54 protein-coding genes, 2 tRNA genes and 1 rRNA gene are annotated in these 57,671 nt (G+C 35.2%); 37 read left to right on the forward strand and 20 right to left on the reverse strand.

Annotated elements, in window-relative coordinates:
* Positions 1 to 44 precede the first annotated feature (44 nt).
* Together F555_RS0105350 and F555_RS0105355 are read left to right on the forward strand one after the other, a co-directional pair.
* Positions 45 to 3,021 (forward strand): 23S ribosomal RNA (locus tag F555_RS0105350).
* Between the two features lie 165 nt (positions 3,022 to 3,186).
* Positions 3,187 to 3,672 carry a FlaD/FlaE family flagellar protein gene (locus tag F555_RS0105355; RefSeq protein WP_018154191.1) on the forward strand — a complete coding sequence of 162 codons (486 nt, stop codon included), beginning with the start codon at positions 3,187 to 3,189 and terminating at the stop codon, positions 3,670 to 3,672.
* A gap of 24 nt (positions 3,673 to 3,696) precedes the next feature.
* On the opposite strand, the gene acsB is transcribed toward F555_RS0105355, so the two are convergent.
* From acsB to F555_RS0105390, 7 genes are all read right to left on the reverse strand, one after another.
* Positions 3,697 to 5,970 (reverse strand): acetyl-CoA decarbonylase/synthase complex subunit alpha/beta, encoded by a 2,274-nt coding sequence (gene acsB / locus F555_RS09305; RefSeq protein WP_018154192.1) that lies wholly within the window; start codon positions 5,968 to 5,970, stop codon positions 3,697 to 3,699.
* Between the two features lie 162 nt (positions 5,971 to 6,132).
* Positions 6,133 to 6,588 (reverse strand): 4Fe-4S dicluster domain-containing protein, encoded by a 456-nt coding sequence (locus tag F555_RS0105365; RefSeq protein WP_018154193.1) that lies wholly within the window; start codon positions 6,586 to 6,588, stop codon positions 6,133 to 6,135.
* 12 nt (positions 6,589 to 6,600) lie between these two features.
* Complete coding sequence (locus F555_RS0105370) at positions 6,601 to 7,035, reverse strand: carbon monoxide dehydrogenase beta subunit family protein (protein WP_018154194.1); 435 nt, start codon at positions 7,033 to 7,035, stop codon at positions 6,601 to 6,603.
* A gap of 33 nt (positions 7,036 to 7,068) precedes the next feature.
* Positions 7,069 to 9,387, reverse strand: coding sequence for a CO dehydrogenase/acetyl-CoA synthase complex subunit alpha (cdhA, locus tag F555_RS0105375; protein WP_018154195.1), 2,319 nt, complete (start codon positions 9,385 to 9,387; stop codon positions 7,069 to 7,071).
* A 151-nt stretch (positions 9,388 to 9,538) separates the two neighbouring features.
* Complete coding sequence (gene hisF, locus F555_RS0105380) at positions 9,539 to 10,366, reverse strand: imidazole glycerol phosphate synthase subunit HisF (protein ID WP_018154196.1); 828 nt, start codon at positions 10,364 to 10,366, stop codon at positions 9,539 to 9,541.
* A gap of 31 nt (positions 10,367 to 10,397) precedes the next feature.
* Complete coding sequence (locus tag F555_RS0105385) at positions 10,398 to 11,177, reverse strand: MinD/ParA family ATP-binding protein (protein WP_018154197.1); 780 nt, start codon at positions 11,175 to 11,177, stop codon at positions 10,398 to 10,400.
* A gap of 27 nt (positions 11,178 to 11,204) precedes the next feature.
* The gene (locus tag F555_RS0105390; protein ID WP_018154198.1) at positions 11,205 to 13,025 is read right to left on the reverse strand and encodes a hypothetical protein; all 1,821 of its coding nucleotides are present in this window, start codon (positions 13,023 to 13,025) and stop codon (positions 11,205 to 11,207) included.
* Between the two features lie 147 nt (positions 13,026 to 13,172).
* Between F555_RS0105390 and F555_RS0105395 the strand changes: the two genes are divergently transcribed.
* From F555_RS0105395 to F555_RS0105420, 6 genes are all read left to right on the forward strand, one after another.
* On the forward strand, positions 13,173 to 15,845 hold the full coding sequence (locus F555_RS0105395; protein ID WP_018154199.1) for a hypothetical protein: 2,673 nt from the start codon (positions 13,173 to 13,175) through the stop codon (positions 15,843 to 15,845).
* Positions 15,846 to 15,875: 30 nt separating this feature from the next.
* Positions 15,876 to 16,208: a helix-turn-helix domain-containing protein gene (locus F555_RS0105400; protein ID WP_018154200.1), complete on the forward strand. Its 333-nt coding sequence runs from the start codon at positions 15,876 to 15,878 to the stop codon at positions 16,206 to 16,208.
* Between the two features lie 4 nt (positions 16,209 to 16,212).
* Positions 16,213 to 17,301 (forward strand): class I SAM-dependent methyltransferase, encoded by a 1,089-nt coding sequence (locus F555_RS0105405; RefSeq protein ID WP_018154201.1) that lies wholly within the window; start codon positions 16,213 to 16,215, stop codon positions 17,299 to 17,301.
* 75 nt (positions 17,302 to 17,376) lie between these two features.
* Entirely contained in the window at positions 17,377 to 18,405 is a 1,029-nt protein-coding gene (locus tag F555_RS0105410; protein WP_018154202.1) for a H(2)-dependent methylenetetrahydromethanopterin dehydrogenase-related protein, read from the forward strand.
* Between the two features lie 11 nt (positions 18,406 to 18,416).
* Positions 18,417 to 18,932: a GTPase domain-containing protein gene (locus F555_RS0105415; protein ID WP_018154203.1), complete on the forward strand. Its 516-nt coding sequence runs from the start codon at positions 18,417 to 18,419 to the stop codon at positions 18,930 to 18,932.
* A 31-nt stretch (positions 18,933 to 18,963) separates the two neighbouring features.
* Complete coding sequence (locus tag F555_RS0105420) at positions 18,964 to 19,308, forward strand: roadblock/LC7 domain-containing protein (protein WP_018154204.1); 345 nt, start codon at positions 18,964 to 18,966, stop codon at positions 19,306 to 19,308.
* A 122-nt stretch (positions 19,309 to 19,430) separates the two neighbouring features.
* Here F555_RS0105420 and F555_RS0105425 read toward each other — a convergent pair whose 3' ends face one another.
* Positions 19,431 to 20,396, reverse strand: coding sequence for a PLP-dependent aminotransferase family protein (locus F555_RS0105425; RefSeq protein ID WP_018154205.1), 966 nt, complete (start codon positions 20,394 to 20,396; stop codon positions 19,431 to 19,433).
* A gap of 223 nt (positions 20,397 to 20,619) precedes the next feature.
* Here F555_RS0105425 and F555_RS0105430 point away from each other — a divergent pair, with 223 nt between their 5' ends.
* The 9 genes from F555_RS0105430 (at position 20,620) to F555_RS0105470 (ending at position 25,909) form a co-directional block, all read left to right on the forward strand.
* Positions 20,620 to 21,507: a selenium metabolism-associated LysR family transcriptional regulator gene (locus tag F555_RS0105430; protein WP_018154206.1), complete on the forward strand. Its 888-nt coding sequence runs from the start codon at positions 20,620 to 20,622 to the stop codon at positions 21,505 to 21,507.
* A gap of 114 nt (positions 21,508 to 21,621) precedes the next feature.
* Complete coding sequence (locus F555_RS0105435) at positions 21,622 to 22,362, forward strand: DNA polymerase sliding clamp (protein ID WP_018154207.1); 741 nt, start codon at positions 21,622 to 21,624, stop codon at positions 22,360 to 22,362.
* Positions 22,363 to 22,447: 85 nt separating this feature from the next.
* A complete protein-coding gene (locus F555_RS0105440) occupies positions 22,448 to 23,035 on the forward strand; it encodes a DNA replication complex GINS family protein (RefSeq protein WP_018154208.1) in 588 nt (195 codons plus the stop codon).
* Positions 22,992 to 23,273 (forward strand): 50S ribosomal protein L44e, encoded by a 282-nt coding sequence (locus F555_RS0105445; RefSeq protein WP_018154209.1) that lies wholly within the window; start codon positions 22,992 to 22,994, stop codon positions 23,271 to 23,273. Before F555_RS0105440 ends, F555_RS0105445 begins: the two co-directional genes overlap by 44 nt.
* A gap of 32 nt (positions 23,274 to 23,305) precedes the next feature.
* A complete protein-coding gene (locus F555_RS0105450; protein WP_018154210.1) occupies positions 23,306 to 23,491 on the forward strand; it encodes a 30S ribosomal protein S27e in 186 nt (61 codons plus the stop codon).
* A gap of 256 nt (positions 23,492 to 23,747) precedes the next feature.
* Positions 23,748 to 24,542, forward strand: coding sequence for a translation initiation factor IF-2 subunit alpha (locus tag F555_RS0105455; protein WP_018154211.1), 795 nt, complete (start codon positions 23,748 to 23,750; stop codon positions 24,540 to 24,542).
* Between the two features lie 11 nt (positions 24,543 to 24,553).
* On the forward strand, positions 24,554 to 24,706 hold the full coding sequence (locus F555_RS0105460) for an RNA-protein complex protein Nop10 (RefSeq protein WP_018154212.1): 153 nt from the start codon (positions 24,554 to 24,556) through the stop codon (positions 24,704 to 24,706).
* Positions 24,707 to 24,748: 42 nt separating this feature from the next.
* Complete coding sequence (gene arfB, locus F555_RS0105465) at positions 24,749 to 25,432, forward strand: 2-amino-5-formylamino-6-ribosylaminopyrimidin-4(3H)-one 5'-monophosphate deformylase (protein ID WP_026182975.1); 684 nt, start codon at positions 24,749 to 24,751, stop codon at positions 25,430 to 25,432.
* A 21-nt stretch (positions 25,433 to 25,453) separates the two neighbouring features.
* Positions 25,454 to 25,909, forward strand: coding sequence for a methanogenesis marker 9 domain-containing protein (locus F555_RS0105470; RefSeq protein WP_018154214.1), 456 nt, complete (start codon positions 25,454 to 25,456; stop codon positions 25,907 to 25,909).
* Between the two features lie 20 nt (positions 25,910 to 25,929).
* On the opposite strand, the gene F555_RS0105475 is transcribed toward F555_RS0105470, so the two are convergent.
* Complete coding sequence (locus F555_RS0105475) at positions 25,930 to 26,886, reverse strand: hypothetical protein (RefSeq protein WP_026182976.1); 957 nt, start codon at positions 26,884 to 26,886, stop codon at positions 25,930 to 25,932.
* A 32-nt stretch (positions 26,887 to 26,918) separates the two neighbouring features.
* A tRNA-Sec gene (locus F555_RS0105480) sits at positions 26,919 to 27,008 on the reverse strand.
* A 344-nt stretch (positions 27,009 to 27,352) separates the two neighbouring features.
* On the opposite strand from F555_RS0105480, the gene cdhD reads away from it, so the two are divergent.
* Both cdhD and acsC read left to right on the forward strand, forming a co-directional pair.
* The gene (gene cdhD / locus F555_RS0105485) at positions 27,353 to 28,573 is read left to right on the forward strand and encodes a CO dehydrogenase/acetyl-CoA synthase subunit delta (RefSeq protein ID WP_157205745.1); all 1,221 of its coding nucleotides are present in this window, start codon (positions 27,353 to 27,355) and stop codon (positions 28,571 to 28,573) included.
* 79 nt (positions 28,574 to 28,652) lie between these two features.
* Complete coding sequence (acsC, locus tag F555_RS0105490; protein WP_018154216.1) at positions 28,653 to 30,122, forward strand: acetyl-CoA decarbonylase/synthase complex subunit gamma; 1,470 nt, start codon at positions 28,653 to 28,655, stop codon at positions 30,120 to 30,122.
* Between the two features lie 266 nt (positions 30,123 to 30,388).
* On the opposite strand, the gene F555_RS0105495 is transcribed toward acsC, so the two are convergent.
* From F555_RS0105495 to F555_RS0105505, 3 genes are all read right to left on the reverse strand, one after another.
* Positions 30,389 to 31,402: a homoserine dehydrogenase gene (locus F555_RS0105495; protein ID WP_018154217.1), complete on the reverse strand. Its 1,014-nt coding sequence runs from the start codon at positions 31,400 to 31,402 to the stop codon at positions 30,389 to 30,391.
* A 10-nt stretch (positions 31,403 to 31,412) separates the two neighbouring features.
* Positions 31,413 to 31,892: a hypothetical protein gene (locus tag F555_RS0105500; protein WP_018154218.1), complete on the reverse strand. Its 480-nt coding sequence runs from the start codon at positions 31,890 to 31,892 to the stop codon at positions 31,413 to 31,415.
* A gap of 86 nt (positions 31,893 to 31,978) precedes the next feature.
* Positions 31,979 to 32,524 carry a CDP-2,3-bis-(O-geranylgeranyl)-sn-glycerol synthase gene (locus F555_RS0105505; RefSeq protein ID WP_026182978.1) on the reverse strand — a complete coding sequence of 182 codons (546 nt, stop codon included), beginning with the start codon at positions 32,522 to 32,524 and terminating at the stop codon, positions 31,979 to 31,981.
* Positions 32,525 to 33,139: 615 nt separating this feature from the next.
* Between F555_RS0105505 and F555_RS09080 the strand changes: the two genes are divergently transcribed.
* The 9 genes from F555_RS09080 to comE all read left to right on the forward strand — a co-directional run bounded on the left by F555_RS09080 (position 33,140) and on the right by comE (position 42,638).
* Entirely contained in the window at positions 33,140 to 35,116 is a 1,977-nt protein-coding gene (locus tag F555_RS09080) for a CoB--CoM heterodisulfide reductase iron-sulfur subunit A family protein (RefSeq protein WP_157205746.1), read from the forward strand.
* 292 nt (positions 35,117 to 35,408) lie between these two features.
* Positions 35,409 to 35,813 carry a F420-non-reducing hydrogenase iron-sulfur subunit VhuD gene (vhuD, locus tag F555_RS09085; RefSeq protein WP_245547903.1) on the forward strand — a complete coding sequence of 135 codons (405 nt, stop codon included), beginning with the start codon at positions 35,409 to 35,411 and terminating at the stop codon, positions 35,811 to 35,813.
* A gap of 109 nt (positions 35,814 to 35,922) precedes the next feature.
* The gene (gene vhuG / locus F555_RS0105520; protein WP_018154224.1) at positions 35,923 to 36,783 is read left to right on the forward strand and encodes a F420-non-reducing hydrogenase subunit VhuG; all 861 of its coding nucleotides are present in this window, start codon (positions 35,923 to 35,925) and stop codon (positions 36,781 to 36,783) included.
* A 141-nt stretch (positions 36,784 to 36,924) separates the two neighbouring features.
* Positions 36,925 to 38,187, forward strand: a complete 1,263-nt coding sequence (gene vhuA / locus F555_RS0105525; protein ID WP_018154225.1) for a F420-non-reducing hydrogenase Vhu subunit A — start codon at positions 36,925 to 36,927, stop codon at positions 38,185 to 38,187.
* A gap of 25 nt (positions 38,188 to 38,212) precedes the next feature.
* Complete coding sequence (gene vhuU / locus F555_RS09595; RefSeq protein ID WP_083876332.1) at positions 38,213 to 38,347, forward strand: F420-non-reducing hydrogenase selenoprotein subunit VhuU; 135 nt, start codon at positions 38,213 to 38,215, stop codon at positions 38,345 to 38,347.
* 98 nt (positions 38,348 to 38,445) lie between these two features.
* Positions 38,446 to 39,636, forward strand: coding sequence for a F420-non-reducing hydrogenase associated-polyferredoxin VhuB (gene vhuB / locus F555_RS0105530; protein WP_018154226.1), 1,191 nt, complete (start codon positions 38,446 to 38,448; stop codon positions 39,634 to 39,636).
* 75 nt (positions 39,637 to 39,711) lie between these two features.
* Complete coding sequence (locus F555_RS09090) at positions 39,712 to 41,022, forward strand: formylmethanofuran dehydrogenase subunit B (protein WP_083876333.1); 1,311 nt, start codon at positions 39,712 to 39,714, stop codon at positions 41,020 to 41,022.
* Positions 41,023 to 41,380: 358 nt separating this feature from the next.
* The gene (locus F555_RS0105540; protein WP_018154229.1) at positions 41,381 to 42,058 is read left to right on the forward strand and encodes a HisA/HisF family protein; all 678 of its coding nucleotides are present in this window, start codon (positions 41,381 to 41,383) and stop codon (positions 42,056 to 42,058) included.
* Positions 42,059 to 42,062: 4 nt separating this feature from the next.
* Entirely contained in the window at positions 42,063 to 42,638 is a 576-nt protein-coding gene (gene comE / locus F555_RS0105545) for a sulfopyruvate decarboxylase subunit beta (protein ID WP_018154230.1), read from the forward strand.
* A gap of 29 nt (positions 42,639 to 42,667) precedes the next feature.
* On the opposite strand, the gene F555_RS0105550 is transcribed toward comE, so the two are convergent.
* The 4 genes from F555_RS0105550 to F555_RS0105565 all read right to left on the reverse strand — a co-directional run bounded on the left by F555_RS0105550 (position 42,668) and on the right by F555_RS0105565 (position 45,118).
* Positions 42,668 to 43,453 carry a DUF7388 family protein gene (locus tag F555_RS0105550; RefSeq protein ID WP_018154231.1) on the reverse strand — a complete coding sequence of 262 codons (786 nt, stop codon included), beginning with the start codon at positions 43,451 to 43,453 and terminating at the stop codon, positions 42,668 to 42,670.
* A gap of 32 nt (positions 43,454 to 43,485) precedes the next feature.
* Complete coding sequence (locus tag F555_RS0105555) at positions 43,486 to 43,686, reverse strand: 4Fe-4S dicluster domain-containing protein (RefSeq protein WP_018154232.1); 201 nt, start codon at positions 43,684 to 43,686, stop codon at positions 43,486 to 43,488.
* A gap of 231 nt (positions 43,687 to 43,917) precedes the next feature.
* Positions 43,918 to 44,892, reverse strand: a complete 975-nt coding sequence (locus F555_RS0105560) for an RNA-guided pseudouridylation complex pseudouridine synthase subunit Cbf5 (protein ID WP_018154233.1) — start codon at positions 44,890 to 44,892, stop codon at positions 43,918 to 43,920.
* A gap of 43 nt (positions 44,893 to 44,935) precedes the next feature.
* On the reverse strand, positions 44,936 to 45,118 hold the full coding sequence (locus F555_RS0105565; RefSeq protein WP_018154234.1) for an AtpZ/AtpI family protein: 183 nt from the start codon (positions 45,116 to 45,118) through the stop codon (positions 44,936 to 44,938).
* A gap of 200 nt (positions 45,119 to 45,318) precedes the next feature.
* Here F555_RS0105565 and F555_RS0105570 point away from each other — a divergent pair, with 200 nt between their 5' ends.
* The 6 genes from F555_RS0105570 to F555_RS0105595 all read left to right on the forward strand — a co-directional run bounded on the left by F555_RS0105570 (position 45,319) and on the right by F555_RS0105595 (position 50,328).
* A complete protein-coding gene (locus F555_RS0105570) occupies positions 45,319 to 45,777 on the forward strand; it encodes a GbsR/MarR family transcriptional regulator (protein ID WP_018154235.1) in 459 nt (152 codons plus the stop codon).
* An 80-nt stretch (positions 45,778 to 45,857) separates the two neighbouring features.
* The gene (locus F555_RS0105575) at positions 45,858 to 47,042 is read left to right on the forward strand and encodes an MMPL family transporter (protein ID WP_018154236.1); all 1,185 of its coding nucleotides are present in this window, start codon (positions 45,858 to 45,860) and stop codon (positions 47,040 to 47,042) included.
* 12 nt (positions 47,043 to 47,054) lie between these two features.
* Positions 47,055 to 48,632, forward strand: coding sequence for a COG1361 S-layer family protein (locus tag F555_RS0105580; RefSeq protein WP_018154237.1), 1,578 nt, complete (start codon positions 47,055 to 47,057; stop codon positions 48,630 to 48,632).
* Between the two features lie 101 nt (positions 48,633 to 48,733).
* Positions 48,734 to 48,848 (forward strand) — tRNA-Trp (locus F555_RS0105585).
* Between the two features lie 166 nt (positions 48,849 to 49,014).
* A complete protein-coding gene (locus tag F555_RS0105590) occupies positions 49,015 to 49,233 on the forward strand; it encodes a class III signal peptide-containing protein (protein WP_018154238.1) in 219 nt (72 codons plus the stop codon).
* Positions 49,234 to 49,650: 417 nt separating this feature from the next.
* Positions 49,651 to 50,328, forward strand: a complete 678-nt coding sequence (locus F555_RS0105595; protein WP_018154239.1) for a metallophosphoesterase — start codon at positions 49,651 to 49,653, stop codon at positions 50,326 to 50,328.
* 136 nt (positions 50,329 to 50,464) lie between these two features.
* Here the strand turns inward: F555_RS0105595 and F555_RS0105600 are convergent, their stop codons facing one another.
* Positions 50,465 to 51,136: a hypothetical protein gene (locus F555_RS0105600; protein WP_018154240.1), complete on the reverse strand. Its 672-nt coding sequence runs from the start codon at positions 51,134 to 51,136 to the stop codon at positions 50,465 to 50,467.
* Positions 51,137 to 51,216: 80 nt separating this feature from the next.
* Here F555_RS0105600 and recJ point away from each other — a divergent pair, with 80 nt between their 5' ends.
* Both recJ and F555_RS0105610 read left to right on the forward strand, forming a co-directional pair.
* The gene (recJ, locus tag F555_RS0105605) at positions 51,217 to 52,632 is read left to right on the forward strand and encodes a single-stranded-DNA-specific exonuclease RecJ (RefSeq protein WP_018154241.1); all 1,416 of its coding nucleotides are present in this window, start codon (positions 51,217 to 51,219) and stop codon (positions 52,630 to 52,632) included.
* A 276-nt stretch (positions 52,633 to 52,908) separates the two neighbouring features.
* The gene (locus F555_RS0105610) at positions 52,909 to 54,168 is read left to right on the forward strand and encodes a phosphoadenosine phosphosulfate reductase domain-containing protein (protein WP_018154242.1); all 1,260 of its coding nucleotides are present in this window, start codon (positions 52,909 to 52,911) and stop codon (positions 54,166 to 54,168) included.
* Positions 54,169 to 54,177: 9 nt separating this feature from the next.
* Here F555_RS0105610 and glmS read toward each other — a convergent pair whose 3' ends face one another.
* The gene (gene glmS, locus F555_RS0105615) at positions 54,178 to 56,034 is read right to left on the reverse strand and encodes a glutamine--fructose-6-phosphate transaminase (isomerizing) (RefSeq protein WP_018154243.1); all 1,857 of its coding nucleotides are present in this window, start codon (positions 56,032 to 56,034) and stop codon (positions 54,178 to 54,180) included.
* A gap of 121 nt (positions 56,035 to 56,155) precedes the next feature.
* Between glmS and F555_RS0105620 the strand changes: the two genes are divergently transcribed.
* Entirely contained in the window at positions 56,156 to 56,587 is a 432-nt protein-coding gene (locus F555_RS0105620; protein WP_018154244.1) for a UPF0179 family protein, read from the forward strand.
* Here F555_RS0105620 and F555_RS0105625 read toward each other — a convergent pair.
* Positions 56,582 to 57,418, reverse strand: coding sequence for a TIM barrel protein (locus F555_RS0105625; protein WP_018154245.1), 837 nt, complete (start codon positions 57,416 to 57,418; stop codon positions 56,582 to 56,584). The genes F555_RS0105620 and F555_RS0105625 overlap by 6 nt on opposite strands.
* Between the last annotated feature and the right edge of the window lie 253 nt (positions 57,419 to 57,671).

Here is a 57,671-nt window from a genome sequence, read left to right on the forward strand (position 1 = left end):
TGAAGGTCGTGCATAAGCCCCTGTGTCTGGTGATATCCAGATATTCTGTTTATCCACTATCCTATCTGGGGGATGGCTTGGCTTGGAACGCCGATGAAGGGCGTGGTAAGCTGCGATAAGCCCATGCGAGGCGCATACAGCCTTTGAACATGGGATTCCCGAATGGGACTTCCTGCCCGTTAGGGCGACCCGTAAGGGTCGGGAACGCGGGGAATTGAAGCATCTTAGTACCCGCAGGAAAAGAAACCAACAGGGATTCCGTTAGTAGGGGCGACTGAACGCGGAACAGAGCAAACTGAATCCCGAAAGGGAGATGTGGTGTTGTAGGGCATTTCCTAAGGTCCAGGTTGGGAAGCCGAAGTTGACTGGAACGTCACACCATAGAGGGTGAAAGTCCCGTAGGTGTAACTAACCTGGGCTGGAGATGTCCCTGAGTACCGTGCGTTGGATATCGCGCGGGAATTTGGGAGGCATCAACTTCCAACTCTAAATACGTTCCAAGACCGATAGCGTACTAGTACCGTGAGGGAAAGCTGAAAAGCACCCTTAATCGGGTGTGAAAAGAGCCTGAAACCAGATAGGGACAGTATGGCACGGCCCCAAAGGCAACTATCCCGAAGGAAACCCTTGCAAAAGGGCGTTACGAGGGATAGAGCCAGGGTTGTGTCGTCCGTTTCGAAAAACGGGCCGGGGAGTGTATGGTTGTGGCGAGCTTAAGACCTTAACGGTCGGAGGCGTAGGGAAACCAACAAGTCCGCAGGCTTTTGCCGAGGGACGGGGTCTTAAGGGCCCGGAGTCACAGCCATACGACCCGAAACCGGGCGATCTAGGCCGGGGCAAGGTGAAGTCCCTCATCAGAGGGATGGAGGCCTGCAGAGGTGTTGCCGTTCGAAGCACTCTTCTGACCTCGGTCTAGGGGTGAAAGGCCAATCGAGCCCGGAGACAGCTGGTTCCCCCCGAAGTGACCCGCAGGTCAGCCGGAGGTTAGGTAGACGGCAGGGTAGAGCACTGATAGGGTGGTTAGGGGGCGAAAGCCCTCGCCATTCTGTCAAACTCCGAACCTGTCGTCGCCGCAGCCTCTGAGTTAGGGCATACGGGTAAGCTGTATGTCCGAGACGGGAATAGCCGAGACTCAGGTTAAGGTCCCTAAGTGCCGGTTAAGTGTGAACACGAAGGGCGTCCTTGGCCTAAGACAGCAGGGAGGTTGGCTTAGAAGCAGCCACCCTTTAAAGAGTGCGTAACAGCTCACCTGTCGAGGTCAAGGGCCCCGAAAATGGACGGGGCTAAACCGGCCACCGAGACCTGAGGGCACCGAAAGGTGATCCTGTAGGGGGGCGTTCTGCGAGGGCAGAAGCTCGGTCGTGAGGTCGAGTGGACCTCGTAGAAATGAAGATCCCGGTAGTAGTAACAGCATAAGTGGGGTGAGAATCCCCACCGCCGAAGGGGCAAGGGTTCCACAGCAATGGTTGTCAGCTGTGGGTAAGCCGGTCCTAACTCTCGAGGTAACTCCTTTGAGAGGAAAGGGAAGCGGGTTAATATTCCCGCGCCGTCTAGATACACGCGGCAACGCTAGGTCAGTTCCTGACGCTTCAGGGTAGGCCAACTGCCTTTGTCTGGGCAGTCAAGCGTATAAGTCCGGGGAGAGTTGTAATAACGAGAACCGGATGAAAGCGTGATGAGCTCTCCGTTAGGAGAGTTTGGTCGAGCTCTGGAGCCCGTGAAAAGGGAACTGGCAGGGATTCTAGACGTCCGTACCCAGATCCGACACTGGTGCCCCTAGGTGAGTATCCTAAGGCGTAGCGGATGAATTCGGTCGAGGGAAGTCGGCAAATTGGCCCCGTAACTTCGGGAGAAGGGGTGCCAGCGGCCTTACTTAAATGTGGGGTCGCTGGTCGCAGTGACCAGGGAGGTCCGACTGTTTAATACAAACATAGGTCTTAGCTAGCCTGAAAAGGTGTGTACTAAGGCCGACGCCTGCCCAGTGCTGGTACGTGAACCCCGGTTCCAACCGGGTGAAGCGCCAGTAAACGGCGGGGGTAACTATAACCCTCTTAAGGTAGCGAAATTCCTTGTCGGGTAAGTTCCGACCTGCATGAATGGCGTAACGAGACCTCCACTGTCCCCGACCGGAATCCGGTGAACCTACCATTCCGGTGCAAAGGCCGGAGACTTCCAGTGGGAAGCGAAGACCCCGTGGAGCTTTACTGCAGCCTGCCGTTGAGGCATGGTTGTGGGTGTACAGTGTAGGTGGGAGCCATCGAAACCTCCTCGCCAGGGGAGGTGGAGGCGACCATGGGACACCACCCTCCCATGACCATGTCCCTAACCCCTGTAGGGGGACACCGGTAGGTGGGCAGTTTGACTGGGGCGGTACCCTCCTAAAAATGCATCAGGAGGGCCCAAAGGTTGGCTCAAGCGGGTCAGGACTCCGCTGTTGAGTGTAAGGGCAAAAGCCAGCCTGACTTGGTTGCTAACAAAAGGCAACCAAGAGGCGAAAGCCGGGCCTAACGAACCCCTGTGCCTCACTGATGGGGGCCAGGGATGACAGAAAAGCTACCCCGGGGATAACAGAGTTGTCGCGGGCAAGAGCCCATATCGACCCCGCGGCTTGCTACCTCGATGTCGGTTTTTCCCATCCTGGGTCTGCAGCAGGACCCAAGGGTGGGGCTGTTCGCCCATTAAAGGGGATCATGAGCTGGGTTTAGACCGTCGTGAGACAGGTTGGTTGCTATCTGCTGGAAGTGTCGGCTGCCTGAGGGAAAGGTGGTTCTAGTACGAGAGGAACGAACTGCCGGCGCCTCTAGTCGATCGGTTGTCCGACAGGGCATTGCCGAGCAGCCACGCGCCAAGGGATAAGGGCTGAAAGCATCTAAGCCCGAAACCCGTCCTGAAAATAGGCAGCCAGTCTCTTCGGAGACGAGAGCTCCTGTAGAAGACAGGTTCGATAGGCCAGGAGTGTACGCACCAAGGGTAACCGAGGTGTTTAGCTCGCTGGTACTAATCGCTCGAGGGATACAAACAGAATATCTGGACACTTAAAGACACAAGGGGCTTATGCACGATCCCTGAGGGAAAAATTCTTTTTTTATAATCGACTAAATTTGTAAATTTAAATATGCTATTTTATAGAAAAATATAAATAAAATAGTACCCCTAATTAATTTAGAACTTATTAGTAGGGGTACTATGCTGTCCATGGATTCACTGGAAAAACTTAAGGAATGTATATCCAAACTAGAAAATTCTGAGATAATTAAAAATAAAAAACAGAATGATGATGGTTATTTATTGTCTAAATTGGATAATTCAGTTGAAACTACGGTTATTCTTTTGAAATGGATACAGCATATTGTTGCGAATTATGGAAAGGAACAGGCAAAAAAACTATTCCCATACTATTGCGATATAAAATGGATATCTGAAGATGTATTACGTGTTATTTTAAAGTTTTTAGATGAAGTTGATATAAAAGAGAATTCAGAATTAAAAAGTATTGAAAAAGTTTCAGAAATGGTTACTATTCATTTGTTATCATTATATTACATATCATTTTTAAGGGGAGAAGGTATAGACCTTGATGTATTGTGTGAATCCGACCTTGAGATTAAACGATTAAGAAAATTTGCCGAAGACATGATTAAAAAAATAGAGAGCTCAGAGAATAAAAAATAAATAAATGGTAAAAAATTAATTAAATTATTTTTTTGATTTTCCATCTTCTTTTGTTATTATTATCTTTTCAGCTTTAATAACTGCATTTTTAAGTATTATCTTGAAGTTAGACGGTAGTCCTCCAAATCCTGCAGGTAATTCCATGGTAGGAACTACAAAGTCAGAACCTGCTGAACTTTCAAAGTCGCCTTCAAATCCTGCTTCTTCAACAGCTTCCTCCATTTCAGGTTCAGCCATTTCAGTCCAACTTTCAACGATTGGGTGGGCTTTGCTTCTTAAGAATTCCTGTAATTCGTTTGTATCTGATACGTTCTCTTCTGTTGCTATTTTATCAAGCAATTCTTCAGGGATTGATTCTTTAACCCTTTCTTTTAATTCACTAGGCATCCATACAACTCTTTTCCATCCTCCATCGGCCTGGAAGAATTTAGATGACCTCATGTATTCAATACACATTCCACAGAAACCTTCAACCTGTTTTCCACCACTACACTGTCCTGCAAGTGCTGAGAATGGAACGCCCATCGGGGTTTCTCCTTTAAAGTCCCTATGGACAATACCAAATCCATCAACTTCTGGGATATAGAAGGTAATGGCTTCAAAGCAACCACATGAGGTTGAAGGTTTTTCCATTATACTATGTAATGCTATTTCTTCGATTGAACCCTGTGATTTCTCTTTAACTACCTCATTTATAGTACTATAGATGCCTTTAGTTTCATCTATTAATTCTCCTTTAGGTATCTCAAATATTGGACCTTCAGGATCTATTTTTGCTGCAGCTCTGGCATCAAAGTAGTTTATACCACCACATAATGCAGGTTTGTTAGGGGTTATAACACAGATGTGGGTAGGAGCAAAACTTTGACACATGATGCATCCGTAAAATACATCAACATCTTCTTCATTTAAATCCCTGGCTCTTGCATCTCTTCTGTCGTAGATTTGTTTTGCGTTTTCCAATTCTTTTTTAACTTCCTCCTCATCTGTGATCAATATGACATCTATATTCTTTATGAATGGAAATTCTGCCTTATATAAACTTTGAACAATTTTTCCTATGTGTTGGAGACTTAAACCTTTTTTAGCAGCGTTTTTGTTTACTCTGATCCAGACGCTATCTCTTTGGTTTAAGTGCATGACACCTTCTATGTAGTTGAAAAACTCGTGGATTCTTCTTTCCAATACTCCTTCTAAATCTTCTTCCAGATTATCTCCACTAACTCTGATGATTACTGCAAAAGGTGATCTACTACCTTCTTCCATGTCTTTAATGTCTTTTCCAATTATTTTAACCTCATCAGAAGCTTCATCTACTACCGTTACAAGTTCAAAACCAAATGACTTAGGTCCTGCAAGTTCAACATGCATGTCTGGACCTCTTACTCTTTCTCCTTCATTCATAGGCCCTACTGATACAGGAATTTCTGTTTCGTCCATTTCTGTCACCGTCCTTACCTCAATATTTTTCATTTTTAAAGCATTTTCTACAATATTATCAATGTCTGAACTTTCCAGAGCTCCTTTTATTTCAGGAACTGGGTTGTTTGTTATAACAGGAACCCCCGCCTTTATACATCCAGCACCTGCTGATAAGGTTATATCATCAATTTCCCCCAATGCTATAACAATTGCGGGAACTTTATTTTTTATGTAGTCGATTATATCTTCTGTTTTTCCAGGTTCAATACCTCCATATATTAAAGGCACCCTTATGGCAAGGTTTGCAGCATGAGCTGCGGAGGTTATACCTTCTCCAACTGGAACTAATAGCTTATCCAGTCCGTACTCTATACCTGCTTCATCCAATTCTTTAACAATGTCCCCAATAAATAAGGTCAAAATATTTCTCTTTTTTATGTCATCAATTAATTTCTTTAATTTTTCACTATCCCCTACTTTCCCAATAACTACAAAAATGGCTGGAATCTTTCCTTCTACAAGTGGGACCCCTAAATCCCTTATAATTTTATCAGGGATAAATCCAACATAAGGTTCCTTATAGGGTTCTTCTTCTGTAGCATACTTTAGAGTTTCTAAAGCCTCTGCACACATTAAGGTTAAAACCCCTGCATCAAGGGCATTTTCTAAGGTAGCTTCTTCTTTAACTTCGAGAGAATTTATAAATTCTTTCAATTCGTCAAGGTTCTTGATCTCTTTTCCAAGTAGCCCGCGTATTGTAGGTAAATTATAGTTTGTATCTTTGTAACCCACTGGTTTGTTTTCTACATCTTTCAGGCTTTCTTTTGTTAAACTTAACACCTTTTTGGCCCCTTCAATTATATTTTCAACGACCATTTTTCTCACCAAGCCAATTGACTATTATAAAGTATATTCATCATTATTAATCATTATAATTGTTAAACATTTTTAAAAAAAGATATTTATGCCTTTTTATTATATACTCTAAAAATAATATTATGATGTAATAAAATAAGAAAATTCATATGATTATTGAGATTATATTTCTTCTCTCCATTCATCACTTATTATTTTCATTAACTTATTTCTTCTTTCTTCTTTTACCATATCTAAACATTCATTGCAGATAAATCTAAGTGCGTTATCCTTACATGCTTCAACACAAGCTGGGGTGATTCTATCAGTATCCATACATAGAGTACATTTATGTGCAATTCCATCTTCAATGAATATCGCCCCAATTGGACAGGCTATCTCACACATCCCACAGCCAATGCATTTATCCTCGTTTACTATGGTAATATTTTCTTTTAAGTATATTGCGTTTACGGGGCATATTTCCATACATGGAGCATTTTCACACTGCATGCAAAACACTGGAACAGTACCTGCTTTTTTAATTCTGCTAGTGCCATGAACTTCTTTACATTTATTAATGCAGTCATCACATTTTGAGCACTTTGATGGGTCAAGTACTATTATCTTTGGATTCATTTTTTCACCAAATTAGGGATTATTGCAAAGTATTACAAGTCTTTTAACGGCTTCTATATATTCTACAGTTTCCATATTTGGAAATGAATATTTTGCATTTGGGTGATAATATCTGTCAATTGTTATAGTTACAATATCTGAGAAATGTTTTAAATGTGTTAGAGCCTGGGCGAGGTAGTAGTATGTAATTCCAGAGAATAGGGCTAAATCATAATCTTCCTTTGAAATCATCTTCATGGCATCGAGTAAATTCATATCTTTTGGAACATGGATTTTTTTTATATTGAGATTTTCTAAATGTTCTATCCCTTCCCCTTTATCTCCAACTATTAATATTGGATTTTTACTTCTTTTTATCATTTGAGCGACTATTTTTGTACTTATCAATTCAGCATGATTTAAATTAGTTCCTGCAGTTGGCTGATAAGGCGTAGTTTTTCCAAGCATTTTTTCACCCAAAAATATGTTTTAGTATTTAGTTTAATAGATTAACGTCGGCTCTTTTGGTATCTTTTCTCTTGGTTTCCATCCTTTTTCTTTTAAATACTTCATAACTTTATCCTTTATCATAAATGGAATATCTGCTTCTGTTCTGACGAATTTTTCCAGGTCTGGTGGCATGCAACCAAAGTACTTTTCATAGACATCTACGTAGTGATATATCTTCATTCCCCTACCTTTAGGACCGTCATTAGGTCTCATACATAGTTTAGGTATTAATACCATAGTTTCTTTCATGCTCTCAGCAGAAGTTATTAAATGTTCTGGAGTAGGATCTGTTTTCATTATTTCTTTTGTTCTCTTATCCATTACTTCGAAGTCTTCTCCGTCACTTAGGTACATTCTTCTGTACTTGGTTGAATGTGGTCCTACTATTACTGGAATACCCCATCTATTAACGCCGGTGGCAATTGCAGCAGCTTTCTGGGACATTGCCCCCCATGCAACACCAACCGCTCCAACTCTGTTTAATATATAATCTGCAACTTCTTCGTAGTTTCCTCTTAAAGGTACTTTGGCGAATACACTGGCTATTTTTATGGCAGCTCCTGTTATGTGGCAGTTACTTAAACAGCTTCCACAATTTACAAGACCTCCTGCTGTGAACTCACCAGGATATTTTTCATAAAGTGTTTTTCCATCTTCATCCTTCCACATTCCAATTGCCATTGCGGCACATCCTGTGGTGACAACTATGTACTTTCTTTCAAGGAACTCCTTGGCTATAAGAGCTACCTCCTCTTCCCCATTTGGATGGTTGCTACAACCTACCAATGCTACAACCCCTGGAATATCTCCGAATACAATAGGAGCTCCTACTCTTCTTATTTCAATATCTTGTACTGGACCTCTTCCAGCTCTAATTTTGAAGTTCAGATCTTTGAAGAAATAGTCTCCAACTTTTGTGGTCATAGTTACGATTGGTAGGTTTCTTTCACACTCTGATTCACATCTTCCGCAACTGTAGCATTTTTCATATAGTTCAATGAATTTGTCAAAATTCCCTTCCTTGGCATCTATCATGGCTTCTTTTATTTCAAATGAGTTCGGACATACTCTGTTACACCATTCGCACTCTGTACATTCATTTGCAAGTTTTCTAACTTCTTCCAATTCAGGAAGATATTTTTTATCTTTTCTTTCTTCTGAAACAATCTTTGCAAGTTCAACTGCTATTTTACCGACTTTGCTCTCATCCAGTATTAAACCAGCTCTATTTCTTAATATGGTGCTTATAATTTCATCGTCACTTAAGTGGGAAAGATCTTCCAATCCCAAACACATTTTTTCATTTGTTGCTATCAAAATGGATCCAGTTTTTTTGGCTTCTTCCAATATATCTGTTCTTATACACTGTTCGTCCACCACAATTACATCTGCGATTCCACTTCTGACGAACATCAACTGCCTTGATAAAGGTCCAATAACTTTGGCCCTGTCATTATATCTACTTACATCTATGGCAGTACAGCATATACCACAGACTTCTATATCATCTTCTAAGTTTTTCTTTTCTATGTAATCCATAATCTCTGCGCCAGGAACGACGTTATGACCTATGCACAGAATTACTGGTTTATTCTTATCGACTGTTTTAAGTCCTAAATCGATTAATGGTGCATTTTCATCCCCACAAGGCATTTTAAGACCTACTATTTGAGCAATGTCCCCAACTTCCCTTGCTAAATCGTCGATCATACCTGCATGCATGGCCTTACTTTCAAAGTCTAAACTGCTACCTTCCTGGCCGGTGTGAGCTGCTGAAAGTAAGTGTGTGATTTGTTCCTCACAGTAGTCTAAAACCTTTTCTAAATCTCCAAGTGTTTTTGGCTTAATGCCCATTATCGTCCTTGTTATTGGTGCTTCTACATCTATATTGTTCCCCATATCTATAGGGTAATCCTTCCCTAATTTTTCAATCAACGTGTGTATTAGATGCCTACTGTGTCCAGCATGACATGCCGTACCTATACAGCACGCTATCAATACTATCCTAGCTTGCTGAGATGAAATATTCAACCCACAGGCTCCTTTTTTACCCCTGCTTAAATCACACTTTCCAAAGGTACATAGACAGCACATATCACAGATTGGCATGTAAAAAGGAGGATACCTCTTTAACAGTTTGAAATCCCACTTCCTAAGGGTCGGTATTTTTGGCTTTGGGGTAGGTCCCATAGGTTCAAAATCCTCCTCTGCCACTGGAGCTTCCGAAAATTTTATATTTCCTTTTATTTTCAAGTTTTTTGATTTAATATTTGATGATAATATATGATTTATATCACATTCTATATTCATTATCCCACCATTCGACAATTGTCAAATTTATCATTATTAATCATGATAGTTCTGAAAAAAATACTGTATAATTAGTATATATATACTTTTTTATGAAATTATTGAAGTGGAGTATTAATAAAAAATACTGATAAAAAGGAGTTTTAATTGTTTAAATTCTGACGGGAATATTCCTTTCTCTTAAATAATTTTTTATATCTTCAACGGTGTATTCCCGGTAGTGTAAAATACTGGCCATCAAAGCTGCATCCGCTTTTCCATATTTAAATGTGTCATAGACATGTTCTGCACAGCCGCAACCGCCACTTGCAATAACTGGGAGTTTGGTATTTTCTGATACGGCTTTTGTTAAATGGTTATCGTAACCATCTTTGGTACCATCTGCATCCATACTTGTTAATAATATTTCTCCAGCCCCTAACTCCTCAGCCTCCTTGGCCCATTCAATCACGTCAATCCCTGTTCCTTCTCTACCTCCGTAGATGTAAACTTCAAACCAACAGTATTTGTTATCATCGACTTTAATAACGTATTTATCTTCCAACTTCTTAGAGCTCAGTTCATCTTCAGTTACATAGTTTCTTTTTGCATCAATGGCCACAACCACACACTGAGCTCCGAATATATCTGCAGCTTCTTTTATGAGATTTGGGTTTTTAACTGCAGCAGTGTTTATTGATATTTTGTCAGCACCGGCTCTTAGTATTCTTCTAAAATCTTCAACTGATTTTATGCCTCCACCAACGGTTAGTGGGATAAAAACCTGTTCCGCAGTTCTCTCAACCAAATCAATTAGTATGTCTCTTTTTTCATAGGATGCAGTGATATCTAGGAATACTAATTCATCGGCCCCTTGTTCGTTGTATATCTTGGACAGTTCTACCGGATCCCCAGCATCTTTCAACTGTAAGAAGTTAGTACCTTTAACTACTCTACCTTCTTTAATGTCGAGACATGGGATAATTCTCTTAGTAAGCATTTATTTCACCAAATGGAATTTTATACATATGTTATTCTTCTTCATCTACCTTTTTTAGACCTATTTCTTTTAATTCTTTTGCTAATTTTAGAGCTCTCAATGCGGCTAAGTCTTTCTGTATATATACTTCTGCCAGATCTTCTGCTAAGTAACTTAATTCCCTACTAAACTTTGATTTCTTCTCAATAATTGGGACAGCTTCTACCCATTGAAGTTCAACTTTTTCATCGTATGGTAATACTGCCATAACATCTTCCAATACTTCTTCAAAATTTGTAATATCTCGGTATTTATTTACAATAACACCAACAACGTCTATATCAAGTGCATAGAGTAACTCTATGGTTTTAAGAGTATTTGCAATTCCAGGAATACTGTCCTCTGCTACAACTATCATCTTACTTACAACTTTTTCTTCCAAGTTTAAAGACGAGAATAATAAGTTACCTTCTGTGATATTGGGTGGTAAATCTAGTATTACTATATCGTAGTTTTCGTTTAGCGTCTCTATTAATTCTAAAAGCCTCTTCTGATCGATATCTGTATTAAATGCATTGGGTGTTGAATCGCTTACTATGACTGCCAAATCCCTATAATGGTTAATACTGTCGTTTAACCCACTATTTCCAGATAAATAAGAATTTAGTGTGTGTTGGGCATTTTCAAGACCAAATAATATCGCTCCAGAACCTGCGTATATATCGCAATCTACATAAATTGTTTTTGCCTTATCACTGAGGTAATATGCGATATTTCCTGCAATAGTGGTTTTTCCAGTACCGCCCTGTAGGTTATAGAATCCCAATCTCATAAGTATCACTACTCAAAATGTGTTTTATTAATTTAAAACTAATTCCCTAGGGGGATTTGCAATAACAATTTTGTTTATTTCTTTATTATAGTTCTCCAAAGAACTATTTGGACATGTTGACACTTTTCCAAGATTAATCATGTCTTTTTTATAGATAGTTACTTTTACACCATCCTTTGATTTTAAATAGACGCTATTATTCAATATTTTAATACTGTTTTTCTTGTATTTTTTTATCCAATTGGCATAATCATTGAATGAGCATATCCATGTGTAGTTGTCCTTCAGACCATAAATTTTATTGATATCGTATTCAATGACATCTGCAACATAAACTCCATACTCTTCATCCTTTGGAGGTAGGTAGTATTCTTTAATGAAATGTACGCCATTTATTTCATTGTTGTTTATTCCGGGAATGTTTATAACCATAACACCGTTTTCTTCGGTTATACTACTGTAATAAGGGACTACGATATAATCTAGATCTTCAATGTTTAATTTCCATTGAATATTTTCGCTGTCCCTTTTAAAGACTGCATCAAGTAAATCTTCATCATTTGTAAATAAAATTATTCCATTAACTCCCTGACTTATGGCATAGCCATAATTTTTAACAAACCAGTAGTTAAAGTATCTATATTTGTCATTTAAATCTGATTCATTCCTTAATGGGACTCTTTTTCCTTGAAAACTCCAGTAGTCCCCTGAGATTTTCTCGTCATCCTTCCAGTAGTCCTCCCCATCGTAATGGTAGTAGTTGTTTTCAGATTTTGGGCCTTTTTCCCAGTACCCTACTTCTTCAGTACCTTTATATGAGATGGTTTCTGGATAGTATCCTCCGATTGGGTCATTTTTGAAAGTTTCAGGGGCTTTATCAACATAAATTAGTGGGTAATAACTCATAGCCAGAATATCAAAATCTTTTGTTAGTTCATTTAGATTTGAGGGTTCATAGTGCAGGTGGGAGTAATATCCTAAATAACGCTTCTTGAACCAGTAATCGTTTAATAAGGTTTTGATTTCATCATTTGTAGGTCTATTTTCTTTTATTATATTGATATTTTCAGAACCTGTTGTTATGTATGTTGTATTGATGTTTAATAATTTCGAGATTATTTTAATTTTATTTATCTTTTTATTGATAATTTCTTCATCACGTACATCTACCGTTATTTTTCTTCCAGCGACTGAAATCGCACTATCTCCTTGAGGATCGGGAATTGCATTTTGTACAGCAACCCCGCTGATAACAACCTGTTTGTAAAATGGTGGAACTTTGTTTATGTATGCAAAAGTGCCTCCATTTTCTGCAACGTACTGGCCTACGAAATCCAGAATTTTTTTATTCTCAAGACTTGCTGGATAGGGTACAAACAGTTTTTTGTTTTTAATTTCGTAAATACTATTCTTTTCATCAAGTAATAAATTTTTTACTTCAAACACATCCTTATTTTCATTAACTTCCTTGGGTGGGTTAAAGATTAATGCTCCCCCATTTTCGCTTCTATACACATATTTTTTTGGATATACTACAAAAAATCCATTTGTACTGATGAAGGTATAGTTTCCATAGTCCGGAATAACCCCTATGGGTTCTTTATCCTGGGTAATATTTAGGTGACGAAGAATTTCCTTGCTTCGATCGTTTAATTTAAAATTATCATCTATGTAGAATATCACAATATTTGGCTTGTTTAGGTAATAATCTACCTCCTTTGAATTATCCATATTTGAAAGTGGAACAAATTCAACAGGTATCGTAGATGCCCACTTATATGGAACACCATTAACTACTCCAACCAATGTAAAAAGTATAATAACTGAGCTTACTATTTTCAACCCCATAAAATCACCTTAGCATGATTACATACACATCTGTGGCTAATTGGTATATCTCATTTTCGATGAATCGCTAATATGAACCTACATAAACATATACACAAAAATTATTTTAAATAAAATTTAGAAAGTTTTAGACATAGAGGGAAGATTATGGAAAAAATGGAGTATTATTTATTAGTAATAATATTTATTATAACTGGTATTGGTTGCCAAGATGTCCTGGCTAAGGATAATGTTGAAATTTATAAAATTTGGGCTTTCAATGAAAATCCTACCAGCGGTGCCCTCTATATTGATCCCAGTTCTCCGTCTATCTATATTGGACTTGTAAATCATGATTCTTACCAGCATAATGTTAAAATTAAGGCAGAGTACGAAGATGAGACTTGGGAGTCTCCAATAATACCGCTTTCTCCCAATTCACATAAGGAAAATATAGTTGAAATAAAATTGAAATTTAAAGAAGTGGGCCCCCATAATGTGGATATTTCACTCATAGAGGATGGGGAGACCATAAATTCTAAAACAATTACTGTAAATGTGGTTAACCCCATAGACGTGAAAAGTATAACTTGTGAGGATTCCTACATAGATAACAATAATCCAAATGTTGAAGTATGTAATTCACAATGGTTTAGGGTCACTTTAGAGAGCAATCCATATTCTCAAACAGACTATGAGGTCAAGACATGGATTGCAGTAGTATCTAAAAATTACAATAAAGATGCCAGTGAAAATGAAAATGACGATGGAGTTCTTTATTACGGTGAAAATGACAGTAAAACCATATACCTGCCATTACATGGAGAAGCTGAAGTTTCATTTAAGATTCCCCCTATAGTTTATGACGATGATAGTGTAAAAATTCAAGTCCACACCCTGGTAATGGGTCTTCATGATTATACCGATGGTGAGGAAAAAACTGAAAGAAAAATAGATAACGATGGGAAGATATACTACGATTACAAGAAAAGTGATAAGGAGTTTCTTTTTCCAGTATCTTTAATGGATTACACGGTTGTCAATGAAATAAATGAAAATAATTCTTACATAGTAAGAGAATTCTACGATAGTTCAGGAATTGAAGATGATGAGATTGAAAAAGTCCTTAAAAGTAGGGCAATATCACAATATAAAAATAAAAAGCTTTTACCAAGAGTTTATTTAACAAATGACTCTTATTTGGTAGTTCTTAAATTAAAACTGAAAAATAGATTTGATCAGGATGTTAATGCAAATATTTTAATTAAGGACCCAACAGGAAGTCAGCGTCTTATAAAAGTAAAATTAGATAGATTTGAGGTTAAAGAGATTTACACTCCAAGTTATATTGGATATTCCGGTCCTAAAGATATTGGATTTGTAGTTTATACTGATGACAAAATATTTACCTATAACAAAACTGAAAGTATAGATGTAACTCCTGAAGAAATCCCTCCAGTCATTATATCCGAAATAAAGTATCCAAATGATGATTCCATAACATTATTGACTAACAATTCCGGTAATGTTCTAGTTGGAAAGAACTATACTATGGAAGTAACTCTAAAAAATAATTATAATAAAACACTTTCTGGATATATCCTAGTTGAAGATGACTTCAAGGAAGAGGTTGCAGAATATCCTACTGAGATATACTTTGAAGTAAGGGCACATGGAAAGGAAACGTACTCAATACCTATGAAGTTTAATAGGGAAGTTAATGGAGACATAAAAATAACTGTGAAAACCGATTATGCATTAGCCGATAGTATAAGAACCGTTCATTTCAATGCGTATAGTATATTAAATATTAAGAAAGTATATTATAATAATACACTAAAGCCTAAAATAGCCACTGTTAATAAAGATTCCCATTTATTTGTTGATTATCCTGTTGCAGGTTTTAACAATACCTGCGTAGTTGTGTTGGAAAATCCTTTAAATAAGAAAGTTAGATATAAAACCTGGATAGAGGTGGTAGATCATAATGGAAGTTTAAGGGCAAAGAGCTCGGAGAAAATAGTGGAAGTACCACCAAGGAGTATTAATGATGGAATAACTACAGTTGATTTTAAAATTGAATTTAAAGAAGGATTTGAAGGATACACTGTGTTTTTTGCTGTTCCAATTGTTGATGAGTTTAAAGATATCGAGATAATATACACTGAAGGTACCGGAACGATTTCAAAGGAAATCAGTGACTACTATAAGATTGGGAGATACTCTGCAATTGATCTACTAAGTAAAGTGCCAACAAGTATCAATAAAGTCACTAAAGTCATAGCACCACTCAATATAGATAATCTATCCTACGATGAGAATCAAATTCATGCACATATATCTTCAGAACTGGCCAGTAACTATCCTGTTAACATATCCTATGAGTACTGGGTAGAGATGGAAAAAAATGGTTCTACGGTTTATAGAAGTAAATACTACAGGGGAACATTACACTCTTTAGAGACTAACTTAGTTAATATCCCAGTGAATGACTTAGATAATGGTAATTATACTGCCAATCTTTATACAAAAATACCAGATTTCGTATATGATAATGGAAAATATCACCCAATGATTTTAAAGAAAAGCATAAATTTGACCCTCGAAAAGAAGGAAAGCCACATGGAAACAGAAAACAACAAAAATACTGAGTTTAACGCAGAGGAACAAAATCCAGATATTAATAAATTAGCTGAGAACAGTACTGAAAATAGTCAGTCAAGTAAACAACCGGAAGAGAGCAGGGAACAGGGTTTTTTAGGGAACGTATTTTCTTCAGTGGTTAACAGTATTAAGGGCCTAATATCTATGATAACCAATACTGCATTGAATAATAATTAAATGTATAACAAGTTCATTGGGGAGGGTACCATGAATACAGATGACATGATTTTTATTAACCCCACCATAATAAGATCTTTAAATAAAAGTAAATTGCGAAAGAAGATAATGTATTTCCTTTACCGGATTTACCCTAACGGGATATATCTCTCAGAACTTTCAAGAAGGGTAAATTCGGACCCCAGCAATGTTTTAGGATGTTTAAAAGGAATGGGAAATCGTTACAATGGAAATTCTTCATTAGTTGAGCTGGGTTTAGTAGAATGCGTAAGTAAAGAGGGAATGAAAATATACATAATGACGGAGTATGGCAAGAACGTCATTGAATACTTGAAAGATTACGATTCTATTAACAAGTGGTGAAAGCATGGACAATAGCGCATACAATCATGAAGTCAGGGTAGGGGAATTGGATAACAATAGAACAAACTCGCTAAGTGAGGGTATGACAGATAAAATTTATGAGAACATTGCTGGTTACAAAACTAAAAGTATGAAAAATAATCTTAAAGCTATGGATACTACCATAGAGTATTTAAATGATTACTTGTTATGCACCTTCTTCAAACAGGGATTAAACTTTGGGATTTTTGAGACCATTAAATATAATCCTAAATTGGATAATGTAACCGATTTTTTAAGTTACCCAAATAAAGATTTTCTCATAGATTATATAAAAACTGCAGTAAAGCTCGGGATTATTAAATGTGAAGATAAGGTTCTAGAGTTAAATAGCGAGTTTCAAATAACTCTTAAGCATCCTTTGTATGACTACTTTATGGAAGATTATATATTAAGGTATGATTTCATGGCAAATTTGGCTAGATATGCTCTTATAAGCTATGATCACCCTGATATATTACTCAATTTTAAAAAGGATGCTGATATTTGGGACATGATATCAAATACTTCATACTCAAATGCATGTAGGGAGATAATAGCTGAGTACCTCGATATAGATATTAACGATAGTATTTTAGATGTTGGATGTGGTTCAAGATCTCCGGAATTTTATGCTTCTAGATTGGGGCCAAATGGGAAATACACCGGAGTTGACTTCTCAAAAAAACTGCTTAAAATCGCAGAAAATAGGGTTAAAAGACAGGGTATGGACTGGGCAACATTGAAACCAATAGATTTCCGTGATGCAATAATTAAAAACAAGTACGATTATGTAATTTGTACATATACACTAAAATACGCTCCCTCTATAAAGACATTTTTAAAGAAAATGATGGATGCTACAAGAACTGGGGGAAAAGTAGTTATTGCAGAGGAGTTTTTTAAAGATACAACTAACGTTAGTGTTGATTTATTTGAATTCTACAACAGGTTGAATAAATTTTTCGGAGGATATGTATCTAAAGAAGACATAATCAATACCTTGGATCATATGGGATATGATTTTGAATACAAAACATTGAGCAATGGAATTTTTGTAATAGAAAAGCTATAAGTTAATATATATCATAGCCGCATATATTATAATTAAATATTTACATGCTATTTTTTTAAATTTATGGGTGATTCAATGAATGTTGTAGTATATGGGGCAGGGAATCAAAACCTCTATGTTAATGAATTGAAATTACCTGAAAAATATGGGGGAGCTCCACCATATGGCGGAAGTAGAATGGCAATGGAGTTTGCAGAGGCAGGACATAATACTATTTTGGCAGAACCCAATAGAGATATGCTGACAGAGGATATGTGGAAGGCTGTTGAGGATGCAGGGGTTAAAGTAGTTTCAGATGATATTGAAGCTGCGAAGAATTCAGAAGTTGCAATATTTTTTACACCATTTGGAAAGAAAACAGTTGAGATAGCAAAGAATATTCTTCCTCATTTGCCTGAAAATGCAATAATTGCGAATACTTGTACTGCATCTCCTGTAGTACTATATGCCATGTTGGAAGTGGAATTAAGAACAAAGAGAAAAGATGTAGGGATATCATCAATGCATCCTGCTGCAGTTCCTGGAACTCCTCAGCATGAGCACTATGTTATAGGTGGAGCTTCTACAGATGGTACCAACTATGCCACAGAGGAACAGATAAAAAAGTGCATTGACTTGGTAGAAAGTGTTGGTAAAAAAGCCTATGTTGTGCCAGCAGATGTTTCATCAACTGTTTCAGATATGGGATCTCTTTTAACCGCTGTTGCTTTAGCAGGAATTTTAGACTACTACTCGGTAGGTAAAAAGATTATAAAAGCTCCTGAAAAAATGATTGAACAACAGATACTAATGACGCTTCAAACTATGGCTTCTCTTGTAGAAACCTCCGGGGTTACTGGACTTTTAAAGGCATTAAATCCAGAGTTATTGGCAAAATCAGCTTCATCAATGCGTCTATTAGATCAGCAAAAAGAGTTGGATGCCGCACTCGATATCCTTAAGAATTTAGACGATGAATTGAAAAAATCATCAGAAGAAACGGAAATAAAACCAACGACTCTTGTAGCTGCACAATCTTTAGTAAAGGAAATCGAAACTTTAATAGGAGGAGCTGCGGCTAAGGGTGCTATCAAGAGAAGTATGAGAAAACTCTTCAGTGATTAAAACGGGGTATTATGATAAAAGACAGGGAAAAAGAGGAAATAAAGATTGTAGTTATGGGTTCCCAAGATGTTGGAAAAACTACATTAATGGAAAATTTACTGGACAATGTAAGTAAGGTTGAACATAATGGGACCACAGTAGCCATAGATTATGGTAAGACAATATTGAATGGGAAAAAGGTCCATTTTTTTGGAACTCCAGGACAGGAAAAATTTGAATTCATGAGGGAAATCGCATTAACTGGTGCAGATTTTGTTATAGTGGTTTTGGATGGAAGTGTTGGATTAAGAAATGTTGATAAGAAGATTATAGATGTGCTAAATACTAAAAAAATACCGTACATAGTATTTATAAATAAAATGGACCTTTGTGAAGATTGCGAAAAAATAAAACAATTAAAAGATTATATAAGGGAGCTCAATGAAGAAAATGGTCAGAACTGCAAGGATATTTTTGAAGGTTCGATACTAAATGGAAACGGTACTTCTGAGCTCATGGACTTCTTGAAAAACAAATTGTTTAAATAAGATTGGTGAAAAATTTGTTATGGTGGAATGTATGATAGATAGAATGCTTGTAGATTTGAATAAAACCGAAGGTATAAAAGGTTCAATGGTTGTAGGTAAAGATGGTTTAGTTATAGCATCTCAGGTTCCTTCAAGTATTGATACTGAATTAATAGGTGCTATGGCTTCAGCTGCATTTGGTTCAGCTGAAAGGACTGCTACAGAGATAGGTCAGGGGAAATTAGAACAGATGATGATTGAGGGCGAATTTGGGAAAACATTGATGACCGATGCAGGTGAAGGAATTTTGGTAGTTTTAACTGATTCAAAGGTAAATCTTGGTTTGATTAGAATAGCTATGAAAAGAGCAACTGAAAAAATTAAGAGTGCATTATAATAATATTTCATATTATTTTTTTAAATTTATGGTATTTTATCGGGTTGCCACTTTAATGTAATATTTAAATATCTTTTATACCGTGGTATCTTATCACTGTTCCCACGTCACTGAATATATTACTATTTTTTTAAGAAATCTAAAATTTTCAATATTTCTTCATCGTCTAGGTTTTGAACATCCATTTTCTTTATCTCAACAACGACACCTTTTCTAAGAATTCTTTCGTATTTTGGACATTTTGTTAGTAGGGATTTTCCATTGTCCAATTTTACATTTTTTTCAAAATTTTTTAAAACTTCATTCGGGTTTTCATATTCTAAGAATACCGAAACTCCTTCTTTTCCCTCAAAATAAGCATTTTCCATTTCTTCTTTTATTATATCCGATAGATAAACACATTTTTTATATGTTTTTCTGGCCCTAAGCGTTTCTTCCTTCATCGAACCAAATATATTGAATGTTTTGTAGGTTTTTAAAAAGCTTTTTAGTTCTTCCAATTTTCCGAGCTCTTTTAAGTGATCCTTTATTTTTTTATCTATTCCAATAAAACCTCCATATTCACAGTTTATTATTTTTGGAGCTCCTGTTGAACAGACTATAATATCCCCATATCCACAATCTCCACCAACTTTTCCAGAGGCATCTTCAACAAAAAGAATTTCATTTTCTTCACATACCTTTTTAATTTCCTTCAGCGGTTGTGGGGTCAAATACCCTGCAAGAGAGGTTAGGAACAACCCTTTGGCTTGATATTTTTTAATACATTCGTCTAAAGTAGATGGATCAATTATCCCAAGTTCTGTCTTAATCTTTATTGGGTTTAGATTGAACATCTTTGAATATGTTATAAAACCCTTCCAACCTCCCATATCGGGAACTAAAACGTTAGACTCTCCATATATGTCCTTTATAATCTTTGAAGACACACAAATGGCTGCATTTCCAGAAGGAAGTATATTTATATTTGATATGCCTATGTCTTTTTTGTTTCTTAATAGATCATTTATTATGTTTTTCAATTCCTGTTCGTCGCCTTTAACTCTTAACTGAGCTTCAATACATGGTTTTCTATGAGGAATTATCATCAAATCACCAAAATATGGTTATACGTACACAGCATGTTAAAGTGCCATTATTATGCAAATGAATTCATTTCAAACACGTTAATTAATTCTTATCCGTTTTGGAATAAATTCAATAATAATATGCAGTTATTAGAATGATTTATATATTAGTTTTTCTAATAATATGAGTGAATGTTTCAAATGGCTTTATAATTATTTGCTAATATTATTATTTGGTGATACTGTGGATCCTAAAATAAGTTATTTTCAAACATTTGTCATCGCTGCAAAAACAAAAAGCTTTTCAAAAGCTGCAAAAAAACTAGGGGTGACTCAAGGGACTGTAAGTAATCATATATCTGTATTGGAAAAGTTTTTTGATGCTCAGCTATTTTTAAGGACTCCTGAAGGTGTAGATTTAACCCTGGAAGGCGAAACACTATACAAAAATGCTGAAAAGATACTTGATTATTTGAACAGTGCTAAACAACAAATGAGAATACTTCACGAACATCCTGAAGGTGTGATACGAATTGCAGCAAGTACTACACCAGGAGAACATCTTTTACCGAGTATTATTAGAGAGTACAATAAGGAATTCAAAGATGTTGAATTTGAAATTCAAATTACGGATTCAGAAAAATGTTTCAAATTACTTGAAGATAAAATGGTCGATATAATTGCAGTGGGTAATATTTACGATGATAACTATGATAGTGCAGTCATAGGCAAGGATAGGCTTGTATTGATAGTGCCTCCAAATCATCATCTTGCTGAAAAAGAAGTGGCAAAACTCTCAGATGTATTAAAAGAGGATTATATCGACAGAGAGAAAGGTTCTGGTACAAGAGAGATATTGATGAAGGCGCTGACTGATAGAGGGTATTCAATGATGGATCTGCATGTTGTAATGAGTTTAGGGAGTAACTCTTCGATTATAACTGCGGTTTCGGAAGGATACGGCGTTAGCATACTTTCCGAAATACCTGCAAAGAAAGCTGCTGAAGCAGGACTTGTAAAGATTATACCTATTGTGGATCTGGATTTAACAAGATATTTATACCTAGTTAAAGGAAAAAGACCTGGAAATCCAAGTGCTGTTAAATCATTTTGGGATTTTGTTACTAGGTAAATTTATTAAATTTTCATTTATTAAATTTTCATATGTACAAATATTATATACTGCTGAGCTCATATCATAGGATAGCGGTATAAATTGATATTAAATTCATCCTGGTGAAAACCAATGTTTAGAGCAGTATGCAATGCAAAGGATTTTAAAAAGATCGTTGATGCTATGAGTAACCTTGTTGATGAGATATGTTTTGAGGTTGATGAAAACGGAATTAAGGCAAGTGCAATGGATCCTTCTCATGTTGCTTTAGTTAGTGTAAATTTACCTAAAGAAGCATTTGATGAATATGTTGCAGATATTCATGATATCGGTATAGATTTAGAGGCACTTAAAAAGTTCATGAGTAGGGGGAAGAGTAACGAAAAAATGATTTTAGAGTTAGATGAGGAGAAAAACAAGTTAAATATTACTTTTAAAAACGAAGCTACTAGAAAATTCTCAATAGCGTTGTATGATGTTTCATCAACTAATTTGAAAGTTCCAGAGATCGAGTACCCTAACGAAATCTTAATTAAGGCGGGAGGGTTTGTAGAGGCACTGAAAGATGCTGAGCTCGTTAATGATCACGTAACTTTAAAAGTAGATAATGACGTATTTACAGTTTATTCAAAAGGAGACTTAAATCAAAGTGAAACAGTTTTTGAAAACGGAAGTGAGACTATTTTAGATCTTAAAATAGATTCTCCTTCAAGAAGTACTTTCAATCTGGCTTATTTAAAAGATATAACAAAATCAACATCTGCCGATGATGTTTTAAAAATATATCTTGGTTCAGATATGCCAGTTAAAATAGAGTATGAAATTGCAAATGCAAATCTTCTGTTTCTCTTGGCTCCAAGAATAGAATCCTAATTTTCGAAGAAAGTCGTGAAATTCGTGAAATCCTTTAGGATTTTACCTAATTCTTTTTTGCCAATAATATATGTTAAGTGAAACTATGTACAAAAAGATAGTTGATATATTTTTTAATGAAATAAAAAATGATGGATTGTTAAAGTTATCTAAAGATTTCTATGATAATGTCCGTGAGTATATAAATCAAATACAGGATGAAACCGAACTTAAAAGAGTTAAGTACTATTTAAGGGAGCTGAGAAAATTAAGACTTTACAAGGCATTTTACCAGAAGGACAGGGAAAATCTTCTTGAAGAAGAACTAAATATTCTAAAACTGGTGGAAAATATTGATCGTGTTTTTGATGTAGGAAATGCGGGAATAACTGGAGATCCATCTTATAACGTCCAAAATGACGAAATTCAAACTGATCATAGTTATGAGCTTGAGAATACAGCATCTTGCCAAAAACCAAAACCTATAAATACTCAAAGTGATATTGATATTGTAAGAGTTATTACTAAGTTCCCTGGCTTTACAGATGGGAAATTTAACTACGTTTTAAATAAGAACGATATTATTTCTTTAAACAAGAAAATTTCAAAGATTTTAGAGAAACACAGGGTAGTTAAAAAGGTGAATGTTCATGAAAATGAAAAAGAAAATAAAAAGGTACTGTCCTTACTGTAAAAAACATACACTCCATAATGTGGAAAGAGCAAAGAAGAGAAAAGCTAGTGAGTTAACATGGGGTCAGAGACAGTTCAGAAGAGTTACTGCAGGTTACGGAGGTTATCCAAGGCCGTTACCAAGTGGAGCTAAACCTGTTAAGAAGTTAGACTTAAGATACAAGTGTACAGAGTGCGGAAAAATGCACACAAGAAGAAACGGCGGGTTTAGAGTAAGAATGTTTGAATTAGTAGAATAAATTTTTAAAATTTCATCCATGAGGTGAATCATATGGAACTAATACCAAAACCAAAAAGTAGATTTTTAAAAGTTCAATGTACTGACTGTAATAGCGAACAGGTAGTTTTTGGATGCCCTTCAACTGTAGTAAAGTGTACAACCTGTGGAAAAACACTGGCTGAACCAAAAGCTTCAAAAGGATCAATAAAAGCGAAAATTTTAGAAGTTTTAGAATAAATCTTTTTTGTAATTCCTGTCAATCTTAGATTCGGCGGGCCAGACGAGACCCTTGGTCCCGTCTGAGTTATTTTGATTTACTGTTTTTACATCTCTATATCCTGTTCTTTTTTGGGTTTGGTTGTATGTTTTACATCTAAAACTCTAAATAGTTATATACTATACGACCTAATTATTATGGTATGCAATTTAATTTTATGCGGCTATATGTGAGTAGTAAATAATATAAAAAAATAATAAAACAAATGGTGAAATCATGAGGAAGGAGTATCCTGAAGAAGGAGATATTGTTATTGGAAATGTTATTGAGGTTAAATCGTTTGGTGCTTTTGTGGAGCTCTTAGAATATCCTGGAAAGGAGGGAATGGTTCATATTTCTGAAGTTTCATCAGGTTGGATTAAGAATATCAGAGACCATATAAAGAAAGGACAGAGAGTTGTTGCCAAAGTAACGAGGGTTAATCCACAAAAGGGCCAGATAGATTTATCATTGAAAAGAGTCACTGACCAGCAAAGAAGGGTAAAAGTCCAAGATTGGAAAAGGTTCCAAAGGGCAGAAAAATTACTAGGATTCGTAGCTGAAAAAATTGGAAAAACTTTAGATGATGCTAGGAGAGAAGTGGCATATCCATTGGAAGAAGAATTTGGAGAGCTCTATGATGGATTAGAAGGATTGATCATTGAAGGAAAAGAACTTTTAGAAGAATTAAACATCCCTGAAGAATGGAGGGATGTATTGTACGAAGTTGCAAAAGAAAACATAGAATTGACTAACGTCAAGGTTGATGGGATTCTTACATTAACCACTACCGAGCCAAACGGTATAAAGGTAATTAAAAACACTCTAAAAAAGGCATTAAAAGAAAATCCTTATGAAGATGTTAAAGTTAGCATCTCGTACATCGGAGCTCCAAAGTATAGGGTTGAAGTTATAGCTCCAGACTACAAAAGCGGTGAAGACGTTTTAAAAAGAGTAGCAGAAAGTGCTATAGAAGACATTAAGAAATACGAAGGCGGAGAAGGTAATTTTGTTAGACAGGACAGCGAGTAAAGGGAGATACTGTGCGTATGAGAAAATGTTCAAAATGTGGAAAATACACATTAAAGGAGCTCTGTTGCGGTGAAAATACCGTTACAGTTAAACCTCCCAGATTTTCTCCTGAGGATAGATATGGACGTTACAGGAGAATTCTAAAGAGATCGTTGAAAAAATAAGATAAAATATATATAGACTAATAAATTATCTGTTACGATATTATGGTTAGATTGAGATACGATTCTGGAAATATTTTAAATGAAAAAGTCCATGAAATTGGGATAATTGCCCTTGGATCATTTTTAGAAAATCATGGATCAGCACTACCTATAGATACCGATGCAAAGATTGCATCATATATTTGTTTAAATGTTTCAATTTTAACTGGAGCTAAATTTTTAGGAGTAGTTCTCCCTTCAACAGAATACGACTATGTTAAACATGGGATTCACAACACAAAGGAAGATGTTGTAGAATATATTAAATTTTTGATTGAACAGGGGAAGAAGTTGGGGATAAAAAAGATACTAATTGTTAACTGCCATGGTGGAAATACAATTATTTCGGATTTATTGGAGAACTTAAAAAAAGAATTGGATGTTGACATACAAATGAAGAACGTATGCCTTACCCATGCGGCAACAGATGAGGTTTCTTTAGGTTATGCTGTTGGAATTGTAGATGAGAATAGGATGAAAGATCATGATTTTAAAAAATATCCTGAAATAGGAATGGTAGGCTTAAAAGAAGCTAGATTGAAAAATAAAGCAATCAATAAAGAAGCAGAAATTGTCGAAAAAGAAGGAGTTAAACTTGATAAAGAACATGGAAAGAAGTTGCTCAATACGCTAATTTATGACTGTATAGAAATAATCAAAAACTTAACCAATGATTTTAAAAATTAAATATTAGGCAGGTGAAATAATATGTGGGAAAATGCTCCATCACATGTTTGTAGAGGGGGTGATTTAAGAGGTTTGGCCTTTTGCTGCCCTCCTGTAAAGAGTTGCCCAATACACCAAGCACTTAATGCACTCAAAATGACACCTGAAGAATTTGTGAAAATAAAGGATGAATTTGCTAAGAAGACCAATCTTGGAAAAGGGGGACAAACCTGTTTTGGTAGTTTAGTTTGGTGCTGTAAAATAACAAAACCATGTCCATTTAGGGACAGTGAGATGATGAGGGCAGGAATTAGTGAAGACGAATACATGGAATTAAAGAAACAGCTTGCAGAAGAAATAATAAAAAAATCAAAGCTTTTTGAAGAGGCAGTCAGTACTTTTGAAAGTAAAGGTATATCAAAAGAAGTTGCAGAAAAAGCCATACTTGAAACTGGGGATTTAAGAAAAGCTTACGAAATTATTAGAAAACAACTCTAAAACAAATTTTATCAATTATTCTATAGTTCTATATCTTTTACTCTACCTTGTTTAAATTCTTTTAATAACTTGAACTCTTCTTCATCGAGCTCGTAAATTTTGAATTTAACATCAGATAGTATGCAGAAATTTTTTATCATCCTAAATGCCTTATCCCCATCATATTGGTCATCAAAACTTTCAGATTCAGTTTTTAAAAATGCTAAAATAGGTTTTCTATCTTTTGAAACTACTAAAGCGTTTTTTTCAGGTATTTCAATTAAAGAAGGTCTTTCAGTCATAACGTTTAGTAAGGAATCGTTTTCAACAGTTTTAAATTCTTTTTCTCTTATTTTTTTGAGTATGTTTTCAAATGAAACATGGGATTTTAGTAACGAACCAGGATATTCTTTTGATATGTCGTTTAGTTTTTTACTTGAAATTTTTTCAATAAATGCGACAACGTCACTAACTGCAAAGGCTGTTTTAATTTTACTAAGTGCCCTTTTACCTTCCAATATTTTCTCTTTAGACTTATAAACTGCAAGAATTTCTTCATTATTCCTGAAAATCAGTATCCCTTCATCGCCTTTGTATTTCTTGAATCTAAATACTACTTTACAGATATTGCTGTCAATATGGTTGTAAAGATCGATATACTGGTTTATTACAACTCCCTTTTCCAGTTTCTTGTCGATTCTATTTGGTAGGTTTTTGGAGATATCTCTAATACTACTTTTTTGATTGAATTTATCCAAAATTTCATTTATTTCGTCAGAAGAGCAAGCATATACCTCAATTAGAAAAATCTCAGGTAGTTTATTAAAAATTTCCCTTAAATCTGTGTTTTTGTCATTATATCTCGAGAAAACAAGTTTGGAGTCCCTATAGTAGAGGCTAGAATTATCTATTTTTATTATCCCATTAAAATCATGCAAAACAGACATTATTTTTTTTAATTTCGATAAATCTCCCTTTCTAGAGTATATCTTTTCCATAACTATCTTTAGGAACAGTTTATTAAAAATAACGGCGCAGGGGGGGAATCGAACCCCGAGTTCCGACGGAACTCGACGGATCTGAAGTCCGCCCTGAGCTACCAAGCCCAGCACCCCGCGCCACAGTGACGGTTTTATGACATAACCACACATCGAGCTCGGCATTAGTCATTCTTCATAAAGTTTTTAGGTTATAAAAGACTTTATGATCAAACTTTTCATGACCGTGTAATTTGTCCTAGTCTAAAAAGTCTGTGTAATACAATATTTAAAACACATATAAAAACTTTTTTGATAAAAATGTTGGTTATTATCAATTTTTTAATATTAATATCCTCTATGCTGACATATATGATGTAGTATTAATATTAATAGAAACATCGTTTAGTTTAGGGCTATTATGTTTTATATGATTCAAAAAATATATATACATCTTTTAAAAAGATATTAATTAATTTAATTTGTAATGATTTATAATGATAAATCTGGTGATTTCATGGATTTAAGTGCATTACTGAAAATAGTAGAGAAAGTAGGTCGCATTGAGATAGAAAATATAGAGGTTACCGCAGATGAATTGGTAATAAACATACCATCGGCTCCACCAGTAGTAATCCCGCAAACACCTCTTGTAAGTGAAAAGCTCAGTGAGAAAGGGGTTTTAGAAGATTTAAAGATAGAAATGCCTGAAGTAGAATGGGAACCTCCTATACAAGAATATCCCGGATACATAAGAGAAGTACAGTTTGGAAAACCAAAATCTGAAGGAGGAAGGGGAAAGGTAGTAAAAATTGGAGGTCAAAAAGCCCTTTATAGATTTGAAGATCCTCAACCAAATCCTCCTGTTGTTACATTCGATATTTTTGACATGCCTATGCGAGGATTGCCAAAAAATGTTAGAGTCTATTTTGAGGATGTAATGGAAGATCCATGTGAATGGGCTAAGAAGTGTGTTAATGAGTTTGGAGCAAATATGGTGACAATACATCATATTTCTACAGATCCTAAGATTAATGATACATCCCCTAGAGAAGCTGCTAAGTTAATGGAAGATTTATTACAAGCCGTAGATGTCCCATTTGTTATTGGTGGTAGTGGGGACCCTAAGAAGGATCCTTTGGTATTGGAAGCCTGTGCTGAAGTTGCAGAAGGAGAAAAATGTTTACTCGCATCTGCAAACCTTGATTTAGACTATAAGAGAGTTGCAGATGCTGCTATGAAGTATGACCATAACGTACTTTCATGGACCATTATGGATCCAAACATGCAGAAGGACTTAAACAGAAGATTGATATCCCATGGTTTAGACCCAAATAGAATTGTAATGGACCCAACAACATGTTCATTAGGATATGGTATTGAATTTTCCATAAATGCTATGACAAGGTTAAGATTGGCGGGTTTAAATGGAGATGAAGTAATAAACATGCCAATGTCTTCTGGAACTACAAACGCAATTGGAGCAAGGGAAGCATGGATGAACAACCCAGAATGGGGGGACAGACAATACAGGTTACCATTATGGGAAATTACAACCGGTTTAACCATGCTTTTGAGTGGAGTAGATATATTCATGATGCTTCATCCGCTCTCAATAAAAGTTTTAAAAGAAGTAGGAGAAGCTCTTGTATCTAAACCAGGAGATGTAAAAATAAACACAAACAACTATGACTGGATAACCTGCTAATTAACTTGTTAATTTATTTTTTTATAAATATATCTTATCTTTACTCACAAAACACGGTTCGTTCATAAATGGTGATATGATGGCAAAAGTAAGTGCAATGGACATATATAAATTATTACCAAAAACAAACTGTAAAAAATGCGGTGAACCTTCCTGTATGGCCTTTGCCACAAAATTACAAAATAAAGAGGCTATGGTAGTACAATGTCCAATTTTAAACAATTCAAAATTTGAAAAAAATAAAAATACACTTATTGAGTTGCTTTCTCCACCAGTTAAAGAAGTTTGGTTTGGCCATGACGATAAAAAGTGTGTAGTAGGTGGAGACGAGGTAATGTATAGGTATGAGCTCTCGTTTTTCAACCAAACCCCAATTGGTGTAGATGTATCCGATAACTTAACAGAAGAAGAAATAAAGAATAGGGCTAAATACATAGAAGAATTTGTATTTGAGAGAACAGGAGAACGTTTAAAATTAGATTTTATAGCTATAAGAAATGCCTCAAATGATCCAGAAAAATTTAAAACTGCTATAAAAATAGTTCAAGAAACAACAAAATTACCTATAGCGATATGTTCACTTAATCCAAACAATATATGTGAAGCTTTAGGTGTGGTTAGATCAAAACCATTAATTTACGCTGCAAATGAAGATAATTTCGTAGAATTGGTTAAAATATTGGTGGAAAAGAAAAAATCAGGTAAGGACTTTGCACTTGTACTTTCATCAAATGATGTAAAAAAATTAAAGGCAATGGCTACTGAATGTGCAAAACACGGAATTGAGGATTTGGTTTTAGACCCTCATACAACACCTGAAAACATTGCAGAAACTATGGATAAATTTGTTATGATACGAAGAAGTGCAATTGAAAAAAAGGACAGGGCACTTGGATACCCACTCCTTGCTCTTCCAATAAACACATACTTCTATGCCATGAACAATGAAAATCCAATGGGAGATTTTATAGGAGAAAAAGATAAAGTTGCAGGTATTTTAGAGGCTAAGACAGCTAACGTTCTTTTAAACAGATATGCCGATATTATGATAATCCATGGAACAGAAACATGGGAATTAATGCCTATATTGACACTCAGACAGGCAATATACACTGATCCAAGAAAACCACAGGCAGTAGAACCTGGATTATATCCAGTTGGAAACCCTGACGAAAACAGCCCTGTGATAATGACTACAAACTTCTCTTTAACATTCTACACAGTAACCGGTGACTTTGAAAAGGACGATGTTAATTGCTGGCTCCTTGCATTAGATACTGAAGGTAAGGCAGTTGACGTTTCGGTTGCAGGGGGACAGTACTGTGGAGAAAATGCTAAGAATCTAATTGAGGAAACTAAACTAGAAGAAAAAGTAAATCACAGAATTATAATACTTCCAGGATTGGCTGCCTCAACAAGAGGAGATATTGAGGATAAAACAGGCTGGACTTGTGTTGTAGGTACAAGAGACTCATCCCAGGTAGGCGAATTCCTAAGGAAAAACTGGGAAAATATACTAAATGAATGGAAGGAAAAAAATACCAACTAAACTACTCCCAGCATACTAAAATGCCTAAACGATACTATGAGCAGAGCGAATAGGTGTATGTGCAGGGTTTGAAAAGGGGCAAAGCTCCAAAACTATCCGTTAAATTTCTAAAGATAATAGAAACAATACCTATGAACGAAGTGAATAGGTATGTATGGGGTTTGAAAAGGGCGAAGCCCCTTTCTGGGAGAGTATACTAAATGAATGGAAGGAAAAGAATACCTGAATATTAGTGATGGAAAAATAGAAATTATATTTACTTAAAACTAATTTTTCTCTTTTAAATGGATATTTATTAAATCACTTAAAATCGCAGAGGATGTTTCGATATCACCTGCACCTCTACCAACAACGACAACTTCTTTTGCCAAATCAGTATCAAACATCGCAACGTTTAATGTTCCCTTTACATTCAGTGGATGATCGAGTGGAACTAACTTCGGGCCTACTTCCAATTTATTCTTGTTAATTTCTCCAATAAGTTTTATTGTATAGCCACTTTTATTGGCCATTTCTAACGCTTCAGGAGTTATTCTTGTTATCCCTTCAATTTTAATGTCCTTGATTGTAACATTTTTGTTCATAATTGAATTTGCAAGAATCGCAATTTTTGCGGCAGTATCCAATCCACTGATATCTTGATGAGGATTAGTTTCTGCGATACCCAATTCCTGAGCTTCTTTTAAAACAGTATTAAAGTCCAATTTTTCTTTTTCCATCTTAGTTAATATGTAGTTAGTTGTACCGTTCAAAATTCCTTTGATTGATTTTATGTCATTTCCAGCCAAGGTTTCTTTAGCAAGGTTTATTATAGGCATAGCCCCTCCAACTGAGGCTTCATATCTAAATGTTACACCGTTTTTATTTGCACATTCCATGAGCTCCTTAAAGTGTAATGCCAAAGGTCCTTTATTTGCAGTTACAACGTGTTTACCGTTTTTAAATCCTTCAAGCATGTAAGTTTTTGCTGGTTCACCAGTTTCAATGTTTGTAGGGGTAGCTTCAACAATAACGTCAGCATCAACTGTTTTAATTACGTCTAAAATAGATATTTCTTTACCCTTCTCAGGATAGTTTATTATTTTTCCAGTTTTTTCCTTAATTTCAAGCGCTTTTTTTAGGTCTAGCCCTTCTTCGCATATTGCTGCACCACTACTGTCACAAATGGCTACAACTTTCAAATCTAGAGAATATTTCTCCATGAGATGCGCCTTTTTTTCTTCAATGACTTTGGCCACACCTTTTCCAATAACTCCAAACCCAACTAAAATAATCTTCATATTCATCCCTCTAACATGATTTAATAAATAATAAGTCCTTCTCCTTTGAGATTTTGTCTAATTCTTTATACAGCTCATTTAACTTATCACTATCTATTACTATCTTCATTCTTGCGGAGGATTCTTTGTATGGATCTGGCATTACCAAATCTAAATCGATTACAAGACCAATTTCGTTTATTCTATCTATTGTGTCTCTTACATCTGTATCTACCACGTGTCCAACAATTACAACATCTAAGTTTATTTTTCTTCTAGTTTCATTCACTTTTGCTACAATTATGTCCCTTTTTTCAAGTTCTTCGATGATAATGTTTAATAGTTTTTCATCGACTTTGTCTATAACTACTTTTACAGGAACTCTACTGTTGCTTTTCTTTTCCCTTAGGTGGATCACACTTATGATATTGGCCCCTAATGTTGATATGGGTGTTAGTGCTTTTAGTAGCTCCCCAGGGGTGTCATTTAGTTCTAAATCAAGGTATATCATTTTTTCACCTTTTCTAAATATGTGTTGCAAATAACCAGTTATTATTGATTGAATGTTGATTTTGAAACTTTGGTTTTATTTATAATTTACCACCATACTTTTTTTATATGCAACTTGTAGGCTATGATATTTGAAGATAGGTGAATGACAGGTGAGATAATCAACAATGTAACAATCATTTCAAAAGGTATGGGCGAAAATGGATATGCAAATAGTATGGCAAATATGACAAAAACCGTTTGATCCAATAGTGGTGCAGGTCGCCCCTGTTTTATCCCGAGTCTTCTTTTAATAAAACTTCCAATCATATCTCCAAAAAGGGCCCCAAATGATAATAGAAACCCTATAAATGCATATTCAAAAACGTTATAATAGAAAATACTGCTGCCGTCAATATTTATAATTTTTAGATTAACAATAACTCCCTGTAGAATAGCTACGATCGTTCCAAATAATATTCCAAAAAAAGTTCCTTTATAGGTTACACCGTTTCCTATTATCCTTTTACCGTCAATGAAGTTTTTCCCCAGGTCTACAGGTGTCCCTCCACCAAATATGCAGGCAAATGCATTGGCAAAGTATGCTGGTAGAATGTAAAACAGTGAACTAAATAACAATGAAATTAAATTCATAAAATCCCTCTTTTCAACTATGCTCATTTTTTAACCTATATTTTTAAATGATATTTAAAGATTTCTCAAAGTTAAAATCGATATATTAAAATACACGATTATATACGATAAAAAAATATAAAATTCCATAAGTCCTATAAATCCTACAAAACAATAGTCGTTAAAATAAGAGGGGAGGGGTAAAAAATAGAACGGGGGGGTTTATTTTTTAAATCATTAAATTCTTAAAAATTTTTATTACATTCCTTATTTAGGGGGTATGAGGGGTGGGAATGGGATTTAGGAGACATGTCTCCTACACGGTGTTATCAGCGGTAGGGGGGTATGAGGGGGTGTAAAATAATTAGTTTACTACTGTCCCACACCGTGCATCATATACATTTAAGCTTTACATATATAAATTTTTCGGTATTGATAAAATAAGCATACAGTTCGATATTTATTCTTAAAATTTTTTCTAGAAATGATAATAAATATCACTTTAAGAAAAATGAGGTTTTTTTAATTAATTTATATCCCTTATTAGAAAAATTAAGAATATATGTTTTTATAATAATGTGAGTGTAGTTATAGATGTATATCCTATAGTTATATTATTACCAGGGAGGTGAATCCATGAGTGACCCCAAAGTTGGGGTGTTTGTATGCTACTGCGGTGCCAATATTAATGGTATCGTGGATTGTGAAGCTGTTAAGGATTTTGCTTCCAAACTTGATGGAGTAGTAGTTGCAAAAACTTATCCATTTATGTGCGCTGATCCAGGTCAGAACTTAATTAAAGATGCCATAAAAGAATATGGATTAGACAGGATAGTGGTTGCAGCATGTACTCCAAAAATCCACGAGCCAACATTTAGAAGTTGTCTCGCAGAAGCAGGTATATCACCCTACTATTTAGAGTTTGTAAATATTAGAGAACACGATTCATTTGTTCATATGGATGATACTGAAGCAGCAACTAAGAAAGCGATGGAATTAGTTGCTGGAGGGGTTGAAAGAGCCAAGAGATTAGAAGATGTCCCACAGAAAGTGGTAGATGTCGATAAGAGCTGTCTTGTCGTTGGAGCAGGTATTGCTGGAATACAGTCAGCTCTTGACTTGGCTGATCAGGGATTCAAAGTTTACTTGTTGGATAAAGATGAGTCAATCGGGGGAAGAATGGCGCAGCTTGCCAAGACTTTCCCAACCGATGACTGTGCACTGTGAATCCTTGCGCCTAAGATGGTTACAGTAGCGAACCACCCTAATGTTGAATTAATTACCTATGCTGAGTTAAAAGAAGTTTCAGGTTACATCGGTAACTTCGAGGTAACCATTGAGAAAAAAGCGAGATATGTTGACGAAAGTACATGTACCGGATGTGGTGCATGTGCCGCAGTTTGTCCAATTGAAGTGCCTAACGAATTTGACATGGGGTTAGGTACTAGGAAAGCAATTTACGTACCATTCCCACAAGCAATCCCGCTGGTTTATACAATAGATAAAGAACATTGTATCGACTGTGAATTATGTGCAAAGGTCTGTGGTCCTAATGCAATAAACTACAAGCAGGAACCAGAAGAACTCAAAATAAAAGTCGGTACAATAATCGTAGCGACAGGTTACGATGAATTTGACCCAACAATTAAGGAAGAATATGGTTACGGAGTTTACGACAACGTTATAACCACATTAGAATTGGAAAGAATGATCAACCCTGCAGGACCTACTGGAGGGCACGAAATCAGACCAAGCGATGGAAAACATCCACACAAAACCGTATTCATACAGTGTGTTGGTTCAAGGGACGAAAAAATTGGAAACCCATACTGTTCAAGAATTTGCTGTATGTTTGCACTGAAAAACGCACAGTTAATGAAAATGCACGATCCAAATGCAGAAGTTTACATCTGCTACATGGATATCAGGTCCTTTGGTAAGGGATACGAAGAATACTACAAGAGAGCTCAGGAACAGTTTGGGGTTAAGTTCATAAGAGGAAGACCTGCAAACGTCATTGAAGACCCAGAAACCAAGAACTTGATTGTCAGAGTAGAAGATACATTGATGGGAGAAATATTAGAAATAGAAGCTGATTTAGTAGTTCTCTCAGCAGGACTTGTAGCAAAACCAGACACCAAGGACTTGGCTAAGAAACTGGGACTTGACGTAGGTCCAGAAGGATTCCTTAAAGAAATGCACCCTAAATTAGCACCAGTCAATACAAAAGTTGATGGTGTAGCAATTGCGGGTGTTATTCAGGGTCCAAAAGATATTCCTGATACAGTAGCTCAGGCAAAAGGTGCTGCAAGTGCAGTGGCAATCCCAATGTCTCAGGGTAACTTTAAGATCGAAATGATCCGTGCCGTCGTAGATGAAAGTGTATGCGGTGGATGCGAAGTTTGCGGTGCAATGTGTCCATATAACGCTATATCCTACGAGGAGAAGGATGGGCACGTAGTCGCAGTAACTGATGACGTTGCATGTAAAGGATGTGGAGCATGTGCAGGAGCATGCCCAAGTGGAGCTATGCAATTAAGATACTACAGAGATGACCAAATAATCTCTATAATTGACGGAATGTTAGATGCCGGAAAAATGATTAACGAATAAATAAAAATAATAAGACTTACAAGACTAAACCAGCAGGATTGCAATGATATGTAATATTATTATATCTTACTTAAACAGGGAATGGTAAATTTAGAATTAAACAATAATTGTAAAATAAATAAACTCAGCAAAATTAATATTCAACATAAAAGGGTGGTTAAGTTTAACAGATGAGGCATTACCCGAAGGCATTGCCAGGGTGTGCTGATGGGAGCTATGTAGCTCTTTACGGAACTTTGAATTAATTTATCTTTAAATCAATATACTCTTAAAAAATCATAAAGGGGATACTATGGCTGAACCGGTAATTATGGCCTTTGTATGCTACCAGTGAGGATACGGTGCAGCAGATTTGGCTGGTACAGGTAGGGTACAGTATCCTGCAACCGTCAGACCTATAAGAGTTCCATGCGCAGGTAAATTTGATATTACCTACGCATTGAGGGCATTCCAAAAAGGTGCTGACGCTGTATTTGTTGCAGGGTGAAAACCTAACGAATGTGCCTTTGAAGCTGGAAACTTTAGAGCCGACGAGAGGGTTAAATTAACCAAACAAATTTTAGATGAGCTCGGCATTGGCGGAGACAGGGTTGAAATGTACTTCATGAGTGGTGCAGAAGCAGATAAATTCGTCGATGCTGTGAAGGAAATGACCGAAAGGGTTAAGAAATTAGGTCCAAACCCTCTCAAGGCTTAAGTAAGTAAAAAAGAGGATGAATCCCGTGGGGAACCGAAAGGACCTGTGGGAGGACCGCCCCTAACGTGAGGGGTTTTATACTTATTTTTAAATTTTATAAGGTGATTAAATGGCAGATAAGGTTAAGCTGGCTATGATACAGTTGTGTGGATGCTCTGGATGCCACATGTCACTTTTGGATTTACACGAAAAACTGTTGGATGTTCTGCCAAACTTGGAAATAGTTTATGCTCCTATTATCGCCGATGCAAAGGAGATTCCAGAATGTGATGTAGTGTGTATTGAAGGTGGAGCAAGAAACGAACATGAAGAACACCTAATTAAAGAATTTAGAGAAAAGGCAAAAATAGTTGTTGCATGGGGAACCTGCGCAGTTTATGGTGGAATTCCAGGACTGGGTAATTTATATTCAAAAGACGATCTTGAAAAGACTGTATACAATACAGCAACAACAGACAATCCTGGAGAACTTCCTTCAGAAGAGATACCTGAGTTACTAGATGTTGTAAAGCCTGTTCCTGAAATTATAGATGTTGATTTAATATTACCAGGATGCCCTCCAAAACCTGAAATGAACGCAGAAGCCATTGCTGCATTATTGGAGGGAAGAGAATTACAACTACCAACAAAAATAGTATGTGATGAGTGTCCGAGAGAGAAGAAAGGTACCTATCCTGAGAAATTCAAGAGGACCTTTGAAGGAACACCTGATCCAGATAGATGTTTGTTTGAGCAAGGTTACACCTGCATAGGTATGGCTACAAGAGTTGGATGTGGAGCCATGTGTCCTAATGCAGGAGTACCATGTAGGGGATGTTACGGTAAGACAGATGCAGTTTTAGATCAGGGAGCTGCGGCAGCAAATACCTACGCATGTTCAGGGGATGCTGCACTGGAGATTCCTGATAAAGCGGCATTATTTAATAGATTTACACTACCTGCAGCCTTAATATCTAAGAAAATTGAATAAAACTTCAGTTCGAATAAGAACTCGAAGGATTAGTTGAAGCTTTGTTTCGATTCATAATTACGCTACCTTTGGTAGCTGATAAAAATAATTTTCAAAATTGAAGATTAGAAATAACTAATAAAAATAGAACATGGTGACTCTATGGGCAAAGTTACAATTGAACCTATAAGCCGTGTTGAAGGGCATGGAAAAGTTACGATTACATTGGACGACTCAGGAAAGCCAACAGATGTGAAGTTGCATATTACGGCTTTAAGAGGTTTTGAACAGTTTGTTGTAGGTAGACCCGCAGAGGAAGTTCCTAGGATAGTTCCTAGAATATGTGGTATCTGCCAAACTGCTCACCACCTGGCGAGTGCCAAGGCTATTGATGCAGCTTGGGGAGCTGAAGTACCAAGTGCAGCTAACAAACTTAGGGAGTTAATGCACCTTGGTAACATGATTCATAGTCATGCACTTCACTTCTATTTCTTGGCTGTACCTGACTTCGTAGTTGGTCCTGATGCAGATCCTGCAGTTAGAAATATCGTTGGTGTAATTGATAAAGCACCAGAAGCGGCTAAAAAAGCAATAGCACTGAGAAAATTCGGTCAAACCTTAGTTGAAATGACCGGTGGAAGACCAATTCATCCAGTAACTGCAATACCTGGAGGTATATCCAAGGTGTTGAAAGAAGAGGAAAGAGATGAGCTCTTAAAAGAAATCGACACAATGGTTGAATATGCCAGTGAAGGTATAGAATTGATAAAATCACTTAATGAACAGTACATCGACCAAGTAAAGACCCTGGGTGTCATTGACACTTGGTACTTAGGTTTAGTAAATAATGGAAAACATGATTTCTACAACGGAACCTTAAGATTCCTCTCACCAGATGGAAAGGAAAAGATGGAGTTCGAACCATCCGAGTACATGGACTACATTGGAGAACATGCAGTTTCACACAGCTATGTAAAATATCCATACAACAAAAAAGTAGGTTATCCTGATGGTCTTTATAGGGTCGGTCCATTAGCCATGTTAAACGTATGCGATAGTATGTCTACACCTTTAGCAGAGGAAGCAAGAAAAGAATTTGCAGAAACATTTGGAAAACCTGCAAACCAATCCTTGGCATACAACCATGCAAGATTAATAGAATTACTTGAAGCATGCGAAAGAGTTAAAGAGCTCTTAAACGACAGCGAAATAACATCAACAGATGTTAAGGCAGAGGTTGAGCCAAAGGCAGGAAATGGTGTTGGAGTAGTATATGCTCCAAGAGGAACGTTATTCCACAACTATGAAACCGATGACAATGGTATAGTTACAAAGGCAAACATGATTGTTGCAACAACCCATAACGTTCCTACAATGGAAAAAGCTATCCAACAGGCAGCACAAATAATCTTTGACCAAGAATAATAAACCCCTAATATAAGGTGGTAATATGGTTGATGAGAAAAAATTGAACTTAATTGAGATGGTTTTAAGGGCTTATGACCCATGATACTCATGTGCAGCTCACATGATCGTCAAGGATGAAAAAGGAAATGTCATCCTTGAAGTAGTTAAAGAAGAATAATCTTTAACCGAACCCAGAAATGGGAGGTTAAAGGAAAAAATCCTTCTACGCAGAAGGAAAAAGATTATACTCCATAAAAACTTCATGGGGGTTATCACTTGGCAGGAATATCAATACAAGAGGATGTATGCCTTGTATGTAATGCCTGTGCTAAGGCATGTCCTACAGAGGCAATAGAAATCGCTCCATTCAAGACCTGTATATTATGTTTCTCATGTGCAGGAGCATGTCCTACAGGAGCATTGGTTGAGAAGGACGGCAAGATAATATTTAATGGAACAAAATGTGTAAAATGTGGAGCATGTGCAAAAGCATGTCCAGTTGGAATTAAAAAAGTAGATGATAGATTCCCATATTCAAAGGGCCACTGTGTCCTATGTGAAAAATGTGTTGAAATTTGTCCTATAGATATAATTTCAATTCCTGGAAAAATCGAAAAACCTAAAAAAGAAGTTACCATCCCACAAGAACCAATAGCAGTTACTGACGACTGTGTAGCATGTGGAGTTTGCGTGGATGAATGTCCAGTTGATGCAATTACCGTTGAAGAAGGTAAGGCAGTAGTTGACAAAGATAAATGTATCTACTGTACAGTATGTTCACAGACATGTCCATGGAATGCAATATTCGTTGCAGGAAAAATGCCTAAAAAAAGACAGAAAACAATTAAATCATTCACAGTTGATGATGAAGTATGTATCGGCTGTGAAAAATGTGTTGAAATCTGTCCAGGAAGCATGATCAAATATGATGCAGATAGGCTTCTAGTGGATTTACCTGCAGCATGTCCAGCATGTCATCTATGCGAAATTAACTGTCCTGTCGATGCAATAAACTTGGAGGTAGAGTACGAACCTCCAAAACCAATAACACAGGAAGGTCTAGTGTGGCTCGAAGAAAAGTGTAAATACTGTGGACCATGTGCTATGAAGTGTCCAACAGGAGCAATAAAAGTAGTCAATGCAAAAGGGATGGAACTTCCAAGCAGAAAAAAGACCGACAGGAAAAATGAGTTTAGAATGTGTATTAGGTGTGGGGCCTGTACAGTGGCATGTCCAACAGGCGCTTTGAAAATGGGAAAAGTAACCCATGATGGGAAAGAATACGACAGAATAGAATTCAATCCATCATTATGTGATAAATGTGGCGCTTGTGTTGAAGTCTGTCCACAGAGCACGTTGGAACTTAGCGACGACGACGAAATGCCTTTAAAGGGATACTGCGTTATGTGCTTGAAGTGCATTGACGCATGTAACAAGGCTAAAAAAGAAGCTTTGGTATTAAAATAACAGAGAGAATAACACAAATATACTAAATAATTCTTACAATATTATACACACATATACCCTCAAGGGGTGATTCATTTGGTAAAAGTTGTTAAAAACGTAGTATGTCCTTTTTGTGGGACACTATGTGATGATATAGAAGTTCTCGTCGATGACCACAATCACATCGTGGGAACAAGAAACGCATGTAGAATAGGAAATGCAAAGTTCATGCATTTTGAAGGTGCGGTTAGATATACAAAACCGTTAATGAGAGAAAATAAGAAAGATGATTTTAAGGAAGTTGATTACGAAACTGCAGTTGAAGAAACTGCTAGATTGCTTGTTGAAGCAAAACTTCCTCTTATCTATGGATGGAGTGCTACAGAATGCCACGCACAGCAAAAAGGTATTATCCTTGGAGAAAAAGTAGGAGCAGTACTTGATAACACTGCGAGTGTTTGACACGGGCCATCATTATTAGCGGTACAGGATGTAGGATACCCAGTATGTACCCTTGGAGAAATTAAAAACAGAGCTGATACAGTTATATTCTGGGGTTCAAACCCAATGCATGCCCACCCAAGACACATGAGCAGATATTCAGTATTTGCTAGAGGGTTCTTCAGGGAAAGAGGTAGAAAAGACAGAACAATGATTGTCGTAGATCCAAGGAAAACAGATACAGCAAAATTGGCTGACATACACTTACAGGTAGAACCTCACAAGGACTATGAACTTATCAGCGCGATGAGAGCAGCATTAAAAGGGTTCAAGTTAGAAGTAGATCAGGTAGCAGGAATTCCAACAGAAACCATCTATGAAGCAATGGATGTCTGTAAAAGTGCTCAATTCGGGGAGCTCCACTTTGCAATGGGAGTAACAATGAGCAAAGGAAAGCACAGAATTATCGACAACGCAATTCAGTTGATCATAGACTTAAATGCCTACACCAAATTTGGTCTTATACCAATGAGAGGTCACTACAACGTTAACGGTTTCAACCAAGTAAGTACTTGGCTAACCGGTTATCCATACGCTGTAGACTTCTCAAAAGGTTACCCAAGGTATAACCCTGGAGAAACTGCTGCAAACGACCTTCTCCAGAGAGGAGAAACAGATATGATGATGAACATTGCTTCAGACCCTGGAGCTCACTTCCCTCAAAAGGCAGTACAACATATGGCAAAAATACCACTGGTATGCATAGACCCTCACCAAACTCCAACAACTGAGCTGGCAAACATAATAATACCGCCAGCAATTGCTGGAGTGGAACTTGGAGGAACTGCTTATAGAATGGACGGAGTTCCAATCGCTCTTAAAAAAGTCGTTGATCCTCCTGAAGGACTTCTAACTGACACAGAAATACTTAAGATGCTTATTAAGAAAGTAGACGAAATGATGTAATTAATCTAAATACTATTAAAATAAAAAAATAAAATATTAGGTATCCTACATCCAAACATATACGCCCGTGTATTGAAGGGGAACCCTTTTAGGGACCCTTCAAACAAATCTCTTTTTACATAAATAATAACTAATAAATAACAATAACACGTACATCTATTTTGTAGCTGTTAATTGTCATTAATGTTAAACGACTCTATATGCTATTGTTTTTCTATGTTTATCGGAGCGAACGAAGTGAGCGAAGAGCTACAAAATCACGAAGTGATTTTATTTAATTTTAATTTAATAATATATTATCCTAATTAATCCTTATATCTAATTTAAATAACAAATATTAAATAATGCAGTGATATTCATGGAAATTATACCGGTTTTAGATTTAATGGATAAAATTGCAGTTCATGGTAAAAGCGGAAATAGACAAGAGTATAAACCATTAAAATCTATTTTATGTAACTCTTCCAACCCTGTGGAGATAGTAGAAAAATATAAAGAAAACGGAGTAAAAACCGTATATATTGCTGACTTAGACGCTATAATGGGAAAGGGAGATAATTTTGAGACAATCAAAAAAATAGATATTAACAAAATTGTGGATGCAGGAGTAAAGAATAGAGATGATTTACAAAAAGTTTTAAAAATTTGCGATAAGGCAATTATTGGAACAGAAACCTTAAAGGATTTGAGTTTATTAACAGAAAAAGACATCATACTTAGTTTGGATTTTAAAGATGGGAAGCTTTTAAACTATGATCTGGATCATATTTTAAATGAAGTCAACAATACCAATGATAAAATTCCTTTGATAATTTTGGATATATCCTCCGTAGGTACTCAAAGAGGTATTAATCAGGAATTGATAAAAAAAATCATGGACAAAACCAACAACCCGGTTTATATTGGAGGAGGTATTAAAAACGAAAACGACCTAAAAACTGCAGGTGATTTGGGAGTTAAGGGTGTTTTAATAGGAACATCAATTCATAACGGTACTTTAAATCTAAAGGAAATCATTCAAAAATATGGGGAATGAAACAATGGGAGAACTTAGAAGAATAGATATAATAAGAATATTGATGGAATACATTGACGATGAGCTCGTAATCAGCAACATAGGTATTCCAAGTAAGGAACTCTACCATGTAAAAGATAGAGAAAAGAATTTTTACATGCTCGGTTCAATGGGTTTGGCTTCTTCAATAGGTTTGGGATTGGCTACTTCAACAGAACAGAAGGTAGTTGTAATCGATGGAGATGGCTCAGTTTTAATGAATATGGGCTCACTATCTACAATAGGGCATGTTAAACCTAAGAATCTGGTTTTGTTAATTGTGGATAACTCTGCCTATGGCTCAACTGGTAACCAACCTACCCATACAAACAAAGTAATTATCTCTAAAATAGCTGAAGGATGTGAGCTCGATGCCGTAGAAGTGAGAAGTGAAGATGAATTAAGGGAGGCCATAAAAAAATCTTTAAGAGAGGATGGTACAAAAGTCATTGTTGCAAAGGCTACGGCATACAATGAAAAAGTTAAAAATATCGATATAAATCCTGTTGTGATAAAACACAGGTTTATGAACGCATTAAATTCAGACAAAAATAAGAATTAAACAATAATTATATTTTTAATATAATTAAATCAAATAAAAATTCTTTTAAAACCAATAATCTCATCGAAATCTAAATTTATGGGATATCCAACAATGATTTTATTTTTGTTTTTTATCTCTTTTATAATATCTTCATCCATATCATTTAATGACAATATATAATTTTTCCAGTTTTCCATATAATAATTTTGAAAGGATTCAGAGCTCTGGGTTGGATGAGATGAACTGGTTCTACCAAACCTTCTGCTTAAATAACCTTCCATGGATTTTAGGATTTCTGTATCCACATTATTGGCAAAAGGGATGTATGTGGCAATTTGTTTAATTTCCGAGCTCGAATCTGGAGTATCACAGCCGTACACATAATAGTATATTAAATCGTTTTCTATTATTATATTTTTTACAATATCTTCTACACCTTCAGTCCCAACCCATATATCGTTCTTTAACTCCAATGCCCTATTCAAAACATCCAAAATTCTGGATCTTTTGAATTTTAATTCCTCCCCAGACAAATATGCTTTATTTCCAAGGACTACACATATTTCAATGTCGTAGGAACTGTAAAGATCCAGTAAATCAAAAGCATCTTTTCGTCTGCTTTGAATAGTCAAAACAGCTTTTTTTAAATTTTCTAAAGTTTCTTCATCGGTCAATGGATGTTCCTCAGCATCAATAACATGGTAGTCAAAATGTTTGGATACTTTTTTATTTAACTCAATTAACCTCTGGAGGTGGGTTCGAGAATCTTTATATTCATTTAATTTATCGTTTTTATTTATCTGGCTAAGCTTTGTGGCAATACACAGCAGCATGAAATCACACTTAATTAAAAATTTTTATCTTCTTATTCTTCAAGGGTTATAGCTTGATCTGGGCACTGGAGGATGCATAGTTGACATTTTGTACATTTATCTACGTTTACAGGATTTGGGGGATATATTCCCTTTTTATTTAATTTATCAGATTTTACATAAACGTCTCTGGGGCATACAACTATACATATGTCGCAACCTTTACAGTAGTTTTCATCTATTGTTATCTTCATGGAATCACCTTATAATTCATTGATAATATTATGCCTCTATGTTGTTATGTTGTTTCGAATTTTAGAGTTTTATATGGCCTGTTTGGCTAATTATAATACATTATGTTAGTAGGAATTTAAAATTTATATATTGACAATATTAATGATCGTAATGTTGTCGTGATAATTTAAAAATTTAAACAATATCGTTTATTGCCAAATTGACTTTTTATATTTTAAAGATTCTTTTATTTATTTTTTATTTTTATTTTTCTTCCACATTCTAGGATAGGTTCCAGGTTCCATCAATACCCTTTCAACATCTACAGCTACACCATCCTCGGCCTTTAAAATTTCTTTCGTGTTAGTGATGGCTTTACCTATTGCAACAGCTTCTCCTTTTAGTGTTTCTATCAATACCACTTCTTGAGTACCTATTCCTTTACTTAGTTTTGAAATACCTTTAACATAAACATCTGCGCCATGACATACTGCATCTACGGCACTGTCTTTGATCACTATCTTTTTTAAGTGCCGTAGTCCGTACTCCATGGGCTTTATTATTTTTCTGAGCTCTTCTTCGTCATTATCTTCTTTCCAAAAATGGTATGCATCCTTTAAATCCTGCAAATAAATGGTCTCAGATTCTTCAAAAGGCCCGCTTTTGCTTCTTCTTAACTCCTGCATATGGGCAGAGGTTCCAAGAGCTTCGCCAATGTCATCTACAAGCTTCCTTATGTATGTTCCAGATTGGCATCTAACTTTGAATAATATATCTTTTCCATCGATTTCCAAAATATCCATGTTGTATATTTTCCTTATTCTCAAACTTCTTTTTACAGCTGCTTTTAATGGGGGTCTTTGTAGTATTCTTCCAGTAAATTCTTTAAAAACTTTTTTTAAGTTATCCTCGTCAGTCTCCCTGTGGAGGTGCATTAGACATACGTATTCTTTTGGGAGCATGTGCCAGATTGGAATGCATTTTGTGGTGTTTTCAAGTCCAATAGGTAAAACTCCAGTTACCTTTGGGTCAAGGGTTCCTCCATGCCCTGCCTTATCTATATTTAAAATATTTTTAACCCACGAAGATACCTCGTGAGATGTTGGACCAGATGGTTTGTCTATTAATACAAGCCCATTTTTTAAGAGCTCATTCATATCTCTATCATAAGGGTTTGTTCCATATTCTGGGTTGGTATCAGATTCTTCCTTAATTAAAAGTTCCAATGTATCACCTAATTATCACATCGTCAATTTCTATTTTTTACTTTTATTTCCTTCCTTTTTTATTATAATTTTTAATGAATTTTACAATTCTTAAAAAACTTACTAAAATTCCGATAAAAAATCCGATTACGATAAAAATATTATTGTCATAGTTAATCCCTAAAATATATCCTACAATAATTCCCAAAACAATTGGTACTACTATTTCAAATGTTATTTCTAACATAATTTCCCATAGTATATATTATCATATTATACATTGTAATTTATGGTTTTTATTGGTGCATGTTTCTGTCTTTGTAATATCTACAAGTGACAGCCGTAAAGTTTATATGTTATTTTAATTTTATATTTGTTCAATATATTCAAAAATTTTTGAACAATAGATGTTGAATGAAAACTGGAGTTTCGTTCGGTGGTATTATTATGGGAGATATCGAAGATGTTAAAAAAATTATTGTAGAGTTATTTTCAGAACTGGCTAGAATTCATGGTCACAGTAAATCAGTAGGCGAAGTTCATGCGGTGATTTACCTTTCAGAAAAACCTCTCTGTATAGCCGACATTATGGAGGAGTTGGGAATAAGTAAGGGTAACGTGAGCATGGCCCTAAGAAAACTTGAGGAATTGGGTTTAATTAGAAAAGTCTGGATTAAAGGAGATAGAAAAAATTACTACGAGACTGTAGATAGATTTTTCCCATTTAAGAATATAGTAGAAAAGAGACATGCGCTCGTAGCTCAGACTTATGAGAAATTAAAAGAAATAGAACAAAAATCAGAAGGGAAAGAGAAAGAATTCATAAAACAGAAGATAAAGGGGATTGAGAGGATGAAAAAAGCTTCTGAGAAGGTTTTACAAATTCTTGATGAATTAAGCTACTAGGTTACTTGATTAATCCAGCAAGGTAGATTGGAAATCAATAATGGTTTTCAAGACAGCACTTGGTAGGTTATGGTGATTAAATGATTGAAAAGATTTTAAAAAAAACAGCCAGTTTTTCAGAAGAAAATCCCATTTTAATGGTTTTGATTATTCTTATTATTACGATCTTTGCGGGAATTTCTTCAACAAATATAAAATCTCAAACTGCATTTGAAAAGATGCTTCCTCAGGATGATCCTGTAATAAAGACATTATACGAGGTTAGGGATAATTTTGGAGGAACTGACGTTGTTGCAATAGCTATAAAATTAAAACCTTCTGACAGCCCCGATAAGGTAAACGACATAAGAGATCCAAGGGTTCTTAAATTGATAAAGTTTATTGAAGACGATTTAAAAGATGTCAACGGCATTACTAAGGTAAGTTCACCTGCAGATGAAATAATCCAAAGAAATGATGGGAATATCCCGAATGATTTGGATACAGTAAAAGAAATTTACAATTCACTTCCCGATGATAAAAAAAATAGAATTTATAATGCTGATTACTCCATGGTGATAGTAAATGCTGATACCGATGTGGGGGGAGATAAAAGTAAGTTAAGGAGAGTTATGGCCGATGTTTATGAGACTGTGGATGATGCTCCGGTTCCTCCTGGTGTAGAGGTTGTATATACCGGAACGCCTGCGATGAACCTTTTAACAGATAAATTAATGAAAAAGAGCCAATCTTTTACAACATTACTGGGTTTAGCCGGAATTTTAATCGTACTATACCTTTACTTTAGAAAGCCACTTTCTGCAGCTATGCCATTAATTCCTGTGTTAATTGCAGTAGTTTGGACTGGCGGGGCGATGGGACTACTCGGTATCCCATTGGATATGGCAACTGCAGGTATGGGTTCTTTGTTACTTGGTATGGGTATTGATTATGGAATACATCTAATGCACAGGTATGAGGAAGAAAGGACTAAAAATAAAAGACCTATGAAGGAGTCACTAGAAACCGCCGTTGTAAGCACCGGAACTGCAATATTTACTACAACTACAACAACAATTATTGGGTTTTTAGCACTTACAATGGCCCCACTACCACTGATGGCAAACTTAGGAAGAGTTTGTGCAATAGGTATTTTCTTCTGTATGTGTGTCGTCATAGCACTATTACCTGCCTTGTTAGTAATTGAGGAGAAATATGTAACTTCACGATACAAAAAAAATAATAATTCATTATCCTCGAGCGGAGCTCAAGACATGAAAAAATAAGTGGGGGAGAAAATGGGAAAAATTATTGATAATCCTATTGAACATGTGAGTAAATTTATAGTATGTTTATTGATGGTAATTGTTACTATTTCAAGTGCTTATGCTTTACAAATGGATGAACCACAGTACAATCCAAATATAATCCATCCTGGAGATGATGTGGATTTATGGTTTAAAATAACAAACGATGATTACAACAATGAAGTAAGGGATGTTAGAGTATCAATAAAATCCCACTATCCATTTGAATTAAAACAGGTTAATCCTACCAAGGGTGTTGCCACAATTACCCATTTGAATGCTGGAGAGAGCGATACAGTTTATTTTAAACTGCATGTAAATGAAGAGGCCCCTTCAAGAGACTATAGATTGGATGTAACCATATATTACGATGTTGTTGAATATGATAATGGAGAAGAGGTTGTAACCCATTATGAATTTACAAAAATCTACTATTTGCCAGTGTATGGTCTTGCAAACTTTGAAATAACGAATAGTAATGATAACGTTACATTAACGCCTGCAAAAACCCAAACAATTCCAATAGTTATTAAAAATAAAGGAACTGGAACCGCAAAACAATGCACTTTAACAATAAATGGAAATGACTACATAACTCCAGTAGATACCACCAAATTTTACATGGGAAGTTTAAACTCTGGTGAAAGTGAAACTTTAGATTTAAAACTGTATACAAATGAAAAAACACCAGAAGGTTCTTATTTGATACCAGCAACCTTAAACTGGATTGATGAGGATGGGATCCAAAGGACTGAAAATATAAATATTGGATTTGTTGTTCAAGGGGATGTTTTGTTGGGAATCTCCAATGTAGTTACAACACCAAAAGAGATTAAGCCTGGAGATACCTATGTTAGAATAGACACAACAATTACAAACAATGGACATGGTAAAGCAAAGGACATACAGTTAAAACTTATTGCAGATTATCCATTTAAGGACAGCTGGAGTAATGCAAACTTTAAGGATATTGGAACATTATTTGGTGGGGATAGTAAAGAGGTAAGTTTCTACGTGGATGTTGGCAGGTATACTCCACCAAAACACTATCAAGTGCCTATAAACATAACTTATTTGGATATATTTAACAAAAAACACTCTTTAACTAAGACCGTAGATATTTACATAAAACCAAAGCCCATAGTTGAAATAATCCCAGAAGAACACATTGTACAGGCAGGTAAGGAAAATACCATTTACATAACTGTAAAAAATATAGGAAATGAGAAAGGGGAGAATATAAAAATAAGTGCAATAAGAAATTCAAAACAGCCGTTTGACTATCCCCAAAAAAGCGATATAGTTGGAACATTAAGTCCAAATGAGACGGGAACTGGGGCTATTGTTGTAGCTGTGGATAAAAATGCAATTCCAAAGGAATACACAATAACAGTTGAGTTAAGGGCCGTAGGAGATAGGGAAGAAGGGGACGACAACGTATATATAACTCAAAAAACTGTAAAATTAAAGGTTGAGAAAAGTAGCACTTGGTCCTTAATTCCATCAATTACGATAGCTACACTATTGATAGTAACTGCATACTTATACTTTAGAAGAGGTAAGAAATAGATAAAATAGAAAACTATATATATATCTTTTTTTATCTATTAGTCATGCTACTAATTAATGATAGCGTTTGAGTATATAACATTGCTATTTTTCTAGAGCTCGGGGGTATGGTGTAGTCTGGCCCATCATCGGGGACTCCAAGTGCCTATATGGGCTTGGACTAAAACCCGATGCAGGAGAAATCCCTGGACCTGGGTTCAAATCCCAGTACCCCCACTTATTTTTTTGTTGTTATAAATTAATGGGTTAATCGAGGCAAATTTGATTATTCAACTAAACCTTTTAGGTTTTTGTCGAGAATAGGTAAGTTTATATACTTTTTTTACACATATATCCATATAGATACTAACCGTATGGTAGTTAATCTTGTTGGAGGGATTAGATGAGATTTTTAAAAAAATTAGCATCCAAAAAGGGGCAGGTTTCAATGGAAATCGGTATTTTAGTAGCTGCTGCAGTTGCCGTTGCTGCAATAGCTGCTTACTTCTATGTGAAGAATGTTAAAGGAGCTGCAGAAAAAGCAGGGGAAGGTGCAAACGCAACAGTAGGTAATTTATCGTCTGCAGCTACATCAAAAGCCCAAGAGATAAGTAATCTTTAGATTATTTATCTACTTTTACCATTATTTTTTACTCCAAATTTTATAATTCTTTTAATGTATTTTTATAGTTTTAATTAGTTGTTCGCGTTATAAGTTGACTAAAACTACAAATTTTTAGATTATAGGTTTTAATTAATTTTTTAAGAAGAATGATGCCTATTTAAACTTGATGTTGATAATATGTACAGAAAAATTTGTGAACAACTAATATTTTAAAATATTTTAATTTTATTATCATATCGTTGTCTATTGTTCATTAGTTTATAGTCTTAGGTTTAGGAACTCAAATGGATATAGCGGGGCAGAAGGCAAATGAAACAATTCAGGCGTTAAACAATATATCCGAGGATGTATCAAATAATATAAGCAATATAACTGTAGAATAGTTTTTTTATTAGTTTTATTTAGGTGTCAAAAATGAGGATAATGGGTTTAACCGATTTACATGGCAAATTAATACACTTCAATAAAATTTTAATGTATAAGCCAGACCTAATTTTAATAGCGGGGGATATAACCCATTTTGGACGAGATTTAAGAATATTGGATATTTTGAAAAATGTGAATAAAAAGGTAAGAATTTTGACAGTTCCCGGCAACTGTGATACCCCTGAGGTTATAAAAAAGCTGGATGATTATGGATTTAATATGGATGGAAAATATATAGAATTCAAAAACCTTAAAATTATAGGGTTAGGAGGGAGTAACAAAACACCATTCAACACTCCAAACGAATATAGTGAAGAGGAATTATACAATAAATTTAAAAATGCCGTAAAGTACATTCAAAAGGATGAATTGAGGGGTAATTTTATATTTTTATCCCATGCCCCACCTAAAGATACTATGGCTGATAGAGTGAGAGATACCCACGTTGGCAGTGAAGCTGTAAGAAAAATAATTGAGGAATATCAACCAAAACTATGTATATGTGGTCATATCCATGAAAGCAGGTGTATAGATAAAATAGGGGATACTATTATAATCAACCCATCTCCAGAATGTTTTTCAGTATATGACTCAGAAACTAAAATTAAGGATAAATCAGTTCTCCCGTCACGCTTATCAGCGTATCTGGAAATTTTGGAATTTTAATTTAATAAAATCCTTCGGATTTAGTTGAATAATCTACAATTATTCAACTCTCGATGAAAATCTTCGATTTGCTTCGATCCCTGCAACCGTAGGTTGCGGTGGATATAGCTCACCTTCACTTCGTTCGATGATTAAATTAATCTTTCTGATCATGTTTATCGTATAGTTTCCTAAGTACTTTTCTAGAGGATATTTTTCTATCAACTGTTTTTTTTATCAGTGCTTTTAGGTCAAAATAGAATAGAACCAAAAACACATAGGATATTAATATATCCATGTAGTAGCTAAATTCAATTAATTCAATCAATAGAGCTCCGACTAGAAATAATACATAGATCACTATAAGTATTTCAAAAGTCCATAACCTTACAATACTGTTACCTAGCATAGTAATTGAAATATATAACATAATTGAAGATAAGTAGAATAAGCTTGAGTATCCCAGGGGTATTATATACAATAAGAAAATAAAGAACAATGCAGAATAGAACAGAATTGTTACAGCATAGTATTCAAGTAACTTTTCCTCAATATCATAGGTAGCGGCGGCGGGTGAAATATCATAGTGTAATGCGTTATCAAAGTATGCCCTAGAGATTTCAAAAATTATCATGGTAATTATTGCAAACCCTCCTATGGAAATTAGGTCTCCTACCACTTTTCCAGAGCTTATCAAATTGAGTACTGAGTGGAAGTTTGCAGCACAAAATATTAGTAAAAAAACATATATTAATGGCTTTGACTTTGTGTAATTTATAATCACCTGTCCTATAACACCTAAAATAACCAAATAAAGTACCATGTGCAATACCGCCACCCCCTCTTAAAAATAATTTAAATTAATAGATTATTTAATTAAGTTAATATTAATTATTTTCGGTGCCGAAAATGGAGTATATCTTAAATTTAAAAAAAGCGGTGAAAGTTCTTCGAAAAAATAGAGATAAAAATATTCTCATCTGTACGCATATTGATACAGACGGTATAAATTCAAGAATAATACTTGAAAAATTAATGGAAAGGCTCAACATTGATGCAGAGTTTATGTTTCTAAGACAGATAGATTTTAAAACTATAGATACAATTCCTTTTGACTACGATGTAATAATATTTGCTGATCTAGGTAGCGGTCAGCTTGAACTAATAAAGGAAAAAATGAATGAATACGGCCTACTGGATCGAAAGGATAAATATATAATTATATTGGACCATCACCTTATTGACGATACCAAACTTCCTGAAAATATCATCAATGTAAATCCATGGAATAACAATATTGACGGTGGAAAGGAAATCTGTGGGGCAGGAGTTTGTTATCTATTTGCTAAAATATGCGATCCTAGATATACAGATCTTGCAAAATATGCCATACTTGGAGCAGTTGGTGATATTCAGAACCTTGAAGGTAAGTTGGTGGGGCTTAATCGGGAGGTAATTTTAAAGGATGCCATTGAAGCAGGAGATATTGTAAATTTCCCTGATTTGCAGTTCTATGGGAAACATACTAAACCACTTTTTACTTCGATTAAGTATTTCACTGATGTTAGGACCGATTTAATGAACAACGACTCTAGAATTATCGACTTCATAAATAAAATAAATAGGAAATACGATACAAATATACTACCTAAAAATTACCTATGTGAACTAACACTCGATGAAAAGAGAATGATTGGAACTGAATTTCTAAGTAAATGTAACCGGCATGTGCCCCCAAAGTGGATTGTATACCTGCCAAAGGTAATATTTGGGGAAAGTTATGAACTTAGAAGTGAAGAAATTAAGTCACCTCTAAGGAATTTAGAGGAGTTTTCAACCTGTATAAATTCATGTTCAAGATACGGAGAGTATGAAACACCCCTTCAAGTACTAAAAGGAGATAGGGATAAATACTATGATAAAATGAAAAAAATGCTGAGGTCCCACAAGAGAAATATTTCAGAATCATTGGACTATATAAAAAACGAAGTTGAAATAATTCAGAGGGATAAGTTCCAATATTTTGAAGTGGAAAACAATAAAATAGGGGGAAATATTGTAGGTATTATAGCTGGGATGAGTTACTCTATAGAAGAAGTAGACTGGAAAAAACCCATATTTGCAATTTCTGAGATCGATGAAGGTTACAAGGTATCTGCAAGATGTCCAAAACTTATTTCATTTGCAGAAGATATAAACTTGGCAGAAGCTATCAAATACGCCTCAAAAAAGGTTGGAGGAAGTGGTGGAGGTCACAAGTTTGCCTGTGGTTCCTACATACCTAAAAAAGGAGATTTTATAAAATATCTTGAGGATATCCTTTAAAAGAAATTTTTTAAAAAAGTTGAAAAATCCTATGGATTTTATAGTTTCCTAAATCTCGACTATTTTATCAAATTAAGTGGTGTGTGTATTACATAACATAAGAATAATAAATGAATAAATGAAATTTACTTTTAATTAATTATATTGGGTAGATACATTAAACAATAGGCTGTTTTTAATTTTAAATATATTATATTTTAATTAAATTGCACTCCATAGATCTATTCTAATTATAATAAATTAAGTATGTCAAAATAAACTTTATTGTGTGATATCATGTTTAGAGAAGATACAAAATTTGCTTCAAGGTATGAAATTGATGTACTGAACAAGCTTACAGGTAAGAATTTTGAATACGATGATTTGATATTTCTTGAAAAAATCAGTGGTTTGGATTACAGAAAAAGAGTGTATTTAAATGATACTCAGATAGGCATTCTTGAATTTGATTTGGTGGACCTCGATTGGAAGTTTATTCCTTCCCCATATTACTATTTGTTAGAAAAACCGAAAGTAAGTTTAAAACGTACAAAGAGAAGACTTAAAGGAAAATGGCTTAATGAAGATTTGGTGGAGAATATTGAAGAATTTAAAGAATTGATGAACGGAGATATGGATTATTTAGGATTGGAATTAGGGGATTTTATAGGTGTTGGCGTTAAAAAAAATAATAGATTGAAAGTTAAGGATTTAGTAAAAAAGAAGGAAATAGAAACTAAGAAAATAAAGGATTATTTGGATGAAAATAAGAAGAGACTGGACGCCCTTGAAAAAAAGTCCTTGGAAATACTTAAAAAATACGTTAATATGTATAAAAGAAAAGGTTATGTTATAAATGCGTCATTTAGTGGTGGTAAGGATAGTTCTATATCAACACTCCTTGCTAAAAAGGTAATTGAAGATATTGATGTAATATTTATAGATACTGGGTTAGAATACCCTGAGACTTTAAAATTTGTTAAAGATTTTGCCAAAGAATACGATTTAAATTTACACGTGGTAAAGGGTAGAGATTTTTGGAGTGAGCTCGATAGCCAAGGGATTCCTACCAAGGATAACAGATGGTGTAACAGCACATGTAAACTTATCCCTTTAAAAGAATTTTTAAGGAATGAATACGGGGATAAAAATATCCTAACAATTGATGGTTCAAGGAAGTATGAGAGCTTTACAAGGTCAAAATTAGATTATGAAAGAAAAAATGGATATATAGATTTCCAAACAAATGTATTCCCAATACTTGACTGGAATGCCGTTGATGTATGGAGCTACATATATTCAAGAAACATGATGTACAATCCATTCTATGAAGAAGGATTTGAAAGAATAGGATGTTACCTATGCCCTGCAGCTTTAAACAGTGAATTTTTAAGGGTCAAGGAGCTCCACCCCGATCTCTTCAATAAATGGGTAAACTATCTAAAAAAGTATTATGACGAAGAAGATATTTTAAGAGGATTTTGGAGATGGGACGAACTACCTCCAAAGATGGAGGAATTAATAGAAGTGTTGGATAGAAGAGAGGATGAAAATTAATAACTTATATTATTCAACAGTTACGCTCTTTGCCAATCCCCTTGGCTTATCCACATCCCTTCCAAGTTCAACTGCTTTGTAGTATGCCAACAACTGACAGGCAGGGGCATATACAAAAGGACTTACCTCTTCCAAAACATCTGGAACTTTTATTAAATAATCGGTATTTTCCATACCTACTGGGCTAATCCCTACTACTTTTCCATTCCTTGCCTTAATTTCTTCAATATTTGAGATTACAGATTTAAAGAGCTCCGAATTTGAAGGTGGAATCAGAGCCACAGTATCCATATTTTCATCTATTAGGGATATTGTCCCATGCTTTAAAAACCCGCTGCTCATCCCTTCGGCATGTAGGTATGTTATTTCTTTAAATTTCAGAGCTCCTTCCAATGCGTTAGGTAGGTTTATACCCTTTGAAATGAAAATATAATTTTTAACATTTAGGTTTTTTGCAACCTGTTTGATATTTTCCCTTTCTTCTAAGACCTCTTCTATGTAACTTGGGATATTTTCAAGTTCTTTTTTATATCTATCCATGTTTCTGCCGATAACTTCACCGTATTCAATAAACAGCCTGTACAAAATCATTAACTGGGACATGTAGGTTTTTGTTGCACATACTGATATTTCAATACCTGAGCCCATCATAATTGTGATGTCTGCTTCCCTCGTTGCAGTACTACCTAAGACATTCACTATTGTGGCAGTTTTTGCACCTTTTTTCTTTGCGTATTTTATTGTTTTTATGGTGTCATAGGTTTCCCCGCTCTGGGTGATACCAATAACTAACGTTTTTTCATCAACTATACCTTTAATTAAAAATTCTGATGAATCACATGGAATTACCAATTTATTTAACTTAGAAAACCAGTATTCTGCAACCATAGCTGCATGAAGTGAAGTCCCCATAGCAACGATGTAAATTCTTTCATAATCTTTTACAGCTTTTGCCAGCTCCTTAATCTCTTCCCTGCATATCTTTGAAGAATTTTTAATAATCACAGGTTCTTCCATTATTTCCTTCAACATAAAGTGATCATATCCACCTTTTTCTGCACTTTCTATATCCCATTCTATTTTCATTACGTTTCTATCTTTGCTAACGTCTTTCTCGTTGTTATATATCTTGTAAGTTACGTTATTGTTATTATTACTTTTAGAATTATCTTTCTTTAAAATTACAATATCTCCATCCTCCAAAGGAATAATATTCTTTGTATATTCTAAAAACGCAGATATGTCGCTCCCTAAAAAGCATTCTTTATTATTGCTTTCATCCCCTATCCCCATAATAAGTGGGCTTTCATTTCTAATACCAATTAACACGTTTGGAAACTTTTTATTCAATATCAAAAGTGCATAGGTACCATCCAATTTTTTAACTGCATTTTTAACTGCATTTATGTAATCTTCCTCGGATAGAGTTTTGTCTATATATCTCTTTAATTCTTCCTCGATTAAATGCGGGACTACTTCTGTATCAGTGTGTGATTTAAATTTATGGCCATTTTTTATTAAAAAATCCCTTAATTCCTTGTAATTGGAGATTATGCCGTTATGAACTACGCAGATTTCATTTTTACAATCCGTATGTGGATGAGCATTTTCCTTTGTGATACCCCCGTGTGTGCTCCATCGAGAGTGCCCTATTCCTACATTTCCATTAACATCTAAGAAATTCTCTTTTTTAGATACCTCCCCAACTTTACCTATATCCTTTTTTACGATTATGTTATTATTGTTATTATCCTCAATTATGCCGATACCACAACTATCGTATCCTCGGTATTCCAATCTTGTTAGTCCTTTTAATAGAATTTCAGAAGCCTTCCCGTTTCCAATGTATCCAATTATTCCACACATGTTTTCAACACCATATAGATAATAATAAGTAACCTATTTGATTATAAGTTTTTAATAGTTGTTTATATAATATAATATCGATTAAATATTTTTTATTATTATCATTATTACTGGTGAAATTATGAAGAAGATAACACTAATTGGGAGTGAGCTCGCAAAAACAGGTAATGAATTTATTTACGTTGGATTACTTGAGGAGTGCGAGTCATGTAGGTTTAAGAGAATATGTCATAACAATTTGGAAGAGGGGAAAAGATACAAAATAGTGAGTGTGAGGTCTGCAAATCATCCATGTGATATTCATGAAAACGGCGTTAAAGTCGTTGAGGTTGTACCTGCAGAATTTGTAATAATTATCGAGTCGAAAAAAGCCCTTGAAGGTGTTACACTCTCCCACAGTGATATTCAATGCGATAATGTGTTGTGTGAAAACTATCTACTATGCCATCCTGAAGGAATATGTGAAAAGTATAAAGTGGTATCGGTATTAAATGAAAAAATAAAATGCCCTAAAGGGATTTCTGTGAAAAAAGTTGTTATAAGCCCGTTATAATTTTTGAATGTAATCTTCATAGGTTCTTTTTAAAATTAAAGCATCGTATTCCAGCTTTGGGCTTTCACATACTACAATGCCTTCAGCCTCAAAATCCACTAGAACTTTTAGAACATCCCTATAATTAAAATATGATTCATTTATCGGAAGATGTTTTTTCTCTCCACCTTTTCCGAATTCTATTCCAGAAATATGGATGTGCACGTCTTTTATAGCTTTTTTTCCAAGTTCATTTTCTATTTTAACCATTATATTGTAAAATGAATCATAGTTATTTATTTTTCCCAGACTCCTTGCATAAATATGGGCAAAATCTACACAAGGTAGTATTTCGAGCTCCTTTGAAAGGGATATTAACTCGTCAATACTACCGAATTGGGTTATTTTCCCCGTGGTTTCAGGTCTTAGTACTACGTTTATTTTGTTTGTTTTTAAATATTCATCTATTTTTTTGATATTGTCCCTAATGGTTCTGTAAACTTCATCTCTATTTTTTTTAAGATAGTAACCTGGATGGAATACTACGTTCTTACTCTCAGGGTTGTTTTTACTAAAGATTCCCATAATTTTTGCAGAATCAACAATTCGTTTAATACTACTTTCGATTTTTTCAGGATTTTCTGCATTTAAATTTATGTAGTATGGTGCATGAACACTTAATGAAAGCCCAAGAGTTTTGCTTTTCAATTCTTCAGCTTTTTCTTTTTTAATATTGACTCCTCTAACGAATTCAATCTCCATGGCACCTAAATCTATTTTTTTAAGATAGTTAAATGCATCCAAGGTATTTTTTGCATTGATGGGTATTCCTGCTGTACCAAATTTTAACATTATATCCCTTTTAAGTGTTTTATACCGAGCTGCTTAACAATATGAAGTTAATAACTACATAAGGTTTAAATGGGACGTTCATTTATTTCTATATTTTGAATTTAAAAATATTCTAAGTTAATTTGAATAAATTCGTGGCACCAGCTATAGTCGTTCGTAAGTGCGGTGTTATAGTGGTGTTATTTAAGTGTATGTTGTAATAAATCTACCATATTTTAAATAATGTTTTGAAGTATTATTATGAATATAATTA

The sequence above is a fragment of the Methanothermococcus thermolithotrophicus DSM 2095 genome, from assembly GCF_000376965.1.
Taxonomy (GTDB): domain Archaea; phylum AGJL01; class Methanococci; order Methanococcales; family Methanococcaceae; genus Methanothermococcus; species Methanothermococcus thermolithotrophicus.

Bases quoted from the DNA above. Each gene is read 5' to 3' on its own strand.
- F555_RS0105355 (WP_018154191.1), top strand. From the start codon at position 3,187: ATGCTGTCCATGGATTCACTGGAAAAACTTAAGGAATGTATATCCAAA.
- acsB (WP_018154192.1), bottom strand. From the start codon at position 5,970: ATGGTCGTTGAAAATATAATTGAAGGGGCCAAAAAGGTGTTAAGTTTA.
- F555_RS0105365 (WP_018154193.1), bottom strand. From the start codon at position 6,588: ATGAATCCAAAGATAATAGTACTTGACCCATCAAAGTGCTCAAAATGT.
- F555_RS0105370 (WP_018154194.1), bottom strand. From the start codon at position 7,035: ATGCTTGGAAAAACTACGCCTTATCAGCCAACTGCAGGAACTAATTTA.
- cdhA (WP_018154195.1), bottom strand. From the start codon at position 9,387: ATGAATATAGAATGTGATATAAATCATATATTATCATCAAATATTAAA.
- hisF (WP_018154196.1), bottom strand. From the start codon at position 10,366: ATGCTTACTAAGAGAATTATCCCATGTCTCGACATTAAAGAAGGTAGA.
- F555_RS0105385 (WP_018154197.1), bottom strand. From the start codon at position 11,177: ATGAGATTGGGATTCTATAACCTACAGGGCGGTACTGGAAAAACCACT.
- F555_RS0105390 (WP_018154198.1), bottom strand. From the start codon at position 13,025: ATGGGGTTGAAAATAGTAAGCTCAGTTATTATACTTTTTACATTGGTT.
- F555_RS0105395 (WP_018154199.1), top strand. From the start codon at position 13,173: ATGGAAAAAATGGAGTATTATTTATTAGTAATAATATTTATTATAACT.
- F555_RS0105400 (WP_018154200.1), top strand. From the start codon at position 15,876: ATGAATACAGATGACATGATTTTTATTAACCCCACCATAATAAGATCT.
- F555_RS0105405 (WP_018154201.1), top strand. From the start codon at position 16,213: ATGGACAATAGCGCATACAATCATGAAGTCAGGGTAGGGGAATTGGAT.
- F555_RS0105410 (WP_018154202.1), top strand. From the start codon at position 17,377: ATGAATGTTGTAGTATATGGGGCAGGGAATCAAAACCTCTATGTTAAT.
- F555_RS0105415 (WP_018154203.1), top strand. From the start codon at position 18,417: ATGATAAAAGACAGGGAAAAAGAGGAAATAAAGATTGTAGTTATGGGT.
- F555_RS0105420 (WP_018154204.1), top strand. From the start codon at position 18,964: ATGATAGATAGAATGCTTGTAGATTTGAATAAAACCGAAGGTATAAAA.
- F555_RS0105425 (WP_018154205.1), bottom strand. From the start codon at position 20,396: ATGATAATTCCTCATAGAAAACCATGTATTGAAGCTCAGTTAAGAGTT.
- F555_RS0105435 (WP_018154207.1), top strand. From the start codon at position 21,622: ATGTTTAGAGCAGTATGCAATGCAAAGGATTTTAAAAAGATCGTTGAT.
- F555_RS0105440 (WP_018154208.1), top strand. From the start codon at position 22,448: ATGTACAAAAAGATAGTTGATATATTTTTTAATGAAATAAAAAATGAT.
- F555_RS0105445 (WP_018154209.1), top strand. From the start codon at position 22,992: ATGAAAATGAAAAAGAAAATAAAAAGGTACTGTCCTTACTGTAAAAAA.
- F555_RS0105450 (WP_018154210.1), top strand. From the start codon at position 23,306: ATGGAACTAATACCAAAACCAAAAAGTAGATTTTTAAAAGTTCAATGT.
- F555_RS0105455 (WP_018154211.1), top strand. From the start codon at position 23,748: ATGAGGAAGGAGTATCCTGAAGAAGGAGATATTGTTATTGGAAATGTT.
- arfB (WP_026182975.1), top strand. From the start codon at position 24,749: ATGGTTAGATTGAGATACGATTCTGGAAATATTTTAAATGAAAAAGTC.
- F555_RS0105470 (WP_018154214.1), top strand. From the start codon at position 25,454: ATGTGGGAAAATGCTCCATCACATGTTTGTAGAGGGGGTGATTTAAGA.
- F555_RS0105475 (WP_026182976.1), bottom strand. From the start codon at position 26,886: ATGGAAAAGATATACTCTAGAAAGGGAGATTTATCGAAATTAAAAAAA.
- cdhD (WP_157205745.1), top strand. From the start codon at position 27,353: ATGATTTATAATGATAAATCTGGTGATTTCATGGATTTAAGTGCATTA.
- acsC (WP_018154216.1), top strand. From the start codon at position 28,653: ATGGCAAAAGTAAGTGCAATGGACATATATAAATTATTACCAAAAACA.
- F555_RS0105495 (WP_018154217.1), bottom strand. From the start codon at position 31,402: ATGAAGATTATTTTAGTTGGGTTTGGAGTTATTGGAAAAGGTGTGGCC.
- F555_RS0105500 (WP_018154218.1), bottom strand. From the start codon at position 31,892: ATGATATACCTTGATTTAGAACTAAATGACACCCCTGGGGAGCTACTA.
- F555_RS0105505 (WP_026182978.1), bottom strand. From the start codon at position 32,524: ATGAATTTAATTTCATTGTTATTTAGTTCACTGTTTTACATTCTACCA.
- vhuG (WP_018154224.1), top strand. From the start codon at position 35,923: ATGGCAGATAAGGTTAAGCTGGCTATGATACAGTTGTGTGGATGCTCT.
- vhuA (WP_018154225.1), top strand. From the start codon at position 36,925: ATGGGCAAAGTTACAATTGAACCTATAAGCCGTGTTGAAGGGCATGGA.
- F555_RS0105540 (WP_018154229.1), top strand. From the start codon at position 41,381: ATGGAAATTATACCGGTTTTAGATTTAATGGATAAAATTGCAGTTCAT.
- comE (WP_018154230.1), top strand. From the start codon at position 42,063: ATGGGAGAACTTAGAAGAATAGATATAATAAGAATATTGATGGAATAC.
- F555_RS0105550 (WP_018154231.1), bottom strand. From the start codon at position 43,453: ATGCTGCTGTGTATTGCCACAAAGCTTAGCCAGATAAATAAAAACGAT.
- F555_RS0105555 (WP_018154232.1), bottom strand. From the start codon at position 43,686: ATGAAGATAACAATAGATGAAAACTACTGTAAAGGTTGCGACATATGT.
- F555_RS0105565 (WP_018154234.1), bottom strand. From the start codon at position 45,118: ATGTTAGAAATAACATTTGAAATAGTAGTACCAATTGTTTTGGGAATT.
- F555_RS0105570 (WP_018154235.1), top strand. From the start codon at position 45,319: ATGGGAGATATCGAAGATGTTAAAAAAATTATTGTAGAGTTATTTTCA.
- F555_RS0105575 (WP_018154236.1), top strand. From the start codon at position 45,858: ATGATTGAAAAGATTTTAAAAAAAACAGCCAGTTTTTCAGAAGAAAAT.
- F555_RS0105580 (WP_018154237.1), top strand. From the start codon at position 47,055: ATGGGAAAAATTATTGATAATCCTATTGAACATGTGAGTAAATTTATA.
- F555_RS0105590 (WP_018154238.1), top strand. From the start codon at position 49,015: ATGAGATTTTTAAAAAAATTAGCATCCAAAAAGGGGCAGGTTTCAATG.
- F555_RS0105595 (WP_018154239.1), top strand. From the start codon at position 49,651: ATGAGGATAATGGGTTTAACCGATTTACATGGCAAATTAATACACTTC.
- recJ (WP_018154241.1), top strand. From the start codon at position 51,217: ATGGAGTATATCTTAAATTTAAAAAAAGCGGTGAAAGTTCTTCGAAAA.
- F555_RS0105610 (WP_018154242.1), top strand. From the start codon at position 52,909: ATGTTTAGAGAAGATACAAAATTTGCTTCAAGGTATGAAATTGATGTA.
- glmS (WP_018154243.1), bottom strand. From the start codon at position 56,034: ATGTGTGGAATAATTGGATACATTGGAAACGGGAAGGCTTCTGAAATT.
- F555_RS0105620 (WP_018154244.1), top strand. From the start codon at position 56,156: ATGAAGAAGATAACACTAATTGGGAGTGAGCTCGCAAAAACAGGTAAT.
- F555_RS0105625 (WP_018154245.1), bottom strand. From the start codon at position 57,418: ATGTTAAAATTTGGTACAGCAGGAATACCCATCAATGCAAAAAATACC.